General features: G+C 66.6%; 60 protein-coding genes and 1 pseudogene (1 of these 61 running past the window's edge). 48 read left to right on the forward strand and 13 right to left on the reverse strand.

Annotation, left to right across the window (positions count from 1 at the left end; all coding sequences use genetic code 11):
* Positions 1 to 175 precede the first annotated feature (175 nt).
* The 6 genes from ACFWVD_RS05250 (at position 176) to trmD (ending at position 4,325) form a co-directional block, all read left to right on the forward strand.
* Positions 176 to 994: a nuclear transport factor 2 family protein gene (locus tag ACFWVD_RS05250; protein WP_379240685.1), complete on the forward strand. Its 819-nt coding sequence runs from the start codon at positions 176 to 178 to the stop codon at positions 992 to 994.
* Between the two features lie 149 nt (positions 995 to 1,143).
* Positions 1,144 to 2,238 carry an amidohydrolase family protein gene (locus tag ACFWVD_RS05255; RefSeq protein WP_379240686.1) on the forward strand — a complete coding sequence of 365 codons (1,095 nt, stop codon included), beginning with the start codon at positions 1,144 to 1,146 and terminating at the stop codon, positions 2,236 to 2,238.
* 204 nt (positions 2,239 to 2,442) lie between these two features.
* Positions 2,443 to 2,880 (forward strand): 30S ribosomal protein S16, encoded by a 438-nt coding sequence (gene rpsP, locus ACFWVD_RS05260; RefSeq protein WP_379240687.1) that lies wholly within the window; start codon positions 2,443 to 2,445, stop codon positions 2,878 to 2,880.
* Positions 2,880 to 3,122 (forward strand): RNA-binding protein, encoded by a 243-nt coding sequence (locus tag ACFWVD_RS05265; protein WP_056811833.1) that lies wholly within the window; start codon positions 2,880 to 2,882, stop codon positions 3,120 to 3,122. The genes rpsP and ACFWVD_RS05265 overlap by 1 nt, the downstream gene beginning before the upstream one ends.
* On the forward strand, positions 3,123 to 3,647 hold the full coding sequence (rimM, locus tag ACFWVD_RS05270; RefSeq protein ID WP_379240688.1) for a ribosome maturation factor RimM: 525 nt from the start codon (positions 3,123 to 3,125) through the stop codon (positions 3,645 to 3,647).
* Positions 3,648 to 3,650: 3 nt separating this feature from the next.
* Positions 3,651 to 4,325 (forward strand): tRNA (guanosine(37)-N1)-methyltransferase TrmD, encoded by a 675-nt coding sequence (trmD, locus tag ACFWVD_RS05275; RefSeq protein ID WP_379240689.1) that lies wholly within the window; start codon positions 3,651 to 3,653, stop codon positions 4,323 to 4,325.
* Between the two features lies 1 nt (position 4,326).
* Here trmD and ACFWVD_RS05280 read toward each other — a convergent pair whose 3' ends face one another.
* Complete coding sequence (locus tag ACFWVD_RS05280) at positions 4,327 to 4,695, reverse strand: VOC family protein (protein WP_379240690.1); 369 nt, start codon at positions 4,693 to 4,695, stop codon at positions 4,327 to 4,329.
* A 234-nt stretch (positions 4,696 to 4,929) separates the two neighbouring features.
* Between ACFWVD_RS05280 and ACFWVD_RS05285 the strand changes: the two genes are divergently transcribed.
* The 14 genes from ACFWVD_RS05285 (at position 4,930) to ACFWVD_RS05350 (ending at position 18,532) form a co-directional block, all read left to right on the forward strand.
* Complete coding sequence (locus ACFWVD_RS05285; protein ID WP_379240691.1) at positions 4,930 to 6,543, forward strand: AMP-binding protein; 1,614 nt, start codon at positions 4,930 to 4,932, stop codon at positions 6,541 to 6,543.
* Positions 6,544 to 6,683: 140 nt separating this feature from the next.
* Positions 6,684 to 7,826 (forward strand): alpha/beta hydrolase family protein, encoded by a 1,143-nt coding sequence (locus ACFWVD_RS05290; RefSeq protein WP_379240978.1) that lies wholly within the window; start codon positions 6,684 to 6,686, stop codon positions 7,824 to 7,826.
* A gap of 47 nt (positions 7,827 to 7,873) precedes the next feature.
* Complete coding sequence (locus ACFWVD_RS05295; RefSeq protein ID WP_379240692.1) at positions 7,874 to 10,264, forward strand: Tex family protein; 2,391 nt, start codon at positions 7,874 to 7,876, stop codon at positions 10,262 to 10,264.
* Between the two features lie 45 nt (positions 10,265 to 10,309).
* A complete protein-coding gene (locus tag ACFWVD_RS05300; RefSeq protein ID WP_379240693.1) occupies positions 10,310 to 11,194 on the forward strand; it encodes a hypothetical protein in 885 nt (294 codons plus the stop codon).
* A gap of 157 nt (positions 11,195 to 11,351) precedes the next feature.
* On the forward strand, positions 11,352 to 11,693 hold the full coding sequence (gene rplS, locus ACFWVD_RS05305; RefSeq protein ID WP_379240694.1) for a 50S ribosomal protein L19: 342 nt from the start codon (positions 11,352 to 11,354) through the stop codon (positions 11,691 to 11,693).
* Positions 11,694 to 11,779: 86 nt separating this feature from the next.
* A complete protein-coding gene (gene lepB, locus ACFWVD_RS05310; protein ID WP_379240695.1) occupies positions 11,780 to 12,544 on the forward strand; it encodes a signal peptidase I in 765 nt (254 codons plus the stop codon).
* 22 nt (positions 12,545 to 12,566) lie between these two features.
* On the forward strand, positions 12,567 to 13,271 hold the full coding sequence (locus ACFWVD_RS05315) for a ribonuclease HII (RefSeq protein ID WP_379240696.1): 705 nt from the start codon (positions 12,567 to 12,569) through the stop codon (positions 13,269 to 13,271).
* Positions 13,272 to 13,317: 46 nt separating this feature from the next.
* Complete coding sequence (locus ACFWVD_RS05320; protein ID WP_011210678.1) at positions 13,318 to 13,623, forward strand: DUF2469 domain-containing protein; 306 nt, start codon at positions 13,318 to 13,320, stop codon at positions 13,621 to 13,623.
* Between the two features lie 91 nt (positions 13,624 to 13,714).
* Positions 13,715 to 14,071, forward strand: coding sequence for a YraN family protein (locus tag ACFWVD_RS05325; protein WP_379234794.1), 357 nt, complete (start codon positions 13,715 to 13,717; stop codon positions 14,069 to 14,071).
* Complete coding sequence (locus ACFWVD_RS05330) at positions 14,071 to 15,579, forward strand: YifB family Mg chelatase-like AAA ATPase (RefSeq protein ID WP_379240697.1); 1,509 nt, start codon at positions 14,071 to 14,073, stop codon at positions 15,577 to 15,579. The genes ACFWVD_RS05325 and ACFWVD_RS05330 overlap by 1 nt, the downstream gene beginning before the upstream one ends.
* Entirely contained in the window at positions 15,576 to 16,745 is a 1,170-nt protein-coding gene (dprA, locus tag ACFWVD_RS05335; RefSeq protein WP_379240698.1) for a DNA-processing protein DprA, read from the forward strand. Before ACFWVD_RS05330 ends, dprA begins: the two co-directional genes overlap by 4 nt.
* Positions 16,746 to 16,847: 102 nt before the next feature.
* Complete coding sequence (locus ACFWVD_RS05340; RefSeq protein ID WP_379240700.1) at positions 16,848 to 17,771, forward strand: tyrosine recombinase XerC; 924 nt, start codon at positions 16,848 to 16,850, stop codon at positions 17,769 to 17,771.
* 87 nt (positions 17,772 to 17,858) lie between these two features.
* On the forward strand, positions 17,859 to 18,224 hold the full coding sequence (locus tag ACFWVD_RS05345; RefSeq protein ID WP_379240701.1) for a YidH family protein: 366 nt from the start codon (positions 17,859 to 17,861) through the stop codon (positions 18,222 to 18,224).
* A complete protein-coding gene (locus tag ACFWVD_RS05350; RefSeq protein ID WP_379240702.1) occupies positions 18,221 to 18,532 on the forward strand; it encodes a DUF202 domain-containing protein in 312 nt (103 codons plus the stop codon). Before ACFWVD_RS05345 ends, ACFWVD_RS05350 begins: the two co-directional genes overlap by 4 nt.
* Before the next feature lie 144 nt (positions 18,533 to 18,676).
* Here ACFWVD_RS05350 and ACFWVD_RS05355 read toward each other — a convergent pair whose 3' ends face one another.
* The 3 genes from ACFWVD_RS05355 to ACFWVD_RS05365 form a co-directional block, all read right to left on the reverse strand.
* A complete protein-coding gene (locus ACFWVD_RS05355; protein WP_379240979.1) occupies positions 18,677 to 19,192 on the reverse strand; it encodes a DUF1990 family protein in 516 nt (171 codons plus the stop codon).
* A 61-nt stretch (positions 19,193 to 19,253) separates the two neighbouring features.
* Positions 19,254 to 19,787 (reverse strand): M23 family metallopeptidase, encoded by a 534-nt coding sequence (locus ACFWVD_RS05360; RefSeq protein WP_379240703.1) that lies wholly within the window; start codon positions 19,785 to 19,787, stop codon positions 19,254 to 19,256.
* 104 nt (positions 19,788 to 19,891) lie between these two features.
* Complete coding sequence (locus tag ACFWVD_RS05365) at positions 19,892 to 20,128, reverse strand: hypothetical protein (RefSeq protein ID WP_379240704.1); 237 nt, start codon at positions 20,126 to 20,128, stop codon at positions 19,892 to 19,894.
* Between the two features lie 771 nt (positions 20,129 to 20,899).
* On the opposite strand from ACFWVD_RS05365, the gene rpsB reads away from it, so the two are divergent.
* Complete coding sequence (rpsB, locus tag ACFWVD_RS05370) at positions 20,900 to 21,787, forward strand: 30S ribosomal protein S2 (protein ID WP_379240705.1); 888 nt, start codon at positions 20,900 to 20,902, stop codon at positions 21,785 to 21,787.
* 134 nt (positions 21,788 to 21,921) lie between these two features.
* The gene (tsf, locus tag ACFWVD_RS05375) at positions 21,922 to 22,746 is read left to right on the forward strand and encodes a translation elongation factor Ts (RefSeq protein WP_379240706.1); all 825 of its coding nucleotides are present in this window, start codon (positions 21,922 to 21,924) and stop codon (positions 22,744 to 22,746) included.
* A 13-nt stretch (positions 22,747 to 22,759) separates the two neighbouring features.
* On the opposite strand, the gene ACFWVD_RS05380 is transcribed toward tsf, so the two are convergent.
* Entirely contained in the window at positions 22,760 to 22,915 is a 156-nt protein-coding gene (locus ACFWVD_RS05380; RefSeq protein WP_379240707.1) for a hypothetical protein, read from the reverse strand.
* A 2-nt stretch (positions 22,916 to 22,917) separates the two neighbouring features.
* Here ACFWVD_RS05380 and pyrH point away from each other — a divergent pair, with 2 nt between their 5' ends.
* The 3 genes from pyrH to ACFWVD_RS05395 all read left to right on the forward strand — a co-directional run bounded on the left by pyrH (position 22,918) and on the right by ACFWVD_RS05395 (position 25,243).
* Positions 22,918 to 23,646, forward strand: a complete 729-nt coding sequence (pyrH, locus tag ACFWVD_RS05385) for a UMP kinase (RefSeq protein ID WP_379240708.1) — start codon at positions 22,918 to 22,920, stop codon at positions 23,644 to 23,646.
* Between the two features lie 46 nt (positions 23,647 to 23,692).
* A complete protein-coding gene (gene frr / locus ACFWVD_RS05390) occupies positions 23,693 to 24,250 on the forward strand; it encodes a ribosome recycling factor (protein ID WP_379240709.1) in 558 nt (185 codons plus the stop codon).
* A 111-nt stretch (positions 24,251 to 24,361) separates the two neighbouring features.
* Positions 24,362 to 25,243 (forward strand): phosphatidate cytidylyltransferase, encoded by an 882-nt coding sequence (locus ACFWVD_RS05395; protein ID WP_379240980.1) that lies wholly within the window; start codon positions 24,362 to 24,364, stop codon positions 25,241 to 25,243.
* Between the two features lie 6 nt (positions 25,244 to 25,249).
* Here ACFWVD_RS05395 and ACFWVD_RS05400 read toward each other — a convergent pair whose 3' ends face one another.
* On the reverse strand, positions 25,250 to 25,612 hold the full coding sequence (locus tag ACFWVD_RS05400; protein ID WP_379240710.1) for a lipopolysaccharide assembly LapA domain-containing protein: 363 nt from the start codon (positions 25,610 to 25,612) through the stop codon (positions 25,250 to 25,252).
* Positions 25,613 to 25,713: 101 nt separating this feature from the next.
* Here ACFWVD_RS05400 and rlmN point away from each other — a divergent pair, with 101 nt between their 5' ends.
* Complete coding sequence (gene rlmN, locus ACFWVD_RS05405) at positions 25,714 to 26,823, forward strand: 23S rRNA (adenine(2503)-C(2))-methyltransferase RlmN (RefSeq protein ID WP_379240711.1); 1,110 nt, start codon at positions 25,714 to 25,716, stop codon at positions 26,821 to 26,823.
* Positions 26,824 to 27,119: 296 nt separating this feature from the next.
* On the opposite strand, the gene ACFWVD_RS05410 is transcribed toward rlmN, so the two are convergent.
* Complete coding sequence (locus ACFWVD_RS05410; RefSeq protein ID WP_379240712.1) at positions 27,120 to 30,404, reverse strand: AAA domain-containing protein; 3,285 nt, start codon at positions 30,402 to 30,404, stop codon at positions 27,120 to 27,122.
* 619 nt (positions 30,405 to 31,023) lie between these two features.
* On the opposite strand from ACFWVD_RS05410, the pseudogene ACFWVD_RS05415 reads away from it, so the two are divergent.
* From ACFWVD_RS05415 to ACFWVD_RS05430, 4 genes and pseudogenes are all read left to right on the forward strand, one after another.
* Positions 31,024 to 31,152 (forward strand): annotated as a pseudogene (locus tag ACFWVD_RS05415) (23S rRNA (adenine(2503)-C(2))-methyltransferase RlmN); the annotation flags it as partial.
* Between the two features lie 59 nt (positions 31,153 to 31,211).
* Positions 31,212 to 31,682 carry a hypothetical protein gene (locus ACFWVD_RS05420; RefSeq protein ID WP_379240713.1) on the forward strand — a complete coding sequence of 157 codons (471 nt, stop codon included), beginning with the start codon at positions 31,212 to 31,214 and terminating at the stop codon, positions 31,680 to 31,682.
* A gap of 149 nt (positions 31,683 to 31,831) precedes the next feature.
* On the forward strand, positions 31,832 to 32,038 hold the full coding sequence (locus tag ACFWVD_RS05425) for a hypothetical protein (protein ID WP_379240714.1): 207 nt from the start codon (positions 31,832 to 31,834) through the stop codon (positions 32,036 to 32,038).
* On the forward strand, positions 32,035 to 32,631 hold the full coding sequence (locus ACFWVD_RS05430) for a nucleotidyl transferase AbiEii/AbiGii toxin family protein (RefSeq protein ID WP_379240715.1): 597 nt from the start codon (positions 32,035 to 32,037) through the stop codon (positions 32,629 to 32,631). Before ACFWVD_RS05425 ends, ACFWVD_RS05430 begins: the two co-directional genes overlap by 4 nt.
* 4 nt (positions 32,632 to 32,635) lie before the next feature.
* Here the strand turns inward: ACFWVD_RS05430 and ACFWVD_RS05435 are convergent, their stop codons facing one another.
* The gene (locus ACFWVD_RS05435; protein WP_379240716.1) at positions 32,636 to 33,439 is read right to left on the reverse strand and encodes a transglutaminase family protein; all 804 of its coding nucleotides are present in this window, start codon (positions 33,437 to 33,439) and stop codon (positions 32,636 to 32,638) included.
* A gap of 115 nt (positions 33,440 to 33,554) precedes the next feature.
* Between ACFWVD_RS05435 and ACFWVD_RS05440 the strand changes: the two genes are divergently transcribed.
* From ACFWVD_RS05440 to ACFWVD_RS05455, 4 genes are all read left to right on the forward strand, one after another.
* Positions 33,555 to 33,977: an uL11 family ribosomal protein gene (locus ACFWVD_RS05440; RefSeq protein ID WP_379240717.1), complete on the forward strand. Its 423-nt coding sequence runs from the start codon at positions 33,555 to 33,557 to the stop codon at positions 33,975 to 33,977.
* A 124-nt stretch (positions 33,978 to 34,101) separates the two neighbouring features.
* Complete coding sequence (locus tag ACFWVD_RS05445) at positions 34,102 to 35,691, forward strand: serine/threonine-protein kinase (protein ID WP_379240718.1); 1,590 nt, start codon at positions 34,102 to 34,104, stop codon at positions 35,689 to 35,691.
* Between the two features lie 108 nt (positions 35,692 to 35,799).
* Positions 35,800 to 36,933: a serine/threonine-protein kinase gene (locus ACFWVD_RS05450; protein WP_379240719.1), complete on the forward strand. Its 1,134-nt coding sequence runs from the start codon at positions 35,800 to 35,802 to the stop codon at positions 36,931 to 36,933.
* A 43-nt stretch (positions 36,934 to 36,976) separates the two neighbouring features.
* Complete coding sequence (locus tag ACFWVD_RS05455) at positions 36,977 to 37,930, forward strand: LysR family transcriptional regulator (RefSeq protein WP_379240720.1); 954 nt, start codon at positions 36,977 to 36,979, stop codon at positions 37,928 to 37,930.
* Positions 37,931 to 37,996: 66 nt separating this feature from the next.
* On the opposite strand, the gene ACFWVD_RS05460 is transcribed toward ACFWVD_RS05455, so the two are convergent.
* The gene (locus tag ACFWVD_RS05460; protein ID WP_379240721.1) at positions 37,997 to 38,266 is read right to left on the reverse strand and encodes a DUF2631 domain-containing protein; all 270 of its coding nucleotides are present in this window, start codon (positions 38,264 to 38,266) and stop codon (positions 37,997 to 37,999) included.
* A gap of 95 nt (positions 38,267 to 38,361) precedes the next feature.
* Here ACFWVD_RS05460 and dxr point away from each other — a divergent pair, with 95 nt between their 5' ends.
* The 5 genes from dxr (at position 38,362) to ACFWVD_RS05485 (ending at position 44,912) form a co-directional block, all read left to right on the forward strand.
* Positions 38,362 to 39,543: a 1-deoxy-D-xylulose-5-phosphate reductoisomerase gene (dxr, locus tag ACFWVD_RS05465; RefSeq protein WP_379240722.1), complete on the forward strand. Its 1,182-nt coding sequence runs from the start codon at positions 38,362 to 38,364 to the stop codon at positions 39,541 to 39,543.
* A gap of 39 nt (positions 39,544 to 39,582) precedes the next feature.
* Complete coding sequence (locus tag ACFWVD_RS05470) at positions 39,583 to 40,779, forward strand: M50 family metallopeptidase (protein ID WP_379240723.1); 1,197 nt, start codon at positions 39,583 to 39,585, stop codon at positions 40,777 to 40,779.
* Positions 40,780 to 40,892: 113 nt separating this feature from the next.
* Positions 40,893 to 42,041, forward strand: coding sequence for a flavodoxin-dependent (E)-4-hydroxy-3-methylbut-2-enyl-diphosphate synthase (gene ispG / locus ACFWVD_RS05475; RefSeq protein ID WP_379240724.1), 1,149 nt, complete (start codon positions 40,893 to 40,895; stop codon positions 42,039 to 42,041).
* Positions 42,042 to 42,199: 158 nt separating this feature from the next.
* On the forward strand, positions 42,200 to 43,063 hold the full coding sequence (locus ACFWVD_RS05480; RefSeq protein ID WP_379240725.1) for a GNAT family N-acetyltransferase: 864 nt from the start codon (positions 42,200 to 42,202) through the stop codon (positions 43,061 to 43,063).
* A gap of 58 nt (positions 43,064 to 43,121) precedes the next feature.
* The gene (locus ACFWVD_RS05485) at positions 43,122 to 44,912 is read left to right on the forward strand and encodes a penicillin-binding transpeptidase domain-containing protein (protein WP_379240726.1); all 1,791 of its coding nucleotides are present in this window, start codon (positions 43,122 to 43,124) and stop codon (positions 44,910 to 44,912) included.
* Positions 44,913 to 44,932: 20 nt separating this feature from the next.
* On the opposite strand, the gene ACFWVD_RS05490 is transcribed toward ACFWVD_RS05485, so the two are convergent.
* Both ACFWVD_RS05490 and ACFWVD_RS05495 read right to left on the reverse strand, forming a co-directional pair.
* Entirely contained in the window at positions 44,933 to 45,136 is a 204-nt protein-coding gene (locus tag ACFWVD_RS05490; RefSeq protein ID WP_379240727.1) for a hypothetical protein, read from the reverse strand.
* A 227-nt stretch (positions 45,137 to 45,363) separates the two neighbouring features.
* Complete coding sequence (locus ACFWVD_RS05495; protein WP_379240728.1) at positions 45,364 to 45,861, reverse strand: peroxynitrite isomerase; 498 nt, start codon at positions 45,859 to 45,861, stop codon at positions 45,364 to 45,366.
* A gap of 114 nt (positions 45,862 to 45,975) precedes the next feature.
* Between ACFWVD_RS05495 and ACFWVD_RS05500 the strand changes: the two genes are divergently transcribed.
* The 4 genes from ACFWVD_RS05500 to ACFWVD_RS05515 all read left to right on the forward strand — a co-directional run bounded on the left by ACFWVD_RS05500 (position 45,976) and on the right by ACFWVD_RS05515 (position 49,824).
* Entirely contained in the window at positions 45,976 to 47,319 is a 1,344-nt protein-coding gene (locus ACFWVD_RS05500; RefSeq protein WP_379240729.1) for a TIGR03118 family protein, read from the forward strand.
* Positions 47,320 to 47,663: 344 nt separating this feature from the next.
* Positions 47,664 to 48,107 (forward strand): hypothetical protein, encoded by a 444-nt coding sequence (locus ACFWVD_RS05505; protein WP_379240730.1) that lies wholly within the window; start codon positions 47,664 to 47,666, stop codon positions 48,105 to 48,107.
* 92 nt (positions 48,108 to 48,199) lie between these two features.
* Positions 48,200 to 49,027, forward strand: a complete 828-nt coding sequence (locus ACFWVD_RS05510) for an ABC transporter permease (protein ID WP_379240731.1) — start codon at positions 48,200 to 48,202, stop codon at positions 49,025 to 49,027.
* Positions 49,024 to 49,824, forward strand: a complete 801-nt coding sequence (locus ACFWVD_RS05515) for an ABC transporter permease (RefSeq protein WP_379240732.1) — start codon at positions 49,024 to 49,026, stop codon at positions 49,822 to 49,824. The genes ACFWVD_RS05510 and ACFWVD_RS05515 overlap by 4 nt, the downstream gene beginning before the upstream one ends.
* Here ACFWVD_RS05515 and ACFWVD_RS05520 read toward each other — a convergent pair.
* Positions 49,818 to 50,696: a helix-turn-helix domain-containing protein gene (locus ACFWVD_RS05520; RefSeq protein WP_379240733.1), complete on the reverse strand. Its 879-nt coding sequence runs from the start codon at positions 50,694 to 50,696 to the stop codon at positions 49,818 to 49,820. The genes ACFWVD_RS05515 and ACFWVD_RS05520 overlap by 7 nt on opposite strands.
* Before the next feature lie 398 nt (positions 50,697 to 51,094).
* Between ACFWVD_RS05520 and ACFWVD_RS05525 the strand changes: the two genes are divergently transcribed.
* Entirely contained in the window at positions 51,095 to 51,454 is a 360-nt protein-coding gene (locus ACFWVD_RS05525; RefSeq protein ID WP_101468584.1) for a DUF4254 domain-containing protein, read from the forward strand.
* 3 nt (positions 51,455 to 51,457) lie between these two features.
* On the opposite strand, the gene ACFWVD_RS05530 is transcribed toward ACFWVD_RS05525, so the two are convergent.
* Entirely contained in the window at positions 51,458 to 52,180 is a 723-nt protein-coding gene (locus ACFWVD_RS05530; RefSeq protein WP_379240734.1) for a GntR family transcriptional regulator, read from the reverse strand.
* Positions 52,181 to 52,277: 97 nt separating this feature from the next.
* Between ACFWVD_RS05530 and ACFWVD_RS05535 the strand changes: the two genes are divergently transcribed.
* The 4 genes from ACFWVD_RS05535 to ACFWVD_RS05550 all read left to right on the forward strand — a co-directional run.
* The gene (locus ACFWVD_RS05535; protein WP_379240735.1) at positions 52,278 to 53,405 is read left to right on the forward strand and encodes a TIGR03364 family FAD-dependent oxidoreductase; all 1,128 of its coding nucleotides are present in this window, start codon (positions 52,278 to 52,280) and stop codon (positions 53,403 to 53,405) included.
* Positions 53,405 to 54,085, forward strand: coding sequence for a phosphonatase-like hydrolase (locus ACFWVD_RS05540; protein ID WP_379240736.1), 681 nt, complete (start codon positions 53,405 to 53,407; stop codon positions 54,083 to 54,085). Before ACFWVD_RS05535 ends, ACFWVD_RS05540 begins: the two co-directional genes overlap by 1 nt.
* 89 nt (positions 54,086 to 54,174) lie before the next feature.
* A complete protein-coding gene (locus ACFWVD_RS05545) occupies positions 54,175 to 55,221 on the forward strand; it encodes a 2-aminoethylphosphonate ABC transporter substrate-binding protein (protein ID WP_379240737.1) in 1,047 nt (348 codons plus the stop codon).
* Between the two features lie 28 nt (positions 55,222 to 55,249).
* Positions 55,250 to 55,740, forward strand: partial view of an ABC transporter ATP-binding protein gene (locus tag ACFWVD_RS05550; RefSeq protein ID WP_379240738.1) — the 5' end (the start) only. 697 nt of this gene lie beyond the right edge of the window; 491 of the gene's 1,188 nt are visible here — the first part of the coding sequence; the start codon lies at positions 55,250 to 55,252; the stop codon falls past the right edge of the window.

Raw genomic sequence — 55,740 nt, forward strand, 5'->3', positions numbered from 1 at the left:
CCCTCCCCCGGCGGAAGTCCCCAAAAACCGGATTCTTCACCGGCAAAAAGCAGGGGGGGGTGGCAGAGTGCTGCCACCCACCACGGCTTTCTTGCTGGCTGGACAGCATCGTTTCCGGTTCGACGTCTCGCACGATCGCCGACGCAGAACTGAAACACGTTCTAGCATGGACCGCATGTCGTTGGATCGGACCGCGCAGGATCTGCTGGCGGCGGTGCGGGAGTCGCCGCGGGCGGTCGCCGCGCACGACAAGGCCGCCTGGGTCGGGTTGTTCGCCGAGAACGCCGAGGTGCACGACCCGTACGGCTCGCGTGCGCATATCGGGGCCGAGGCGATCTCGCGGTTCTACAACGTCTTCATCGCGCCGAACGCCATCGACTTTCACGTCGACCGTGATCTGGTCGCCGGGCACACGGTGGTGCGCGATCTGCTCATCGAGACCACGATGTCGACCGGCGCCACCGTCAGCGTGCCGATGCATCTGCGCTACGACCTGGTCGCCACCGACAGCGGCTGGCGGATCGCTCGGCTCGCCGCGCACTGGGAGTTGGGGGTGATGATCACGCGGCTGTTGCGCACAGGGACGTCGGGACTGCGCGCGGGTGCGAAGCTCGGGGCGCAGCTCGTCGCGGAGCTGGGCGTGCATGGTGCGATGGGCATGATGGGGGCGTTGTCCGGCGTGGGCGGGGCGGGCAAGCGTGTCGTCCACAAGCTGTTCGAAGCGGCCGCTGCCGGCGACTCGACCGGCGTACACGCACTGCTCGACGCGTCGGCGGTGGTCGAATCGCCTGCCGGATCCCCGAGCTCGGTGGCGGAGTTTCTGGATCGCACGCGAGAGATGGAGTGGGACAAGATGATCGCCGCCGGGCGCACCGTCAGCGTGAGTATTCGGGTAGGCGCGTCGTACGGCGTGGCATTCGTGGACTTCGCCCGGGGGCGATCGCGCGTCACCGCGGTGCGGGTCTTTCTCGATGGTGATCCGGTGGGCGACTGAGGGTTCAGCCGTGGTCGTGAACCCTGCCGGTGGCCGCACGTGCACGGCTCTGTCCGGTGCGACCTCCTTCCTCGGTGGTGAGCCTCGGGGTCGTGCGTGCGCCGATCGCGCGCGGTAGGTTCGGACTCAGCCGACGTCTGGAGGTTCGTGTGCATCTGCGTGGTGTGGTTCTGCCCGGTGACGAGGAGCGCGACCTCTGGGTCGTCGACGGCACCGTGACGTTCGAGCCGGTGCGCGGAGCCGAAACCCTGTGTAGCGCAGGGTGGATCGTGCCGGGACTGGTCGATGCCCACTGCCACGTCGGCATCACCTACGGCGGCGGCGGCGAGACCCACGACGGCGCGATCGAACAGGCCGAAACCGAACGCGACGCCGGTGCGCTGCTGTTGCGCGACGCCGGATCGCCGATCGACACGCGATTCATCGACGACCATGTCGACCTGCCGCGGATCATTCGCGCCGGACGGCATATCGCGCGACCTCGCCGCTACATCCGCGAACTCGGCATCGAACTCGACGACGAGCGGGACCTGCCCGAAATCGTCGCCGAGCAGGCGCGGTTCGGGGACGGGTGGGTGAAGATCGTGGGGGACTGGATCGACCGCTCTGTCGGCGACCTGCGGCCGCTGTGGAGTGACGACATCCTGAAACAGGCCATCGACGCCGCCCACGCGAACGGTGCCCGCGTCACCGCGCACGTATTCGGCGAAGACGCGCTGCCGGGCCTGATCAACGCCGGTATCGACTGCCTCGAACACGGCACCGGCCTCACCGACGACACCATCGCCCTCATGGCCGCCCACGGCACCGCCCTGGTCCCCACCTTGATCAACATCGACACCTTCCCCGACATCGCCGACAGTGCCACCAAATTCCCCACCTACGCCGCCCACATGCGCGACCTACACCACCGCGTCCGCGACACCGTCGGCAAAGCCCACGAAGCAGGCATCCCGATCTACGCGGGCACCGACGCAGGCGGCTCCATCCGCCACGGCCGCATCGCCGACGAAATCACCGCCCTGACCGGCGCGGGCCTATCCCCCCACGAAGCCCTCGGCGCCGCCTCCTGGAACGCCCGCACCTGGCTCGGCCGCCCCAGCATCGAAGAAGGCGCCCCGGCCGACTTCGTCGTCTACGCCCACGACCCCCGCACGAACCCCCAATCGCTCACCGACCCACAATGGGTAGTGCTGCGTGGACTAGTGGTGAAGACCCCCAACCCGGTCACCGGCCACCGCTGAGTTGCGCGGCGTTAGCGGAGGCGATTTCCTGGCTGGTTCGGTCGTCTGGCAGAATGAAGTCTCGTCCTTCCTGGACAAGTGTCAGCCCGTCTCCGGTTACGTACCGCGCGGCGGTCACGCACGACATGCGCGAAACCGGACCCGCAGCCCATGTGGGTCGCCGAATCGCGTGGTGACCAAACTACTGAAAGAAGACTGAACAGCATGTCTGTCAAGATCCGGCTCACTCGCCTCGGCAAGATCCGCAACCCGCAGTACCGCGTCGTCGTTGCCGACGCGCGTTCGCGTCGCGACGGCCGGGCCATCGAGTCCATCGGCCTGTACCACCCGAAGGAAGAGCCTTCGCTGATCGAGATCGACGCCGAGCGCGTCGCGTACTGGCTGTCGGTCGGCGCGCAGCCCACCGAGTCGGTGCAGCGTCTGCTGGAGATCACCGGCGACTGGCAGAAGTTCAAGGGCCTGCCGGGCACCGAGGGCACCCTGAAGGTCAAGGCCCCGAAGACCTCCAAGCTGGACCTGTTCAACGCCGCGCTCGCCGCCGCCGACAACGCGCCCACCACCGAGGCCGTCACCCCGAAGAAGAAGGCCGCCAAGAAGGAAGAGGCCGTCGCTGAGGAAGCCGTCACCGAGGCTGCCGAGTAATGACTGCTGTTGTTGCCGATGCCGTCGAACATCTGGTTCGCGGCATCGTCGCCAACCCCGACGACGTCCGTGTCGAGCTGCTCACCGGACGTCGCGGGCGCACCGTCGAGGTGCATGTCCATCCTGAGGACCTGGGCAAGGTGATCGGGCGCGGTGGTCGTACCGCGACCGCGCTGCGCACCCTGGTCGCCGGCATCGGCGGCCGTGGGATCCGGGTCGACGTGGTCGATACCGACGCCTAGATGGAACTCGTCGTAGGTCGGGTCGCCAAGTCGCACGGCGTGCGCGGCGAACTCGTCGTCGATGTTCGCACCGACGAGCCGGAGGTCCGGTTCGCGCCGGGCGTTGTGCTGCACGGCAGAATGCCGCGCAGCTCGGCGATCACCGACTACACCGTGAAGTCGGTCCGAGAACACTCGGGCCGACTTCTGGTCGCGGTCGACGGTGTCGATGACAAGACCATGGCCGACACCTTGCGCGGCACTTTGTTCGTCGTCGACAGCGAAAATCTACCGCCGTCCGACGATGACGACGCCTTCTACGACCACGAACTCGAAGGCCTTCGGGTCGAGTTCGCCGACGGAACGCTGGTCGGCACGGTCACCGAGGTGCTGCATTCGGCCGCGGGCGAACTGCTGTCGGTGCGTGCCGCCGACGACGGTCGCGAAATTCTCATTCCCTTTGTCACCGCCATCGTGCCGACGGTTTCGCTCGCCGATGGACTGGTGGTCATCACCCCGCCCGAGGGCCTGCTCGATCCGGAGTAATTCGTGCAACTCGACGTCGTCACGATCTTCCCGGAATATCTGGAGCCGCTGCGCACCGCGCTGCTGGGCAAGGCTGTCGACAAGGGCCTGATCTCCGTCGGGGTGCACGACCTGCGCAACTGGACGCATGACGTGCACAAATCGGTCGACGATTCGCCGTACGGCGGTGGACCCGGCATGGTCATGAAGCCGACCGTGTGGGGCGACGCCCTCGACGAGGTCTGCCCTGACGACGCCCTGCTCGTGGTGCCCACCCCCGCCGGTGTGCCGTTCACGCAGGCCACCGCGCAGCGTTGGGCCACCGAGAAGCACCTCGTTTTCGCGTGCGGACGGTACGAGGGCATCGATCAGCGTGTGTTCGACGATGCCGCCCGTCGCGTGCGCGTGGAAGAAGTGAGCATCGGCGATTACGTGCTCATCGGCGGCGAGGCCGCGGTGCTGGTGATGACCGAGGCCGTGGTGCGCCTGATTCCCGGCGTGCTCGGCAATCAGCAGTCGCACCAAGAGGATTCGTTCTCCGACGGCCTGCTGGAAGGCCCGAGTTACACGCGACCGGTGTCATGGCGCGAGCTCGACGTGCCGCCGATCCTGCTGTCGGGCGACCACGCCAAGATCGCCGCATGGCGCCGCGAGCAATCGCTGGAGCGCACGGCGCAGCGTCGCCCCGACCTGCTGTGAGCTAACCCGCGATGACGCGGGTGGTGATGCAGAACGGGTGCCCGGCCGGGTCCAGCAGCACCCGCCAGCGCGGATCCTGTTGTACCGGTGCGGGTTTCGCGCCGATCGCGAGGGCGTGCTGTTCGCACAGATCCAGATCGGCATCGGCGGCCAGGTCCAGATGGACCGCGGCGGTGCCCGGCCACTGCGGCGGAAAATAGTCCTCCACGCGTTGCGCGGCCAGGGTCAGGCCCGACGGGATGCGGATTCCGACGCTGTGCGCGTCGTTCCACAAGACCCGCCCACCCAGCAGTCCGAGGTAGAAGCGGGCGAGGGATTCGGGGTCGTCACAGTCCAGTGAGAGGCCGGCCAGTTGAAAAGGCTCCGTCATCGGACCGACGCTACCGGGGGAGCATGCGCCCCGAGTTTGTTTTGCGGCAAAGACATTTGGGTATCCCACGGGGTAATTCGTTGTGCGAGCGTCCAATCCGAGGATTGCTGGTTCCGTTCGGAATGAAGCACTGCCACCGCTTTCGGTGAGGTTCGGGCGTGCGGTGTGCCACATTCTATGAGGTACCACCGTCGACGTGCGGCCGATCCTGCCGCGCGGCAAGGAGATCTGCTGATGCCCGAAGCCAGCTACAGCCGCGGACCCACCGATATCGCACTTCTCACCGACACCATCGGCGCGAACTACGCGCGCACCGCCGCCGCCCACCCCGATCGCGACGCGCTCGTCGACCAGATCACCGGCCGCACCTGGACTTATCGCGAGGCCGCCGCCGCGATCGACGCACTGGCCACCGGGCTGGCGCAGCGGGGGATCGTCGCGGGAGACCGGGTGGGAATCTGGGCGCCGAACTGCTCGCAGTGGTATCTGGTGCAGTACGCGACGGCGGTGATCGGCGCGATCCTGGTCAATATCAACCCCGCCTACCGCACCAGCGAACTCGCTTATGTTCTCGGCCATTCCGGCGTGCGGATGCTGATCGCGGCGCCGGATTTCAAGGGTTCGGACTATGTGGCGATGATCGAGCAGGTTCGCCCCGAATGTCCTGAGCTCGAGCAGGTGCTCATTCTCGGCAGCCTGGAATGGGAAGCCGTGGCGCGCACGACCCCCGACCCGGTCGCGCTGGCCGAAATCGACGCGACGCTGTCGGCCGATGACGCGATCAACATCCAGTACACCTCGGGCACAACAGGTTTCCCCAAGGGCGCGACCTTGAGTCACCGCAACATCCTCAACAACGGCTTCTTCGTCGGTGAACTGTGCGACTACACCGAAGCCGACCGCATCTGCCTGCCAGTTCCCTATTACCACTGCTTCGGCATGGTCATGGGTAACCTCGCGGCCACCACTCACGGTGCGGCCGTGGTGATTCCGGCGCCCTCGTTCGATCCGGCCGCCACGCTGGCCGCGGTGTCCGCGCAACGGTGCACCTCGCTCTACGGCGTGCCCACGATGTTCATCGCCATGCTGGCCGAACTGGACGCCGGGCTCGACTACGACCTGTCGAGTTTGCGCACGGGGATCATGGCGGGTTCGCCGTGTCCGGTCGAGGTGATGAAAAGGGTGATCGACCGGCTGGGAATGAGCGAGGTCGCGATCTGTTACGGCATGACCGAGACCAGCCCCGTGTCCACGCAGACCCGTCGTGACGACAGCATCGACCGCCGTACCGCCACCGTCGGTCGTGTCGGCCCGCACCTCGAGGTGAAGGTGATCGACCCCGCCGACGGACGCACCCTGCCGCGAGGCGAACCCGGCGAACTGTGCACTCGCGGGTACTCGGTGATGCTGGGCTACTGGGACCAACCGGACAAGACCGCCGAAGCCATCGACGCCGACCGCTGGATGCACACCGGCGACATCGGCGTGATGGACGACGACGGCTACCTCTCGGTCACCGGCCGCATCAAAGACATGGTCATCCGCGGCGGGGAGAACATCTACCCCCGCGAAATCGAAGAGTTCCTCTACACCCACCCCGACATCGTCGACGCCCAGGTCATCGGCGTGCCCGACGACAAATACGGCGAAGAACTCATGGTCTGGATCCGCCTGCGCGACGGCGCCACCGCACTGGACGCGGACACCCTGCGAGCCTTCTGCACCGGCCGCCTCGCCCACTACAAGATCCCGCGCTACGTACACCTGGTCGACGAATTCCCGATGACGGTCACCGGCAAGGTCCGCAAGGCGCAGATGCGTGAACTGGCCAGAGACCTGCTCGGCTGAACCGCTGGGGCACACCATGTTTCGATCTATCGCGGGCGGTCACGCGGTTTGCTAGCGTGTTCGCGACGGCCGGGCGGTTCGTAGCTCGGTTGCGAATAGTGATGGGGGAGACGGTGTTCTGTCGAGCGGCTGTGGTGTCCATGTCGGTCTGCGCGCTGGTTGCGACCAGTGCGAGCATCGCCGATGCGGGACCCGGTGGTGTCGGCGTGCTGCCGAGTCCCAGCGGTGCCTTGCCGGTGGGGTCGACCACGTTGCATCTGGTCGATGCCGGTCGGGTGGACCCGTTCCAGCCGGACCGGTCCAGGGAATTGATGGTGTCGGTGTTCTACCCGGCCACCGATGTAAGCCGTTATCCGCGTGCGCATTACGTGTCGACCGAGTTGATTCCCGGGCTGGAGAGCAAGCTCGGCATCGAACTTCCCGGCGCGCTGACCCACGCCCATCGGCAGGCGCCGGCGCAGGCCGCTGGCAAGTATCCGGTGGTGCTCTACACGCCCGGTGCCGGTGTCTCGCGGGTGCTCGGGACCGGGCTGGCCGAGGATCTGGCCTCGCGCGGTTATGTGGTGGTGACGGTCGACCACACCTACGAATCGGGTCCGGCCGTGGAGTTCCCCGGCGGGCGGATCGTGCAACCCGCCGCGGCGCCGAACGGTTTCGATACCGCCCTTCGCGAAAAGTACATCGCGACAAGGTCGCTGGACTTCCGGTTCGTCCTGGATTCGCTCGCGGGGCTGGCCGCGGGGACGAACCCTGATGCCGAATCCGATGCTCTGCCAGTGGATCTGGGCCGTGTGCTGGATATGGACCGGGTGGGTGCCGTCGGGCATTCCTCTGGTGGGTACGCCGCGGTCGAGGCCATGCACCAGGACCGACGCATCGATGCCGCGGTCGACATGGACGGGCAGATCGGGGTGGACGAGGCGTTCGGGCGCGCGGTCACCGAGGGGGTGGATCGGCCGACCTTGGTGTTGACCAGTGCGCAGATCGAGGAAGTCGGGGACGCGAATCCGTCGCTCGACGCGTTCTGGCAGCGGGCCACGGGCTGGAAACGTCATCTGGCCATTGCGAATTCGGCGCATTACGACTTCACCGACATGCCGTCGCTGGTGCCCGCCGTCGCCCGGCCCGCCGCGTCGACGTATATCGGCAGCATCGACCCGGATCGGATGGCCGCGCTGGTGCGCGGGTACGTCGCGGCGATGTTCGACAAGTTCCTGCGCGACCGCAGCGACACCCTGCTGGATCGGCCGATCACCGAACCCGAGGTCACCACCGTTCGCTGACCTGGAGGTATGTCGGGTGTCGGTGGGGCGCTGTAGTCTCTGCGGCTGTGACGACAGCGCCTGAGATCGCCGACAGCACCACCATCATCGCCAGCGTGGGCAGGCGGATCGCCGACGAACTGGGAGTGCGGGAGGCCCAGGTTCGGGCTGCCGTCGAACTGCTCGACGGCGGTTCGACGGTTCCGTTCATCGCGCGATACCGCAAGGAGGTCACCGACGGCCTCGACGACGCCCAGCTGCGTCAGCTCGAGGAACGCCTCGGTTACCTGCGTGAGCTCGACGAGCGGCGCGGCGCGATCATCGAATCCATCCGCGGCCAGGGCAAACTCGACCCCGCCCTGCATTCGCAGCTCATGCTCGCCGAGACCAAGGCGCGCCTGGAAGACATCTACCTGCCGTACAAGCCCAAGCGTCGGACCAAGGCGCAGATCGCCCGCGAAGCCGGGCACGAGCCCGTGGCCGACGCGCTGATCAGCGACCCGAACACCGACCCGGCCGGCTACACCGCCGAACAGCTCGACGGTGCCCGCTCGATCCTGGTCGAGCGTTTCGCCGAAGACGCCGACCTGGTCGGTGAGCTGCGCGAGCTGATGTGGAATCGCGGCCAGGTCACGTCGAAGGTGCGCGCGGGCAAGGAGGAAGCGGGCGCGAAGTTCGCCGACTACTTCGAGTTCAGCGAGCCCTTCCACAAACTGCCCTCGCACCGGATCCTGGCGCTGCTGCGCGGGGAGAAGGAAGAGATGCTCACGCTGCATCTGGAAGCCGATATCGATGAGCCGGAGCCCGGCGAGCGCACGATCTACGAGGGTCGCATCGCGGTTGCCTTCGGCATCGCCGACAAGGGCCGCCCGGCCGATTCCTGGCTGCTGGACACCGTGCGGTGGGCCTGGCGCACCAAACTGCAGGTCAGTCTCGGTATCGACACCAGGATGCGGTTGCGTCAGGCGGCGGAACGCGACGCGGTCGACGTGTTCGCCGCGAACCTGCGCGACCTGCTGCTGGCCGCGCCCGCGGGCACGCGCACCACCATGGGTCTGGACCCCGGTTACCGCACCGGTGTGAAGGTCGCCGTCGTCGACGCCACCGGAAAGGCCGTCGCGACCGAGGTCATCTACCCGCACAAGCCGCAGGGGCAAACCGAGAAATCCCTCGCAGTGCTGGCCGCGCTGGTCGCCCGGTTCAACGTGGAGCTCATCGCCATCGGCAACGGCACCGCCTCGCGCGAGACCGATGCCCTTGCCGTGGAACTGATTTCGCGCATCCCGGAGAACAAGCCCACCAAGATCGTGGTGTCCGAAGCGGGCGCCTCGGTGTATTCCGCCTCCGCCTACGCGTCGGCCGAACTGCCCGATATGGACGTGTCACTGCGCGGCGCGGTCTCCATCGCGCGACGATTGCAGGACCCGCTCGCCGAACTGGTGAAGATCGATCCCAAGTCGATCGGCGTCGGCCAGTACCAGCACGACATCTCCGAGACGCTGCTGGCACGCTCGCTGGGCGCGGTGGTCGAAGACGCGGTGAACGCGGTCGGCGTCGACGTCAACACCGCCTCGGTGCCGCTGCTGTCGCGGGTGTCGGGCGTGTCCGGGTCGGTCGCGGAAAGCATTGTGGCGCACCGTGATCAGAACGGGCCGTTCAACAGTCGCAAAGCACTGCTGGCGGTTCCGCGCTTGGGTCCCAAAGCTTTCGAACAGTGCGCGGGCTTCCTGCGCATTCGTGGCGGCGTCGATCCCCTCGACACCTCCGCCGTGCACCCCGAGGCCTACCCGGTGGTGCGCCGCATTCTCGAGCACACCGGTCGGGAAATGTCGGAGGTCATCGGCAACACCAGCACGTTGCGCGCGCTGAAGCCCGCCGACTTCACCGATGAGAAGTTCGGTGTGCCCACGGTCAGCGACATCATCGCCGAGTTGGAGAAGCCGGGTCTGGACCCGCGTCCGGAATTCAAGACCGCCGAATTCGCCGCGGGGATCGAGAAGGTCGCCGATCTGAAACCGGGGATGGTGCTGGAAGGCGTGGTCACCAATGTCGCCGCGTTCGGTGCGTTCGTCGATGTCGGCGTGCACCAGGACGGCCTCGTGCACGTGTCGGCGCTGTCGCACAACTTCGTCAAGGACCCGCGTGAAGTGGTGAAGTCCGGTGACGTGGTGAAGGTGAAGGTGCTCGAGGTCGATATCGCTCGTCAGCGGATCGGGTTGACGCTGCGGCTGGATGACGAACCGGGTAAGCCCGCGCAGGGGGACAATCGTGGTGGCGGTGCGCCGCGCGGTCAGGGTCGTGGACCGGGTGGTCAGGGTCGTGGGCAAGGCGGTCAGGGTCGCGGGCAGGCGCCGGCTCGTAAACAGGGCAGCGGCGGTGGCAACCAGCGCACCCCCGCGGCGCCACCGAGCGGCTCGATGGCGGACGCGTTGCGCGCGGCCGGTTTCGGCAAGAAGTAGGGACCGCACGACCACAACACTGCACTCCACGACAGGGCGGGCGACATGCGACGGTGGCTCGAACACGAGGTGATCGCGCATGGCCGCCTGCCCCTGCTGTGCTTTCTGCTGGGGTTCATTCTCGGCTTCGTGGTGATCCGGATCAGCGTGCGGATGATCCGCGCCAACGTGCGCTGGTGGCCGGGCAATGTGAAAGCCGGCGACACCCACATCCACCACATGGTGTTCGGCGTGATCACCGTGCTGCTGTCGGGCATCGGACTGATCGCCACCGCCGAGGACTCCACCCAGATCACCTCGAGCGTGCTGTCGGCGTTCTTCGGCATCGGTGCCGCGCTGGTGCTGGACGAGTTCGCGCTGATCTTCTACCTGCGGGACGTGTACTGGTCCGAACAGGGCCGCACCTCGGTGGACGCGGTGTTCGTCGCGCTCGCGGTGACCGGCCTGCTGCTGCTGGGTGTGCAACCCGCCACGTTCCTGGACTACGACGACTTCCGGCGGTCGCGCGGTGTCGGGGTGCGGGTGGGCGTGGCGATCACGGTCGTGGTGAATCTGGTGTTGGCCGCGGCGGTGATCGCCAAGGGCAAGATCTGGACCGGGCTGTTCGGCATGTTCTTCACCCCGCTGCTGCTGGTCGGGGCGGTGCGTTTGAGCAGGCCCGGTGCACCGTGGGCGCGCTGGCGGTACGGCAACCGGCCCAAGACCATGAGCCGGGCGATCGCGCGGGAGCGGCGCTACCGTCGACCGGTCATTCGCGCGAAGATCTTCGTCCAGGACCTGATCGCGGGCAAACCCGACGTCGAACACGCACGCTCGGCCGCGGAGGCCGTGTTGGCCCGTACTGTGGTCGCCGCACCGCCCGCACCGCTGCCGCACCCGCACCTGCTGCCGCGTCGCCGCACCGACGCCGACCAGCCTGACCAGGAATAAGCCCCGATTTCAGTCGCGGCTACCCGGTCTGGCACAATGAACCGGTTGCCTTGGAGCAGTCATGTCCGAGAGCACTCCTGTTCTGAGCACGAACCGGTCGAGCGCGCGAGTGCCGCCAGGTTCCTCTGTTCACGCAAAGAATCCGAAAAGGTGGAAAATGAACACCCTCGATTTCGTCGACGAGAAGTCGCTGCGCAGCGACATCCCCGCGTTCCGCGCGGGCGACACCCTGAACGTGCACGTGAAGGTCATCGAAGGCTCGAAGGAGCGCATCCAGGTCTTCAAGGGCGTCGTCATCCGACGTCAGGGCGGCGGCATCGGCGAGACCTTCACGGTCCGCAAGGTGTCCTTCGGTGTCGGTGTCGAGCGCACCTTCCCCGTGCACAGCCCCAACATCGACCACGTCGATGTCGTGACCCGCGGTGACGTGCGTCGCGCGAAGCTCTACTACCTGCGCGACCTGCGCGGTAAGGCTGCCAAGATCAAGGAAAAGCGCTGATCTCGCAGTAGCACTTCGCAGTACCAGATTTCTTCAGGTAGCCCGGCACCCGACTCACGTCAGGGTGCCGGGCTACTCTGTTCGGCGTGGCAGACGAAAGTGGGTCGGTGTCGGTGTCCGATTCAAATGACGAAGGTGGGCGGCGCCGGAAGAAGCGCGGCGACAAGAAGCAGCGCCCGTTCTGGCAGGAGCTGCCGATACTGGTGGTGATCGCCGCGGTGATCGCCGCGTTGATGGTGACCTTCGTCGGTCGGCCGTATGTGATCCCGTCGCAGTCGATGGAGAACACGCTGCAGATCGGTGATCGCATCTACGTGCAGAAGATCAGCTACTACGGTTCCGAACCCGGACCCGGTGACGTGGTGGTCTTCGTCGGGCCGCCGTCGTGGAACGGGCACTACAAGTCGGTGCGTTCGGACAATGCCGCCGTGCGCGGGGTGCAGAATTTCCTTTCCTACTTCGGGCTGGTCCCGCCGGATGAGAACGACCTGGTCAAGCGCGTGATCGCGGTCGGCGGGCAGACCGTGCAGTGCTGCGACAAGCAGGGCCGGGTCATGGTCGACGGCAAACCGCTCGACGAGCCGTACATCAAGAAGGATTACCCCTGGTCCGCCGATCGGCCCAACGCCGTGTACCCGGCGGGGCGGATGTTCGGGCCGGTCAAGGTGCCCGAAGGCCACCTGTGGGTGATGGGCGACAACCGCAACGAGTCCGCCGATTCGCGCGCGCACGTCAGCGACGATCTACAGGGCACGGTGCCGGTGGACAACGTCCGCGGCAAGACGGTGTTCAAGATCTGGCCACCCAGCCGGATCGGCCCGGTCAAGACCCAGAACGCGCAAGAGAACTAACCGCGAGAAGGACAATCGAACTGTGGGGCAGGATCGGACCAGCTGGCCGCCGCGGGTGGTGATGCGTCGAGCGAGCGGACTACGCACGCTCGAGGCAGCACTGGTGCGCGGTGGCCTCGCGCCGGTGGCCGGTGTCGACGAGGCGGGCCGTGGACCGTGTGCGGGTCCCCTGGTGGTGGCCGCGTGCCTGCTGGCGCCCAAGGCGTACGACAAGCTGGCAGGCCTGGACGACTCCAAGAAACTCACCGAGGCCGCGCGTGAGGAGCTGTTCCCGGTAGTGCAGCGGTTGTCGTTGGCGTGGAGCGTGGTGGTGGTGCCGGCGTGGGAGATCGACGCGATCGGCATCCACGTGGCCAATATCGAAGGCATGCGACGCGCGGTGGTCGGCTTGGAACGCACTCCCGGTTACGTGCTGACCGACGGATTCAAGGTGCCCGGCCTGCCCGCGCCCTCGCTGCCGGTGATCGGCGGCGACGGTACCGCGGCCTGTATCGCCGCGGCGAGCATCCTGGCGAAAGTGACCAGGGATCGGATGATGGTCGAGTTGGACGCGCAGCTACCCGGCTACGGTTTCGCCGCGCACAAGGGCTACAACACGCCCGAGCACACCGCTGCCCTGCGGGAGCTCGGACCCAGTACTGAACACCGCCGTTCCTGGCGGAATGTGCGCGAGCTCGAGGTGCCCGGAGGTAGCCGAGTGGCTACCCGCGCGGCGCATGCGCGATGATGACAACAATGAACGCGGCGCTGCTAGCAGGAGGACGTCCCACCCGATGAGTGCTGAGGACCTCGAGAAGTACGAAACCGAGATGGAACTGTCGTTGTACCGCGAGTACAAGGACATCGTCGGCCAGTTCTCGTACGTGGTGGAGACCGAACGGCGCTTCTACCTGGCCAATTCGGTCGAACTGCGCCCACAGAACGCCGACGGCGAGGTGTATTTCGAAGTGCGGATGAGCGATGCCTGGGTGTGGGATATGTACCGCCCGGCCCGGTTCGTCAAGCATGTTCGGGTGATCACGTTCAAGGACGTGAACATCGAAGAGCTGGAGAAGCCGGACCTGCGCCTGCCGGAGTAGTTATCCACAGGGGAAAAGTTATCCACAGGTTTTCTGTTTTCCCAGGTCGTGTGGGGTAGCTGCGTCGGCCGTTGTGTTCATGATTTCGTTCATGGCACACAAACAGGCGCTCGGCGCATACGGGGAGAAGCTGGCCGCGCAGTATCTGTGCGAGACCGGGATGGAGATCGTCGCCCGCAACTGGCGGTGTCGATACGGGGAACTGGACCTGATCGTCCAGGACCCGTCCACCACGGTGTTCGTCGAGGTCAAGACGCGGTCGGGGCTGGGTTTCGGCACGCCCGCCGAGGCGGTCACGTTCAGCAAGCAGCAGCGGATCCGTCGGCTGGCCCTGCTGTGGCTGGCCGAACAGGGCGGGCCGTGGCGGCGGATTCGGTTCGACGTGGTGTCGGTGCTGGTCCCGCGGGGGCGCGGGCCGGTCATCGACCACCTGACGGCGGCGTTCTGATGGCACTGGGGCGGGCGTTGTCGGTGGCGGTGACGGGGGTCGACGGGCAGCTGGTGGAGATCGAGGCCGATATCGGTCAGGGTCTGCCGTCGGTGAATCTGGTCGGGCTGCCCGACGCGGCGCTGCAGGAATCACGCAATCGGGTGCGGTCGGCGGTGGCCAACACCGGGGAGAAGTGGCCCGACGGTCGGGTGATCCTGGCGCTGTCGCCTGCGACGTTGCCCAAAGTGGGCTCCGTGTACGACCTGGCGTTGGCGATTTCGGTGCTCGACGCCTCGGGGGCGGTGCCGGGGGAGCGGCTGGTGAAAACGGTGCTGCTGGGGGAGTTGGCGTTGGACGGGCGAGTTCGGCGGGTGCGTGGGGTGTTGCCCGCGGTGATCGCGGCACGTGCGGCGGGGTTGCCCACTGTTGTCGTGCCCGCCGAAGCCGTGGCCGAGGCGGGGTTGGTCGAGGGAATCGAAGTGCTCGGGGCGTCGAGTCTGCGGGCGGTGGTGGCGTGGTTGCGCGGGGAGGGCAAGCTGCTCGAACCCGACGGACTCGCGCCGGGCACGCAGACGCCGTGCGGTGACCTCAGCGATGTGGTCGGGCAGGACGAGGCGCGGTGGGCGTTGGAAGTCGCCGCGGCGGGCGGACATCACCTGCTGTTGACGGGGCCGCCGGGAATCGGCAAAACGATGCTGGCGCAACGACTTCCGGGATTGTTGCCGCCGCTGTCGGAGGCGGAATCGTTGGAGGTGACCGCTATTCATTCGATGGCGGGGTCGCTGTCGGCCGAGCAGCCTTTGCTCACGCTGGCTCCCTTTGTCGCGCCGCATCATTCGACGTCGGTGACCGCGATGATCGGCGGCGGCTCCGGCATGGCTCGACCGGGAGCGGTCAGCCGGGCGCATCGCGGGGTGTTGTTTCTCGACGAGTGCGCCGAGATCGGCACCAAAGTCCTGGAGGCGCTGCGGACTCCGCTCGAGGAAGGCGAAGTGCGCATCGCGCGGCGCGACGGCGTCGCCCGGTATCCGGCCCGTTTCCAGCTCGTACTGGCGGCCAACCCCTGCCCGTGCGCGCCCGCACGCGACGTGGACTGCATCTGCGCGCCGCTGGCTCGTCGTCGCTACCTGGGGAAACTGTCGGGGCCACTGCTGGATCGCATCGACATCTGGGTGCAGATGCACGGTCAGGCCGGCGCGACGTTCACCGACGAGCAGGTCGAGGACAGTGCCACCGTGGCCGCACGCGTGGCCCGTGCCAGAGCCCGTGCCGCACAACGGTGGAGCGAGGACGGGTGGACGACCAATGCCGAAGTCCCAGGCCATATTCTGCGCAAGCGCTTCAAGCTGCCGAGGGAATCGATCGCGCCGATCGAGACGGCTTTACGGCTGGGGCGGATGTCGGCGCGTGGTGCCGACCGGGCGATCCGGGTCGCCTGGACGGTCTGCGATCTGCGCGAGGGAGAGATGCCCACCGTGCAGGACGTGATGGCGTCGTTGAACTTTCGGCAGCGGGGTGCGCAATGAGTGGGCTGCGGGTGGTGGAGCTGGACGGTGATCCAGACGAACGGCGGCTGGCCTGGGTGTATCTGTCTCGGGTGGTGCAGGGGCCGTGCGCACCGCTGTCGGCGCTGATCGCGTCGGTCGGCGTGTGTGAGGCTGCGCGTGCTGTTCGTGAACACGAACTGCCTACGGCTTTGCGTGGGCCTACCGCAGCGCGACGTGAAGTCGACTCGGCGGCAAGGGATTTGGATACCATCGCCAGTCTCGGCGGGCGAGTCATCACGCCCGACGACCAGGAGTGGCCCGGTTGGCGGATGCTCGGACTGGACCAGCTCGATGCCGAACGCGATCGCGAGGCCGCCGTTCCGCTCGTGCTGTGGGCTCGCGGTCCGCTGTCGCTGCACACCGCGTCCGAACGTGCTGTCGCGGTGGTGGGTTCGCGGTGCAGTAGCGGGTACGGGGTGCAGGTGGCCAGTGAGGTGGCGTGCGATCTGGCCGGGCGGGGATGGACGATCGTGTCCGGCGCCGCCTTCGGCATCGACGCGGCCGCACATCGAGCGGCACTGGCGGTGGGCGGGCCGACCGTGGCAGTGCTGGCCTGCGGTGTCGACCGGCCCTACCCCGCACAACACGACCGACTGCTCGCCGCCATCGCCGACAGCGGTCTGGTGCTCAGCGAATACCCGCCGGGCGTCGCCGCTCAGAAGCACCAGTTCCTGGCCAGGAACCGATTGATCGCGACGCTCGGCGACGGTGTCCTGGTGGTGGAGGCCGGCTTGCGCAGCGGTGCCCGCAACACTGTGAAGTGGGCCCGCAGATTGGGCCGACCCGCCATGGCCATACCCGGACCGGTCAGCTCGGCCTCCTCGGCAGGCTGCCACCGCATGATCAGAGACGGCGAAGCACTGCTGGTAACCCGCGCCGAAGACATCATCGACGAGGCTGGGCCCCTTCGTCTTCCGGTCGCCGAGGGCAACTCGGTCGACCCCGCCGCTCACTTGCGCGGCGCCGAGGCCGACATCTACGCGGCGCTACCCATCGTCGGTTCTCGGCTCCCGCGAGAACTGTCTCAACAATGCGGCCTCGACCTCGCCACTGTCCGGGCGGTTCTGCCGAGTTTGGAACTGGCCGACCTGGTCGGCTGTGATTCCGATGGATGGTTTAGGACGTCCGGTCGACGGGCGAGTTGACGAGGTTCGGGCCAAGTTTCTCGCGGGGTCGCGGCTGGTGGCTTGTCGGGGGAGGCGGCGTGGGGGGTTGCGTGGGGGGCGGGGAACGGTGACGGTGGGGGCATGGATGTGTTGCCTGATGATCTGACCGCGTTGCTCACCGAGTTCGGGCGGCATCTGCGGTTGGGGCGGAATCGGTCGGCGCATACGGTGCGGGCGTATCTGGGGGATGTGCGGTCGCTGTTGGAGCATCTGTACGCGCGGTCGGCGGATTCGGCGGTGCGGGAGTTGGATCTGCCGCTGCTGCGGTCGTGGTTGGCCGAGTTGGCGGCGGCGGGCGTGGCGCGTACGACGCTGGCTCGGCGGGCTTCGGCGGCAAGGACTTTCACAGCATGGCTCACCGAAACGGGGCGCCTGAGCATCGACCCGGGGTTGCGGCTGCAGGCACCGAAGGCGCACCGAGTGCTGCCGGCGGTTCTCGGCCGCGACCAAGCTGAGCGGGCAATGGATGCAGCGGAATCCGGTGCGGCACAGCAGGATCCGATGGCTCTGCGGGACCGGCTCGTGGTGGAGTTGTTGTACGCCACCGGCATTCGGGTCAGCGAGCTGTGCGGCCTCGACATCGACGACATCGATCGGGAACGTCGCCTGGTCCGGGTGATCGGAAAGGGCAACAAGGAACGCTCGGTGCCGTTCGGCGGGCCAGCCGACACCGCACTCGCCGCGTGGCTGCGGGCGGGCCGCCCGTGCCTGGTCAACGACCACTCCGGCCGCGCCCTGCTGCTGGGCCAACGCGGTCGCCGCCTCGACCAACGCCAAGCCCGCACGGTCGTCCACGAAGTCATCGCCGCAATCCCCGGCGCCCCCGACATGGGCCCGCACGGACTACGCCACACCGCCGCCACCCACCTCCTGGAAGGCGGCGCCGACCTGCGCGTAGTCCAAGAACTGCTCGGCCACGCCAGCATGGCCACCACCCAGCTCTACACCCACGTCTCCGTCGAACGCCTCAAACGAGTCCACGACCAAGCCCACCCTCGCGCGTGAGGGTCATCGCTGATCGGAGGACGCGCTCGCGTTGATCGTCGGCGCAGGGCAGGTGTCGGCGCATGATGGGACCAGGAGGTGGTCGGCGTGACGTTGCCCGAGGTCGGGGCCGAATCCGGGGACGGCGAAGAGGAGGTCGACTACCGGTTCACCCTCGCCAACGAGCGGACCTTCCTGGCCTGGATCAGAACCGCGCTCGGCCTGCTCGCCGGCGGTGTCGCGGTGCACACGCTCGTTCAACCGACGCGCCTGGCCGGATTCGCGGGCGCCATTTCGATGATCTGCCTGGTCCTGTCGCTGGCCGTCGCCCTGGTCGCCTTCTGGCACTGGCGCCGGGTGAACCTGGCGATGCGGGCCGGCGGACCGCTGCCGGGGACGATCCTGGTTCCCGTCCTGTCAGCCGGTGTCGCGGTAGTCGCCGTGCTCGCCTGTGTGGCGGTCGTGCTGTCGTGACCGCACCGACTCTGGCGATGGAACGCACCGCGTTGGCCTGGCGGCGCACCTCTCTGGGTGCGGCGGGGTGCAGCGTGCTCTTCGCTCACGAGGCCGCCGTCGACAGTAGACAGTCCGTGGTGCTCCCACTGGCCGCGGCCACGGTCTCCCTCCTGCTGGCCTACGTCGGCTGGCACCGCAGCCGCGCACTCGGCAGTGGCCGCGCACCCGGCAGCGGGCGCGCAGGTATCGGACCCGTCGCGACCACCACCGTCGCCGTCGCGCTCGTCGCGCTCATCGCCGTCGTCAGTGTCCTGTACAACGGCTAGCGAGTGCCCTGTACAACGGCAAGCGAGTGCCCCCTACAACGGCTAGCGAGTGTCCTCTGCAACGGCAAGCGAGTGCCCCCTACAACGGCTAGCGAGTGTCCTCTCCAACGGCAAGCGAGTGTCCCGTTCAACGGCTGGTGCGGGTCAACTGTTGGTGGGCAACGTATTCAAGTAGCGATGGGCGAACCAGCGCTGGATCAGGCGGACGACGGGACCGCCGAGCCTGACGTACCAGGCGCCTGGCTTGGAGAAGGCGGCGATCAGCCCGTAGACGGTTCCGTCGGAAGGGTCGTACTCGACCGCGAACAGTTCCTCGCCGATCTCGGGGTGGCCGGGCAGGGTGCCGTAGGCGAAACCGCGGCGGTCGGGTTCGTCGAGTACGTAGACCACGCGGCAGGGCGCGCTGATGATGCCGACCGGGCCGAGACCGAGCACGACCGTGAGTTCTGTTCCGGGCTGGGCTGTTTCGGTGTCGGCGTAGCGAAAGGTGCGCACCCCCTTCTGGATTCCGAAGTCGAGGATGTGGGTGGCCGTTCGGTCGAACAGTTCACGGCCGTGGCCGATCGGTCGGCGAAGACTGAACCGGTGGTATCCGTCGGGCATCGTGGTGCGGGTGGCACCTACCTCGGGATAGGTGAAAGGCGCTGAGTTCTCGGGCACCCCTGGATTCTCGTCCGCCGACAGCCCATGCGGTGGCTCGGTGGTGGAGTGGTTCGTCACGTCATGCCTCCAGCGGTTTCAGGCGGACCGGCACCTCGTGCAGCAGTCCGAGCGGGTCGATGTATTCGCGCCGGTTGTGCGCTCCGGTTTCGCGGCGCGCACCCCAGTGCAGACAGGCGGGGGCCGGACATCCCTCGTGCCCGGTCTCCAACGTGCCGATCGCTGTGCCCCTGCTCACCCGGCTTCCCACGCTCACCTGCGCCAGCACCGGTTCATAGGTGGTGCGCAGGCCGCCCGGATGATCAATGGACACCACCGGCTTGTCAGCCACTTTCCCCGCGAACACCACGATGCCGTCGCCCGCCGCCAGCACCGACTGCCCAGCGACACCCGCCAAATCCACTCCACGGTGCCCCGGCAACCAATTCCGCTCCGGTTTGTCGAACTTGCGCTCGACCGCGGGCCGCGGCCGCAACGGCCACCCGAATGATCCGGATTCCACCGCCTCCGCAGGCACCGCCCCGCTGAGCACAATCGCCACCAGGCAGGCCACCCCCAACACGTGCCCGAGGATCGACCGCGCCCGCCGCGCCACACGACGAACGGCGGTAGGCCTCGGCGGCCATTCGTCGGACGCAGGCACCACAGGCGCGACTTGGGGTGGGCAGCGCTTCTTTTGCAACATCGCGGCCCCCGATCTCAGCGATGCGGTCGCGGCGTCAACGCGATCAGCGCCCGCAACATGTCCCGGAGCACGGCGGGAAGCTGTGTCGCCGATCCGCTTCCACCGGCCCGCACCACGATCTCGACCTCCGGCCGAGTGCCCGCGCTGCGATCCACACCCTGCGGTCGGCCCGGAGCATACCCGAGGTCATGCACGGTGACCTGCACCGGAACAGGAGCGGGAACCAGTTCGCGCCGAGGCACGACGATCACCGGCACCACAGTTGCGCCTCCACACGACGCCGCACCATCAGCGGGCGGATTGCCCTGAGCGGTCCGATTCCCAGTCGAGGTCGGGTGCGAATGCGGAGGCGCCGCCGGAACAGTGCCCGGCGTTGCCGCACGTGACGGCGGCGAAACCGAGTCGGTGCTCCGACGCGCAGGTGGCTGGGCAAGCACAACGGCCCCGCCCACACAGTTCGACGGCGGCGCCTTCTCTCCGGGCACAGTCAACGCAGGGCCGGCGGCATCACCCGAAGTAGGGTGAGCGGCGGCCGGTGCGGCGGCGACGGTGACCGCGCAGAGCAACGGAAACGTAGTGATCAGAGTGCGTGTCAACGGGTTCATGCCACCAACTGTGAACGTCGCATAACCCCTGCGGGACAACGATTTCCCGATTGTGGACAACTTTCCCATATGTGGATATCGCGTACTTCATTCACGAAATGGGCGGCCGATGCACAGGGGGCGATTTCGGACCTGGCCCTGCTCCGCGTAGACTGAACAAGCGGTTTGTGCTCAGCAGCCATTGCGTGTGCACAGCACGGACCGACTTCGCGCGCCACCCGTGCTCGTCCATCCGGTCGTCGCTCGCAACGCAGACGGTCCGCAGGGCATGTCAGCGCGAGTTCTTCAGCGGATGAACAGGGAAATCGTCGGCTGGTCCCGGATTCTTCGAATCGGGTCCGGCGGTTTCGGTGGCGCCAGGGCAGTCGATCGCCGATCGGCTGCGTCAACCGGCAACGAAAGAGAGATACGAAGGCTATGCCTGTCGTAACTATGAAGCAGCTGCTCGACAGCGGCGCACACTTCGGCCACCAGACTCGTCGGTGGAACCCGAAGATGAAGCGGTTCATCTTCACCGACCGCAACGGCATCTACATCATCGACCTGCAGCAGACGCTGACCTTCATCGACAAGGCCTACGAGTTCGTCAAGGAGACTGTCGCCCACGGTGGCACCGTTCTCTTCGTCGGTACGAAGAAGCAGGCTCAGGAGTCGATCGCTTCCGAGGCGCTGCGCGTCGGAATGCCCTACGTCAACCAGCGTTGGCTGGGTGGCATGCTCACCAACTTCTCCACCGTGCACAAGCGCCTGCAGCGCCTCAAAGAACTCGAGGCCATGGAGCAGACCGGTGGCTTCGAGGGTCGCACCAAGAAGGAAATCCTCATGCTCACGCGTGAGATGACCAAGCTGGATCGCACCCTCGGTGGTATCCGTGACATGGCCAAGGTTCCCTCGGCCATCTGGATCGTCGATACCAACAAGGAGCACATCGCCGTCGGCGAGGCGCGCAAGCTGAACATCCCGGTCATCGCGATCCTGGATACCAACTGCGACCCCGACCTGGTCGACTACCCGATCCCGGGTAACGACGACGCGATCCGTTCCGCCGCACTGCTGACCAAGGTTGTCGCTTCCGCGGTGGCCGAGGGCGTGCAGGCCCGTGCGGGCCGCGCTTCCGGCGATTCCAAGCCTGAAGCCGGCGCGGGCGAGCCCCTGGCCGAGTGGGAGCAGGAGCTCCTGTCCTCGGCAACCCCGGCCGCTGAGGTCGAGGTCACCGAGGTCGTCGAGACCCCGATCGAGACCCCGGCCGAGGCCGAGGCCGAGGTCAAGGCCGACCCGGCACAGCACACCCCGGCTGACTTCTGAGCTGACCGGTAGCACACTGTTCACCTTGCCGGCCCGTCTGAATTCAGATGCGGTCGGCAAGGTGGCGTAAAACCCCTGCCGAGAATCTTCGAGCGCGCCAGCGCGCTCCACAAATACAGGAGGGTCGCCCCCACATGGCGAACTACACCGCTGCTGACGTGAAGCGGCTCCGCGAGCTCACCGGCTCCGGCATGATGGACTGCAAGAACGCGCTGGCCGATTCGGACGGCGATTTCGACAAGGCCGTCGAGGTGCTGCGTATCAAGGGCGCCAAGGATGTCGGCAAGCGTGCCGAGCGGGCCACCGCCGAAGGTCTGGTCATCGCCAAGGACGGCGTCATGGTCGAGATCAACTGCGAGACCGACTTCGTCGCCAAGAACGCTGAGTTCCAGGAAATGGCCGATGCCATCGTGACCGCGGCTGCCGCGGCCAAGCCGGCCGACCTGGATGCCCTCAAGGCGCTCAAGCTGTCCGACGGCACCGTTGACGACGCCGTGCAGGCGCTGTCGGCGAAGATCGGCGAGAAGCTGGAACTGCGTCGCGTCGTGTCGTTCGACGGCCCGGTCGCCACCTACCTGCACAAGCGTGCCTCGGATCTGCCGCCCGCCGTCGGCGTGCTGGTGGAGTACGAGGGCACCGGCGACGCCGCTGCCGAGGCCGCGCGTGCCGCCGGCATGCAGGTCGCCGCGCTCAAGGCCAAGTACCTGACCCGCGAAGACGTGCCTTCCGAGATTGTCGACGCCGAGCGTCGCATCGCCGAGGAGACCGCGCGTGAAGAGGGCAAGCCCGAAGCCGCGCTGGTGAAGATCACCGAAGGCCGCGTCAACGGCTTCTTCAAGGACGTCGTGCTGCTCGAGCAGTCCGCCGTCACCGACTCCAAGAAGACCGTCAAGGCGCTTCTGGAAGACGCGGGCGTGAACGTGAAGCGTTTCGCTCGTTTCGAGGTCGGCCAGGCCTGATCCGCCTGAGCTTTCACGAGTAGGCCTCTTCGGCGCGGTGTGATGCCGCGTCGAGGGGGCTTTCCTCGTCCGAGGACCGACCCCAGTTCTGGGTGGTCCCTCCTTGATAGGGCAGGATGGATGCCGCCTGCTCGCCCCCGCCGTACACCTCGCCGAAGGAGACCGACACCCATGACCGACCCGGGTAACGACCGCCCTGGATACAACCGGGTGCTGCTCAAGCTGGGTGGGGAGATGTTCGGTGGTGGTGGCGTCGGCCTCGACCCCGACGTCGTGCAGACCGTGGCCCAGCAGATCGCCGAGATCGTCGAAACCGGTGTGCAGGTGGCCGTGGTGATCGGCGGCGGCAACTTCTTCCGAGGCGCCGAGCTGGAAGAGCGCGGCATGGAACGCGCCCGCTCGGACTACATGGGCATGCTCGGGACTGTCATGAACAGCCTCGCGCTACAGGATTTCCTGCAGCAGCAGGGCATCGATACGCGCGTGCAGACCGCCATCACGATGGGTCAGGTCGCCGAGCCGTATCTGCCGCTGCGCGCCAAGCGCCACCTGGAGAAGGGGCGCGTGGTGATCTTCGGTGCCGGCATGGGCATGCCCTACTTCTCCACCGACACCACTGCCGCCCAGCGTGCGCTGGAGATCGGCGCGGAGGTGGTGTTGATGGCCAAGGCGGTCGACGGCGTGTTCGACGCCGACCCGAAGGTGGACCCCGATGCGAGCATGTTCACCGAGATCACCCACAAGGAAGTGATCGAAAAGGGGCTGAAGGTGGCCGATGCCACCGCGTTCAGCCTCTGCATGGACAACCAGATGCCGATGCTGGTGTTCAATCTGTTGATCCAGGGCAATATTGCCCGTGCGGTCGCCGGTGAGCCCATCGGCACCCTGGTTCGGTCGTGACCCCGCACCCGCGGACGATGACGATGACGCTGTGGAGGATTCGGTCGTGATTGATGAAACGCTCTTCGATGCCGAGGAGAAGATGGACAAGGCCGTCACGGTGGCGAAGGACGACCTTGGCAGCATCCGTACCGGCCGCGCCAACCCGGGCATGTTCACCCGGGTGCTGATCGAGTACTACGGCTCGCTCACCCCGATCACCCAGGTGTCGAGCATCACCGTGCCCGAGCCGCGCATGGTCGTGATCAAGCCGTACGAGCAGAGTTCGCTGGGCCTGATCGAGAACGCGATCCGCAACTCGGATCTGGGCGTGAACCCGACCAACAACGGTGACATCCTGCGCATTTCGGTGCCGCAGCTCACCGAGGAACGTCGCCGCGAGATGGCCAAGATGGCCAAGTCGAAGGGCGAGGACGCCAAGGTCTCGATTCGCAACGTCCGCCGCAAGGCGATGGACGAACTGGGTCGCATCCAGAAGGATGGCGAAGCGGGCGAGGACGAGGTCGGGCGTGCGGAGAAGGAGCTCGACAAGACCACCGCCAAGTACGTGGCGCAGGTCGACGAGCTGGTCAAGCACAAGGAAGCCGAACTGCTCGAGGTCTGAGCGTCAGATCACGCCAGTCCCGCTCGTGCGGGGGATGAACGGAACGACGAGTTGAGCGACGGGACAATCGTGGCCGAAGACGCCGCCGCCACCGGGGCGGCACCGGATCCCATGCCGGATACGGTCGACGAGACCGTGACCGCGGTGCAGCAGCACGAACAGCCGCCCGCCCCGGCGTCACGGGCTGGACGCAACCTGCCCGCGGCGTTGGCGGTCGGGCTGACACTGGGGTTGTCGCTGATCGCGATCCTGTTGTTCGTGCCGTTGGTGTTCATCGCGGTCGCGGGTCTTGGCGTCGGGGTGGCGACCTGGGAGGTCACCAAGCGGCTGCGTGAAGCCGACGTGCTGGTGCCCCGGATTCCGCTGCTGGTCGGCGGCCAGGCGGTGTTCTGGCTGGGCTGGCCGTGGGGACCGAGCGGGGTGCTGGGCGCGTTCGCCGCGACCGCGCTGGTGTGCATGGTGTGGCGGCTGTTCGATCACGGCATCGATACCGCGCCGAAGAACTTCCTGCGCGACACCGCGATCGCGGTGTTCACCCTGACCTGGATCCCACTGCTGGCCGCGTTCTCCACGCTGCTGCTGCTGGAACCCGACGGCAATCTGCGGGTGCTCACCTTCATGATCCTGGTGGTGTGCTCGGACGTGGGTGGCTATGTGGCCGGGGTGCTGTTCGGTCGGCATCCGATGGTGCCCGCGATCAGCCCGAAGAAGTCGTGGGAGGGGTTCTGCGGTTCGCTGGTGTTCAGCGTGATCGGCGGTCTGCTGACCGTGACCCTGCTGCTCGAGGCGAATTCGATGATCGGGGTCGTGCTCGGTGTGGGTCTGGTGGTCGTGGCGACCATCGGTGACCTGATCGAGTCGCAGGTCAAGCGGGAACTGGGGATCAAGGACATGGGCACGCTGCTGCCGGGGCACGGCGGGATCATGGATCGTCTCGACTCGATGCTGCCGTCGGCGTTCGTGTCGTGGCTGGTGCTCAGCGCACTTATCTAGTCCCGGTCAGGACGCCTTTTTCGCGGCGTGCCGCAACTGCAGGATGCGCACGCCGCCGACCAGGCCCATCACCAGCGCGCCCGCGATCACCGACAGCAACACCGTGATGCCCAGCGGCAGTTCGAAGTCCCAGAACAGCAGGTTGGTGCGGACCTTGTCCAGGTTCTGGATGATGAAGATCAGCAGCACGATGCCCAGCAGGGCCGCGGCCAGTAGTCCGATCCAGGTGTAACCGGTGCGCGAGCCATGCACCGCGTCGTGCGCGGCCGGTGCCGGTTCGACGTGTTTCGCGTGCTTGCTCGGCTTGTCGCTCGCGGTCGGCGGGTCGTGTTCGGCCGGTGACGCGCCGGATTCCGCATGTGTACTCATGGATCGATCATTGCCGACGGCTATCGCTGTTGCACGCATCTTCTCGATAACGTCGCCCGGCGTGGCGGGCCCGACCCCACGTTTGGGACAATGGTGGAACTATGGCCACCTCCCTGCCCCTCGTGTTCGATGCCCCGCGCCGCGGTATGCCGCCGCGCCACCTCGCCGATCTGGATTCGGACGAACGCAAGGCCGCGGTGCAGGAGCTGGGTTTGCCGAAGTTCCGGGCCGATCAGTTGGCCCGCCAGTACTACGGCCGCCTGCAGGCCGACCCGGCGCTGATGACCGATCTGCCCGCCGACGTGCGCGAGAAGGTCGCCGAAACGCTGTTCCCGCCGCTGCTGTCGGTGGTGCGCAATATCGCCTGCGATGAGGGCGACACCCGTAAGACGCTGTGGAAGGCGCACGACGGGACGTTGCTCGAGAGCGTGCTCATGCGCTACCCCGACCGCAACACGCTGTGCATTTCCAGCCAGGCCGGTTGCGGGATGGCGTGCCCGTTCTGCGCGACCGGACAGGCCGGGCTCACCCGCAACCTGTCGACCGCGGAGATCGTCGACCAGGTGCGTGCGGCCGCGGCCGATCTGCGCGACGGTGAGGTCCATGGCGGTCCCGGTCGACTGTCGAACATCGTGTTCATGGGCATGGGCGAGCCGCTGGCGAACTACAAGCGAGTGGTGAACGCGGTTCGCCGGATCACCTCGCCGGCTCCCGACGGTCTCGGTATCTCCCAGCGATCGGTGACGGTCTCGACCGTCGGCCTGGCCCCCGCGATCCGCAAGCTCGCCGACGAGGACCTGTCGGTGCGCCTGGCGGTTTCGCTGCACACCCCCGACGACGAACTGCGCGACACCCTGGTCCCGGTCAACAACCGCTGGTCCATCGCCGAAGTACTAGACGCCGCACGGTATTACGCCGACAAGTCCGGCCGCCGCGTCTCGATCGAATACGCACTCATCCGCGATATCAACGATCAGCCGTGGCGTGCGGACATGCTGGGCAAGAAACTGCACAAGGCCCTCGGCCCGCTGGTGCACGTGAACCTGATCCCGCTCAACCCGACCCCGGGTAGCGAATGGGACGCAAGCCCCAAACCTGTTGAGCGCGAGTTCGTTCGGCGCGTGATCGCCCAGGGTGTGTCGTGCACTGTGCGGGATACGCGTGGTCAGGAGATCGCTGCGGCGTGTGGGCAGCTGGCAGCGGAAGGCTAAGTGCTGGGTGGTCGGCGTTGTTGGTTCGGCTATGGCCAGGTCGATAGGGGCAGACGTGGTCATCGTGTGCTACTTCGTTGGCAGGGACCAGCGCTCACGTGGGTCGAGGCTGATGTTGAGTCTGCCTCGTCACGCGCCGACATGGAGACCCTCGCCACCAAGCACGGCCTCACCCCAACCAACTCCGTCACCAAAACCAAATCCGACCCCTAGTCGCCACTGAACCCGACACCCCCTCCACCAGAGGCCGCAAAGCCCGCGACTTCAACCAACCCACCTTCACCGCCCTGGAGTCCTCACCTGGGCAAACTGACGTCCCTTGTCCAAGCCTTGGTCCCATTTCGGCTGGGGCAGTCCCGGTTCCAGCATCGCCAGTACCAAATCCCATTTTTACGCCGCCGCAAGTCAACGTCGCGACGTTGACACCCAGGGCATTCCGGCGGCCGGGCGAAGGTCTCCGCGTGTTGGGCGTCGAGGAGCTTCTTGGCTAGGTGACTGCCGCGCATTGTTACCATGATCTCGCGAGTCCAGCTCTGCGACAACGGGTTCAGGCTTCCGAGCATTACCGTCTGCTCGTCGATGACGATGATCTTCTGATGCATGACGTTGACGCGAACCACCGTGCCAACATTCGCCGCCAAGTCGGCCACGAGCTCCTCGTGCTGCTGTTGCAGTTGATCGCCCGGATCGCGAATGAAGACCACGATCCGTACTCCCCGTTGAGCAGCTTCGGTCAACGACGGCAGGATAGCGCGCATCCGGTTCGCCACCCAGGGCGCCCAGATCCAAATTGACTTTCGGGCACCTTGCAGCTGTTTGGTGAATGTCTGGTAGAACTCGATCTCGTCTTGAATGTCGCTGATTTCCACGTGTCGGGAGAGCACTTCGGCAAGCTTGCTCCCCACGGGACCGAGCGGCTTTCCGGTTGCCGTCGGCGCAATCAGTTCGGTTGCGGCGATGATTCGTACGCGTTTCCCCGTGAGCATCGCGTGCAACCCGCCGAGCGCAGCGTGCGGGTCAGCCGCCTCGACTCGATGCCGACTGCCGACGATGTACACCCGCTCTTGCACGCGGGTGACGGCAACGTTGAACAGACGCAGGCCACTGCGCGCCCACTTCCCGGTCCCTGGGGCGCGACTGGCGTTCGCCATCCACATCCGCGGACCATCTACCGATTCGACCAGGTCGAAGACCACAACGCCGAACTCGCGCCCCTGAAATCGGTGCGCCGTACCAACCTCAGCGACGATCGCGCCGGACGACTCGGCCTGGCGTAAGGCTTCCAAGGTCGCGTCCGCCTGTACTGAGTAGGGCGTAACTATCCCGACCGTCGCGCCGTCCTCGGCATGCATTTCCGCGAGCGCACGCGATAGCAACATCCCGGCCGCCCACCAGCCCGACTTCGCCCCCACCAGATGAATCTGTCCAAGGTCTGCGAGTCCGTCGGTATCGATCAACACGATTTCCGCATCGCCCGATGACGCGGACCTCGCCCGCTGTGCAATTGACGGACCTGCGGCCAATTCGTTGTCGTAGGCCACGGTGTTCGCGAGGTGCATAACATCGGGCCCGAAGCGATGCTGGACGTTGAGCGTGATACAGCCCGGGTTACGCTTCGCGCTGGCCGCCGAATCGATTCGGCAATGGTCGTAAACCTCTGTCAGCAGCCATTTTTGAATATCATGCCGTTGCGATCCTTCCAGCACCGTCGGCGGGATAGGCCCCAGTTGCATGAAGTCTCCGAGCAAGACCGCGGTTTGACGAGCAGCGGATACGGCGAGAAGAACCTCTGGAAGCGACGCCGCCCCAACCTCATCCACGATGACGACATCGTAGGGTCCAGCCATCGCAGCCGGTGTGGTCCGAAACTTAGCCAGCGTGCATGCAACGACAGCCGCCTCCCTGATGATCGCGCCCTGAGCATCCTTGGCGAGAGCCTCGTATTGCTCCTGGACCAGGTCGTGGCGTTTACGCAGCTCAGGTTCCCGTTGTGAATCGCCGGCACCAATGATCCGAAGTTGGGCGGCCTCGTAATGGAGGGCTACGTAGTTCTTCTTCCGCGCCCTGCCGACGAGGGCGATGGCATCTCGAGTTTTATCCAGCTCCAGTTTGGTCCGAGTCAGCTTGGTGGCCAGTCGATTTTGCTCCGCGCGCGCTTCCGCGAGCTGGCGGCCCGTGGCCCGTACGAGCGCCTCAGCCTGGTCAATTGTTTTGCGCGCCACGGAGATTTGAGCCTTGCGATCAGTGATGCCTCGTCCAAGGTTGTCAAGCTGTCGATCGAGAACCGTCACCACTTGGTCCCGCCGTAGCTCCTCTGCGGCGAGTTCCTCCAATGCCAGCGCCAGCTCCTTCTTTGCCGACTTCATTGGCGTGCCAGGCTCGCGCACCCGCTGCCATTTCGACATCATCTCGATCTCAGAGACGCGGCGTTTGGCGTCCGAGACCCGCCGTTGGGCGTGTATCACCGCGACGCCCTCCTCGGCCTTCCGCATCTCCACCTGGTTCACGTCAAATGTCAAAGCATCGACCGCATACCAGTTCTCGCGGTCTTTCTCGTGTCGTCGCGACTCCGACTCCGCTGTTGCCGCAGCCGTCTCGGCCGCCAAAACGGCGGCTGCCGCACCCTCAAGTTCCGTTTCTACAATCGCGGAGCTCTCTGCCAAGGTGACCTCAGAGAAACTGCCGTCCGCGAGACGGCGTTCCGCCAGGTCGAAGGCACTCTTGTCGAAGCCGACAAGGGCGGCGTCGAGATGAGCTAGCTTCGTCGTCCGATCCTTGATCCGAGCTAGCTCGGCAGCTACTTCCTGTCGCTCGCGATCCACCTCGGTCAGCCGCACACGAACCATCAGGGGCAGACAAACGTCACCGTTTTCGCCGACCTCGCGCAGGTGAGGGGTTCCTATTCGGACGACGGTGCCGGGCTGGTCACGCGCTTCCTTCGCGACTCGAACGACAACGTTGTCGACCGCGATGTTGGTCGACGAGACGAGCAGCACCCGCTTTCCATCCGCGACCAAGTCAACGATCGCGCGCAGGATCACCGATGTCTTTCCAGTGCCCGGCGGCCCCCACACCATCCACAATCCGGTGCCCCGACAGGCCCGATAAGCCGCGTCCTGGGCGGGAGACAGCACGTCCGCTGGTGTACCGATCGGGGCCAAAGTACCGCCGAGTTCGCCCCGGGCGAGACGACCGGCTAGCCGTTCGTCTGCGATGCCTGCGATGCCCCTGATCAGCGAGTCGATCAAGAACGTGGGTGGCTGCTGATGCAGCCACAATGTCGGGTCGGCGAGGTCGACGAACTCCGGGACGCGAACTCGCACTGTCGAACCATCATGCGAGACGTCCATCACGTGATGACCCTGGTCTGCTATGGCTCGATCAGGTTCACCAAGTCGCAGGCTTTCGGCCTGCAACTGGTCAGCGGAGAGCTTCGAACCACGGACATCGACCTCAAACTCCCCTGCGGTGCTACCTCGGACAGCGCCGCCAATTCGACGCCACGTGGGCGAGGCCCCGCCACCACCCTCCGCCGCCAGCCACGACCGCAGCGCCACATCGACTTCTTCTCGCCAACCCATGAGCTCCCCTCAAATCAACTACGGCGTCGACGGTACAGAACCATCAATCATGTTGCACCACAACAGGAATAGCCATGATCGACGGCAATGCCCGGCCCCCTCGCGAGGACTGCCGAATGGCATACGTGGTTCCGCGATACTCACCGTGTGACCATCCGCTGAGGCTCATTCGGTTGTCGCATAGCCGATTGCGGTCAGCCACCGAACGATGATTGGTTGGGCGCGATGGTCCCAGTCTGCGAAACTTGCCTCACCACAATGAGTTTCAAGCGCCCAAAGACCACCGCGCTTTGTGCAATGCCCCCGGCCTCACGCGTGCTCGGTATGCCGATTTGGCCCCCCAGGTCTGCGAGTTCGTCGCGGTCGCACCCCACGGATGGCCGCCGACGTTAGGATTGCTGGCCTCGCTGCGCGCGACATTGATTTCCCTGCGGCGAAATCCAACCCAAGCTGACATCGCCGAAACGGTCGGCACCTCTCAATCCTCGATCAGCCGCGCGATCACGGCGATCCGCCCGCTGATCGAGGCCGACCGTGCACGTCACGCCCTGCGCCTGGACACGGCGCACGAACTCGTCCTGCATAGGCTTCGGGCGTGCAGCAGTCCCATCTGTTGGCCGCCAGCCCCAAACCCGTTGAGCGCGAGTTCGTTCGGCGCGTGATCGCCCAGGGTGTGTCGTGCACGGTGCCTGACACCCGCGGGCAGGAGATCGCCGCGGCCTGCGGTCAGTTGGCAGCGGAAGGCTGACCAGCTCGACCGAATCTGGCGATATGGCCGAAGGGTGCGGCGGGCTTGGAATTGTGTCAGTGGGTGTGGCTACGCTGGCGATCGTCGTTGACCACTGTCTCGATCGAGCCCTCAAAGGTTGCATCATGGTTGCTGAAAGCTCCACCGCCCTGCGAGTTCGGGTATCGCACGTGCGGGAACTGCTGAGAACCGCAAAGCAATTCGACGTTCCGTGGAGCTACTTCCATGACGAGCTCGCGATGAAGGCGGACTTCATGAGCGCGGGACAGGTGGGCGAGAGCCCCCTGATCGACGCGGCACTCGAGCGCATCGCGGACAGTCGCGGTTGGCAGCGACCACGATCCGAGCACCCGACCGTGCGCATCCCGGAATTCACGTTCTGGCACGGCTTTCGGGTCTTCGGAACGAGGACGGGCATCTTCTTCTACGACGAGCACACCTGTCAGGGGCTGATCGGGGTAATGGGCAATCTCAATGGACAGGTCGACCTCGTTCGCTTCACAACGGTCGCGGTACCGCAGGGGGACTGATTCGCGAGGTCAACTGGTGGTCGACACGAAGATGAAGCGCCAAGGCTCTCAACGCCAATGGATGGCCAACTCGTTCAGCCGAGGAACGTGGTTTGCAGGGGTTGCGGATGGTCAAGGTGTGTAATCGACGCCGACGGTAGGCTTTGTGCATGGACGACGACTCACCTGCGGATCGGCTCCGGCTTGCGATCGATATGTTCGAGTTCGGCTTGGGCATGCAGCGCGCTCGACTTCGTCGCCAGCATCCGGACGCGGATGAGGCGGTGATCGATTCAGCGATTGACGAGTGGTTGCTGTCGCGACCGTTCGAGCCGCTTGGTGGAGGGCGAGGCCGACCGTCGGCCAGGTTCGCGTGAATCCGCTCGAGGCAGCGCTGCGGAAGGCAGCTTCCGATCTTGATCAACGCGGATGCCGGTGGTCGATCGTCGGCGGGTTCGCGGTGTCGGCCCGATCGAATCCAAGGTTCACGGCGGATATCGACATCGCTGCCGCGGTGCTCGATGACACTCAGGCCGAGGGCCTGGTGCAGTCGCTGATGGCGGCCGGGTACCAGTTTTTCGCTTCGGTTGAGCACGATAACGGGCGGTTGGCGACTGTCCGGCTCAAGCGGCGTATCGACGGCGTCCCAGTTGTCGTTGATCTGCTTTTTGCCAGTTCGGGTATCGAGCCGGAGATTGTTGGTGCGGCGGAGCGGCTCGAGATATTTCCCGGTTTGGTCATGCCTGTTGCTCGCACCGGCCATCTCATCGCATTGAAGCTGCTTGCTCGCGATGACGAGAGTCGGCCACAGGACGGGGCGGATCTCAGGAGTTTGGCCGTGGTCGCAACCGATGAGGACTTCGCGGATGCTGCTGAGGCGATTCGGTTGATCACTGAGCGTGGGTTCAATCGGGATCGTGACCTTGCTCAACTGCTGGTGGAGATGCAGACCCTGTCGACCGGCGGTTGAGGGGCTAAACGATGCTGGTCGGGGTGGTGAAGTCGTCGTAGGGGAGGGGGCCTTCGACGAAGGCGTTGACGGACATGAAGTTCAAGGTGATGTCGCCGCCGTGGTTGTCGAGGAAGGCGATGTCGGAGGCGTCGCGGCCGGTGGCGATGCGGACCAGGCTCGAGCGGGGTGCCAGGCCGGTGGGGTCGTAGGCGCGCCAGCTGCCGTTGATGTAGGCCTCGCAGACGGCGTGGAAGTCCATCGGGACGCAGCCGGGTGCGTAGACCGCGGCGACACGGGCGGGTACGCCTACCGCGCGCAGCAGTGCCACCATCAGGTGGGAGAAGTCGCGGCAGACGCCGGTGCCCGACAGCAGGGTTTCCACGGCGCCGTCGATGGGCGTGCTGCTGCCGGGGAGGTAGGTGATCCGTCGGCCGATCCATTGGGAGACGCGGTTGGCCACCTCGGGATCGGCTATGCCGTAACCGAATTCGGCCGCCGCGAAGCCCAGCAGTTTGTCCGACTCCGCGTACCGGCTGGGTCGTCGATACAGTGCCAGGTCGTAGTCGGACAACGGTTCGACGAAGGCGGTGCCCAGCACGGTCGCCTGATAGTCGATCCGCAGGGTGCCCGCGCGCACGTCCAGCACGTGGATCCGGGAACCGAGCGGGCCGAGAATCTCACGCGGGGTGAGGAACTCGCCGTCGATCGAGCACGTCATGGACTCGATCAGGTCCAGGCCTGGTCGTCGGGCGGCAGCGATCTGACACTGCAGCACCGAATCGGCATGGACCGCGACCTCCAGGTGAGCGGAAACGTCACGTTTCACCGCATCAGAGTGACAGGCGAACCCGGATCAGGCGAACCGAACGCTGATCGGGGGTTGCGGCCCAGGCGTTATCGCCGCGGAACCGCAACGATGCGCGCGTCAGAGATCGTTGATTATGGCGCGCGAAACAGCCTCTGTCACAGTCACTCTCGAGCTCGAAGCGGGCAACGCCTCGCTGATGACCCTGGGCAAGATGCTGGGCCCTACCGGCGTCCCACCCTTCGAGGTCAAACGCCGCTACGACGCCGCGACAGCGGACCGCCGCGGCGAGATCATCCCCGCCGTCATCACCGTCGACGCCCGCAAACGCTGGACCATGCGCCTGAAAACCCCCCCGACGGCGTCGCTGATCCGCAAGGCACTCGGCCGTCCCGGCTCACCACAGCCGGGCCACAAGGCAGTGGGCGCGATCACGCGGGAACAATTGCGCCGCATAGCAATCCGCAAACTGCCCGACTTGAACACCACCGACGTCGAAGCGGCGATGCGCATCGTCGCAGGCACCGCACGTTCGATGGGCGTGCGAATCGAGGAGTGATCCCGGCACCCTGCCGATTCGGCGACGTGTACCAGCTACCGAGCGCGGGGGAGGCAGACGCTAGGTTGGTCACGGCCCGCGACAGCGCGCGCCATGTACTGATTCGGTCGGACAACGGGGGACCATGCTGACGACGGGTGATGTCTTCGCCGGGTACGCGATCGAGCGTCTGCTGGGGCGTGGGGGGATGGGGTCGGTGTATCTGGCCCGGCATCCCCGTCTGCCACGGCAGACCGCGCTGAAGATGCTGAACGCGGAGCTGTTCTCCGACAACGAGATCCGCGCACGATTCGAACGCGAAGCCGATCTCGCGGCACAGCTGGAGCATCCGAACATCGTCACGGTGTACGACCGGGGCGTCGACGAGGGCCGACTGTGGATCAGCATGCAGTTCGTCGACGGTGTCGACGCGGCAAATATCGACCAGCCGATCCCCGTCGAACGCGCGGTGCACATCATCGAGGGGACCGCGGCCGCGCTCGATCACGCGCACCGCAACGGCGTGCTGCACCGCGACGTGAAGCCGGCCAACATCCTGCTCGCCGGTACGACCGGCCGGGAACGGGTGCTGCTGACCGATTTCGGGATCGCCCGCCCGACCGACGACGCGCACCATCTGACGCAGACCGGCACCTTCACCGCGACGCTGGCCTACGCGTCGCCGGAGCAGCTGACCGGTGCGCCCCTCGACCACCGATCCGATCAGTATTCGCTGGCATGCACGCTGTATTCGCTGTTGGCCGGGGCAGCGCCGTTCGCGTCGACGAATCCGGTGTCGGTGATCCAGGGGCATCTGCAGGGACCACCACCGTCGATCCGGGCTCGTCGTCCCGAGTTGCCGCCCGCTGTCGATGCCGTGTTGGCGCGTGCACTGGCCAAACGCCCCGCCGACCGCTTCGACTCCTGTGCGGAGTTCGCGGCAGCTGTGCGCTGGGCGTTGCACGGAACCGGTACCGGGCCCACGGGTTTCGGGCCACGGCCTGCCCAGCCACGCGTGCATGTCCCGTCTGCGCCGCATCAGCCGTCTCCAGGAAGAGCGCGCCCCGCCGGGAATGCCGTGCCGTTCGTTCCCGCCCGGGCCAGACGCACCTCGCGTGCCTGGGCCCCTTCGGTGCTGCTCGTGGTGCTGGCGGTAGTGGTGGGCGCGGGGGTGTGGGTCTGGCGTGACGAGAGCACCTTTGTGGCGGACATTCTGAATCGCACGCAGGCCCACAAGGACATCGCCGCGATGTCGGCGGCCTTTCCGCAGCTGCTGCCGCCGGGGGAGGTCGCCGGTCTCGAGCACCGCAATCCTTATATCGAAGGCATCGGTTTCGGTGGCCGGAACTGCAGGGCCTACGTCAATACGACGACTCGCAACGAGCTCGAGTGGGAGAGCACCTTCCAGGCCGCGGGCGCCAAGTGGGCCTGCAAATCCGCTGAGATCCGCGATTCGCACTTCTCCTTCTACACGTTTCCCACCGCGGAGTCCGCGGCTGCGGCCGTCGCCGATTTCGAGAGCAAGTCACGAGATGTGGGCAGCGGGGCGTCCGGCACGCGCAGCGACGACCACCGGACCCTGTACTACAACAACCGGTACGTACTCGCGGCGGTGGTTTCCACCTTCAGCGACCCAGGTCGTGAACGCTGGGTGTTGCTCTCGCACCGCAGCTCGACATCCGGTAATGACCTCGCTCCCTTGCTGAAGGACTTCGTTCGCTTTCCACTGCGCTGACCGGAGGTAGCTCGGTGCTGCCCGTGCGCGGCCTGTCACCCGCCGCGCCGCGTTCCGCGCTTTGGTAGGGTCCAGCGGTCGGACGACGAGCGAGATTGTGGGGTCAGAGTGGTTTCTGACGGGACGGTGTTCGCCGGCTATACGGTTGATCGGCAGCTGGGGCGTGGCGGGATGGGGTCGGTGTATCTGGCTCGGCATCCGCGGTTGCCGCGGTGGACCGCGTTGAAACTGTTGAATCGGGAGTTGTTCTCCGACAAGGAGATCCGGGCCAGGTTCGAACGCGAAGCCGATCTGGTCGCGCAGTTGGATCACCCCAATATCGTGACCGTGTTCGATCGCGGGGTCGAGGGTGATCAGTTGTGGATCAGCATGCAGTACGTCGACGGGATCGACGCGTCGTCGTTGAACCCGCACAATCTGCCCACCGATCGCGCGTTGCAGATCATCGGTGAGACCGCCGCGGCGTTGGATTACGCGCACCGCGCGGGTGTGCTGCACCGTGATGTGAAGCCCGCCAACATCCTGCTGGCCCGGTCCAACAGTCAGGAACGGGTCTACCTCACCGATTTCGGCATCGCGCGCCTGCGCGACGATTCGGGTCACCTGACCGAAACCGGCTCGTTCACAGCGACTTTGGCCTATGCCGCCCCCGAGCAGCTCACCGGCGCGGCCCTGGATCATCGCGCGGACCAGTACTCGCTGGCGTGCACCCTGTACACCCTGTTGACCGGCAGCGCACCGTACGAATCGACGAGCCCGGCCGCGGTCATCACCGGCCATCTGCAGTCGCCGCCACCGCCGATCAGCCCGCGTCGCGCGGGTCTGCCGCCGGTGTTGGACGCGGTGATGGCGCGCGCGTTGGCCAAGCGACCCGCCGACCGGTTCAGCTCGTGCGAGGAGTTCGTCGACGCCGCCAAGCGGGCGATGCGCACCGGCACCACCGGTTCGACCCCGCTGGCCCGCCCGGTCTCGGGTTCGCACGCGCAACCGTTCGTCGGTATGCAGCCCATGCGCCCGGTGAGTTCACCGGCGCAGCCGATCCCGCCGTACAGCCAGCCGCAGATTCCGCAGATGCCGCAGCCGCAGTACAACGCGCCCCCGCAGTACTGGCAGCAACCGGCCAGGATCCCGACTCCGCCCCCGGCACGCGGCGGTTGGGGGTCGGCGTTGGGCGTCTACGCGGTGATGATCGTGGTGGTCCTGGTGATCGCCGGAGTGATCGCGTTGCTGACGAACCTGTGATCGCCTGACCGACCCGTCGCGCGAGTGCCATATTCTGGTCAGAATGAGCGACTTCGATGTCACCGCCGCCGACTCCATCGACCTCGCCCGGTTGCGTCGATTCGTCGCCGTGGCCGAGGAACTGCACTTCGCGCGCGCCGCCAAGGCCCTGCGGATTCCCCGTCAGGCGCTGAGCGCCACGGTGATCGAGCTGGAGGAAGAACTGGGCACCCGCCTGTTCGTGCCCGGCGCGTCGCCCACTCAGCTCTCCGACGACGGTAGCGCCCTGCTCGCGCATGCCAGGGAGCTGATCAGGGTGCAGGATCAGGCCGAACGCGAGCAGAAGCCCGATGCACCCGCGAGCCTGCGGGTGGGGTTCGTGCCGGGGGTCACGGTGAAGAAGTGGGCGCGGATCTGGGCCGATCGACTGCCCGACCATCCCCTCGAGGTCATCGGTATCGCGCAGGGTGAGCAGGAGGCGGCGCTGCGCGAGGGCCGCGTCGACGTGTGTTTCGTTCGCCTGCCGATCGACCGCACCGCGACGAACGCGATCTCACTGTGGCAGGAGACCCCGGTCGCGGTCGTGCAGAAGGACGACGCGCTGTCGTTGCTGGACACGATCACCCCGGCCGACCTGGCCACCGAAACCGTCCAGGACACCACCGATCTCGATCAGGCTGTGGACGCGCTGGCCATGGTGGCTGCGGTCGGCGGTGCGGCGATCGTGCCGCAGTCGATCGCGCGCCTGCATCACCGCCGCGACCTGGTCTACCGCCCGGTCAGCGATACCGACTTCACCGAGATCTCCCTGGCCTGGCCCATGGGCACCGACTCCGATCTGCTCGAGGAGTTCGTCGGGATCGTGCGCGGTCGTTCGGCCAACAGTTCGCGTGGCGGGGTGGCGGAACCGGACAAGCGCACCGAAGCGCGCAAGCCAGCGCCGAAGAAGTCGGCCAAGAAGCCGCCGCCAAAGAAGCCTGTCGCGCGCGGTCGCAAACCTGCCCGTCGAGGTCGCTGACCGACGAAAACGCCTGCGGCGCAAGATCATTGCTGCCGCAGGCGTGGTTCGTGAAATGCCGAAGAGTTACTTCGGGATGCGATGGGTGAGCGAGTCGACCACCAGCATGAGCGCCATCACGGCGGCGAGGCTGACGAGGAAGATGTCCTCGACGTGACCCTGGTGGTTGCCGATGGTCATGCCGAGCAGGGCTACGACCACGAACCATCCCGCGATCTGGGCGGCCCGGCGCGATTCACCGCTCCAGCCCCATGCTGCCGAGGGCACCTCGGCGGGGTCGACGCTGGTGGCGACGGCGCGCTCGGTGCTGGCTTTATCGAGGTCCGTGGCTGCCACGATCGCTCCTTAGGGCTCGAGTTCTGGTTGGGCGAGTGAGCATATCGTGGCATACGACCGTCCGTCGTAGCCAGTAGCCCTGTCACAATGGGGCCGTGTCCCACCCCGCAACCAGTGCCGCGCACGGCCGTTCCCAGTCCTCCGATCGGGTGAAGGTGCTGCTTCTGGGCAGTACCGGTTCGATCGGCACCCAGGCGCTCGAGGTGATCGCCGCCAATCCGGACCGCTTCGAAGTGGTGGGTCTGGCGGCGCGCGGCGGCAATCCGGCGCTGTTGGCGCAGCAGATGGCCGCCACCGGAACCCGCAATGTCGCTGTCGCCGATCCCGCGGCCGCGCAGGCGCTGGATCTCGAGCTCGGCGGACCGGATGCGGCGACCGAGTTGGTGCGCCGCACCGAGGCCGACGTCGTGCTCAACGCCCTGGTCGGTTCGCTGGGACTGGAACCGACCCTGGCCACCTTGGAAGCGGGCACCCGCCTGGCACTGGCGAACAAGGAATCTTTGGTCGCGGGCGGTTCGTTGGTGACACGCGCCGCCGCACCCGGCCAGATCGTGCCGGTCGACTCCGAGCATTCGGCGCTGGCCCAGTGCCTGCGTGGCGGTCGCGCCGACGAGGTGGATCGCCTGGTCCTGACCGCCTCGGGCGGCCCGTTCCGCGGCTGGACCACCGAGATGCTGGAATCGGTGAACCCCGCCGAGGCCAAAACCCACCCGACCTGGTCGATGGGTCCGATGAACACGCTGAACTCGGCGTCGCTGGTCAACAAGGGCCTCGAGCTGATCGAGACCCACCTGCTGTTCGGCGTGCCCTACGACCGCATCGACGTCACGGTGCACCCGCAGTCGATTGTGCACTCGATGGTCACCTTCACCGACGGTTCCACCCTGGCCCAAGCCAGCCCGCCGGACATGAAACTGCCCATCGCCCTCGCACTGGGCTGGCCCGACCGCATCCCCGGTGCGGCCGCCGCCTGCGACTTCGGCACCGCCTCGACCTGGACTTTCGAACCGGTCGACGACAAGGTCTTCCCCGCGATCCTGCTGGCCCGCCAGGCAGGCGAGGCGGGCGGCAGCGTCACCGCGGTCTACAACGCCGCCAACGAGGTGGCCGTGCAAGCTTTCCTCGATGGCAAGATCACCTTCCCCGCGATTGTGCGCACCGTCACCCGCGCGGTAGAGGCCGCGGACCGCTGGCATGCCGAACCCGATACCCTGGACGACGTCCTCGCGGCCGACCGCTGGGCACGGGAGTTCGCCGCGAAGATCATCGCGTCCTGACTCACTGGTTCGGTCGCCAACAAACACGGCAGGGAGAACATGGTTTTCGCGCTGGGGTTCGCCCTGTTTGCCCTCGGCATCACGATCTCGATCGCGTTGCACGAGTGTGGGCACATGTGGGCCGCGCAGGCCACCGGTATGAAGGTGCGCCGCTACTTCATCGGCTTCGGCCCGAAGGTGTTCTCGTACCGTCGCGGTGAGACCGAGTACGGCCTCAAGGCGCTGCCGCTGGGCGGGTTCTGCGATATCGCGGGCATGACGGCGCTGGACGAGCTCGAGCCGGAGGACCTGGACCGGGCGATGTACCGGCAGGCGACCTGGAAGCGGCTGTTCGTGATGTTCGGCGGCATCGCCATGAACTTCCTGCTGGGATTCATTCTGCTGTTCATCCTGGCGGTGGGCTGGGGGTTGCCGCAGCTGGAACAGCCGCCGGCCACCGCGCTGGGCTCGATGAGCTGTGTCGCCACCGAAACGCCTCAGAAGACCCTTAACCCCTGCACCGGCGAAGGGCCCGCCCAGCGCGCCGGGTTGCAGCGTGGTGACGTGGTCAAGGCCGTCAACGGCGTCGAGGTGACCACGTGGGCGCAGTTCCAGGCCGAAACCCAGAAGCAGACCGGCACGTTCACGTACACGATCGAACGCGACGGTACGCAGCTCACCGTCCCGGTCACCGCGGAGCGGGTCGTGCGCACGCCCAAGGAAGGCCCCAGCCGTGAGGTGGGCGCGGTCGGTGTCGGCCCCGATTTCGCCGAACCGCAGAAGTACGGCCCGATCGCCGCGATCCCGGCCACCATCTCCTTCACCGGCGATTTCTTCGTCGAAACGGTGAAGTCCCTGGCGAAGATGCCGCAGAAGGTGACGGCGCTGTGGGAAGCAGTCACCGGCGGCGAACGCGACCCGGAGACCCCGGTCAGCGTCTACGGCGCCAGCCGCCTCGGTGGCGAGACCGCCGAGCGTGGCCTGTGGGGCATGTTCATCCTGATCCTGGCCAGCCTGAACTTCTTCCTCGGCGCGTTCAACCTGCTGCCGCTGTTGCCGCTGGACGGCGGTCACATCGCGGTGGTGCTCTACGAGAAGATCCGCAACACCGTGCGAGGCTGGCGTGGCAAGGCCCCTGCCGGCCCCGTCGACTACCTCAAGCTGTTGCCGCTGACATACGTGGCAGTGGTGGTCGGCGGCGCGTTCATGCTGCTCACTTTGGCAGCAGACATCGTCAACCCCATCACCCTGCGCTGACCGCACGACGGCCGGTGTAGCGCCCCTCACAGGGCGCTCGGTCACCCCGCGCGACTAAGCTCGGCAACAGACACCCGGTCAATCCGATATCCGTACGAAAGAAGGCGCCGACCGTGACCAGCACCATCGGATTGGGGATGCCCGCCGCCCCCGCTGCTGTTCTCGCACCCCGGCGCAAGACCCGCCAGCTGATGGTCGGCAAGGTCGGCGTGGGAAGTGACTCGCCGATCTCGGTGCAGTCGATGACCACCACCAAGACCCACGACATCAACGCCACCCTGCAGCAGATCGCCGAGCTCACCGCCTCGGGTTGCGACATCGTGCGGGTGGCCTGTCCGCGTCAGGAAGACGCCGACGCGCTGGCCACGATCGCGAAGAAGTCGCAGATCCCGGTGATCGCCGACATCCACTTCCAGCCGCGCTACATCTTCGCCGCGATCGACGCCGGTTGCGCCGCGGTCCGCGTGAACCCCGGCAACATCAAGGAATTCGACGGTCGCGTCGGCGAGGTCGCCAAGGCCGCCGGTGCCGCCGGTATCCCGATCCGCATCGGCGTGAACGCCGGTTCGCTGGACAAGCGGATGCTGGAGAAGTACGGCAAGGCCACCCCCGAGGCGCTGGTCGAGTCGGCGCTGTGGGAGGCGAGCCTGTTCGAAGACCACGGCTTCGGCGACATCAAGATCTCGGTCAAGCACAACGACCCGGTGATCATGGTCGAGGCCTACCGCCAGCTCGCCGCGCGCAGCGACTACCCGCTGCACCTGGGCGTCACCGAGGCGGGCCCCGCGTTCCAGGGCACGATCAAGTCCGCGGTGGCGTTCGGCGCGCTGCTGTCCGAGGGCATCGGCGACACGATCCGCGTGTCGCTGTCGGCTCCGCCCGCCGAGGAGATCAAGGTCGGCGGCCAGATCCTGCAGTCGTTGAACCTGCGCCCGCGCAAGCTCGAGATCGTGTCGTGCCCGTCGTGCGGTCGCGCCCAGGTGGACGTGTACACCCTGGCCGACGCCGTCGCCGCCGGTCTGGAAGGCCTGGAAGTGCCGTTGCGGGTGGCCGTGATGGGCTGTGTCGTGAACGGTCCCGGCGAGGCCCGCGAGGCCGACCTGGGTGTCGCGTCCGGCAACGGCAAGGGCCAGATCTTCGTCAAGGGCGAGGTCATCAAGACCGTGCCCGAGCACATGATCGTGGAGACCCTGATCGAAGAGGCGATGCGCATCGCCGAGGAGATGGGCGAACAGGGCGAGCCGATCGTTACTGTCAGCTGAGACGGCGGGCCGGAGGCGGTAGCGCAGCGTCACCACGTAGGCCCTCGCGAAGCTGACCATAGATTCCGTCAGCTGAGACGGCTTCTTCACTCTCACGGTAAGGCGTCGGATTCGACAGACCCGTACCGTTGCGCGGGCATTCGTGGCAGGCTGGTGCCGTGCGGAGCTTGCTGGAGCCGACGCGACGGTCCAAGACCGGTCCTGCGCGCCCGGTGTCCGTCCGAGACCTGAACGAAGTGCTGCGAGTGCTGGACGCCGACCCGGTCGCCTCGTGCATGATCGCCGCCCGAGTGCAGGAATTCGGATTGGACTCCCGCAACGGCGTCGGTGAACTCTGGAGCCGCGGCGGACCAGGTGACTCCCTGTGTTTCTCCGGCGCCAACCTCGTGCCTCTACTCGGTGACCGCCCGGCCCTGCGCGCGTTCGCCGACCGAGCGGGCCGCTGGCCGAGGGTGTGTTCCTCGGTAGTCGGCCGACAGGAACTGGCCCTGCCGTTATGGGAGATGCTGCTCCCGTCCTGGGGCCCGGCGCGAGAGCTGCGCGAGGACCAACCCCTGCTGGCCATTGCCCAACCCGCGATCACCCGCGCGGACGGGGGAGTGCGTCGCGTGCGCCCCGACGAGATCGACCGCTACCTCACCGCCGCGATCGCCATGTTCATCGAAGAAGTCGGCGTCGATCCGCGCACCGGCGACGGCGGCCGCGGGTACCGCCGCCGGATCACCAGCCTGATCGAATCCGGCAGGGCCTGGGCACGTTTCGAAGACGGCGAGGTCATCTACAAGGCCGAGATCGGCGCACTGTCACGCCGCACCGGCCAAATCCAGGGCGTATGGGTACATCCCGAGCACCGGGGTGCGGGCATCGGCACCGCGGGTACGGCATCGGTGGCCAATGCTGTTGTGGCAACGGGCCGTACGGCCAGCCTGTACGTCAACGACTACAACCGCGTCGCCCGCCGTGCCTACAGCCGAGTGGGTTTCCGTCAGATCGCCACGTTCGCAACGGTGTTGCTGGACTGAATTTCCGGTCGCGTGGCGCGCAGGTCACCGCCGAAGTTCGGCGCTACCATCGGTGCCGATGAGGACTCGGATGCTCACCACCTGCGCGGTAGCTGCCCTCGCGGTAGCGGCAACCGCCTGTTCGGCAGGCACACAGGGGCCGGTGCCCGCCGCCGACGCGTTCGCGGCGGCGTTCGCCGAGCACGACCTGTCCGCGGCCGCCGCGCTGACCACCGCGCCGGAAAAGGCAACGGCCGCACTGGCTTCCACGTGGCAGACGCTGCAGGCGGAGAAGCTGTCGATCCGCACCGGCGATGCCCGCGTCACCGGTGACACCGCCACCGTCGACTACACCTATCAGTGGACGCTGCCCAAAGGTCGCCAGTGGACCTACACCGGCGAACTGCAGATGGGCCGCAGCGACGGACGTTGGCTGGTGCGTTGGACTTCCGCCGATATCCACCCCGAACTCGGCGACACCCAGACCATGGAACTGCGCACCAGGGCCGCACCGCGCGCGAGGGTGAACGAGTCCGCGGGCAGCGATGTCCTTGTCCCCGGCAAGGTTTCGCGGGTGAAGTTCACCGTGTCCGAAGCTCCCGACCCGAACCGGGTAGCGGGCGCACTGGCCGCGGCACTGAGCCGCATCGACCCCGTCGCCTACACCCCGAATACCATCCTGGCGTCGGCGCGCAAGGCCGAAGGCGCGCACACGGTGATCCTGCTCAACGAGTACGAGGCCGACACCATCGGCGGCGAACTGATCGGCCTGCCCGGCGTGACACTGACGCAGGAGTGGGACATGGTGCCCACCGACCGTAAGTTCGCCCCCGACCTGCTCACCCAGGTCAGGAAGACGGTGATCGCCGAGGTCGACGGCAAGGCGGGCTGGAGTGTGGTCACCCGCAACGCCGACGGCGCCGACCTGGCCGTGCTGCACGAGGAGGCCGCCGAACCTGCCCCGTCGTTCGCGCTGAGCATCGACCGTTTCGTGCAGAATTCCGCCCAGCACGCGGTGGATCTGCGCACCGAGCAGACCATGATGGTGGTGCTTCGCCCGTCGACGGGCGCGATCCTGGCGGTGGCCCAGAACAAGGCCGCCGACCGCGACGGCCCGGTGGCCACCAGCGGCCAGTACCCGCCGGGCTCCATCTTCAAAACGGTCACCGCGTCGGCGGCGATGGCGGCGGGCCTTGCCACCCCGCAGACCGTGCTGGCCTGCCCGAGCAGCACGATCATCGGCGAGCGCACGATCCCCAACTACAACATGTTCTCCGTGGGCGAAGTCCCGATGGCCACCGCTTACGAACGCTCGTGCAACACCACGTTCGCTCGACTGGCCAGCAAGCTCGAACCCGACGCGCTCACCAAGGCCGCGGCACGGCTGGGCGTGGGCCAGGACTATCGCGTCGAAGGCCTACCGACGATGTCCGGCTCGGTGCCCGCCGCCGACGGCCTGGTGCAACGCGCCGAGGACGGCATCGGTCAGGGCCGCGTGGTGGTGAGCCCGTTCGGCATGGCCGTGATGGCCGCGACGGTGGCCAACGGTGCCGCGCCGGTGCCGTACCTGATCGCGGGCAGGCCCACCGAGATCACCGGCGAACGACCGCCGATCGACCCGGAGGTCGTGCAGGGGTTGCGCTCGATGATGCGCATGGTCGTCACCGGCGGCACGGCCGAACGCATCAGGGACCAGGGCGAGGTCTACGGCAAGACCGGCGAAGCCGAGGTCGACGGTGGGTCGCACTCGTGGTTCGTCGGCTATCGCGGGGATATCGCGTTCGCGACCCTGCTGGTGAAGGGTGGCAGCTCCGACAATGCGGTGGCCGTGACCCGGGATATGTTCGCAGCCCTGCCCGCGGGCTACTGATACGTCGCGGTGAAGTCGGGTCAGTCGGCGTTCTCGGTCGCCAACAGGCCCCGCACCACCGCGAGCGAGGTGCTCTCGGTATGGGATGACGCCGTGTCGTGCAGCACGTTGTAACTGGCAACAGGTTCGGGTGCGGCGGTGACCGCCCCGTCGAGAATATCGATGGCGGCCGCGCCGCCGAGAATCATTCCAGCTGTGGTCAAGATCAGGGTGGATCGCCTCATTGCACGTCTCCCTCATTGTCTGAGGATTAGCTGACGCACAACCGTAGAACGGCGGTTACCCGTGCAACAGGCGGCGGCAGTAAGCGACACACAATTGTTGCCCTATGTGCGGGCGTGTTCGAACATGCCCGCTGACGACCATGATGAAAAGGTGAATTTTCCATTTCGATTGCGCATAGGCGCTGATCAGAGGCCATCTTCAGGTAAGTTGTCGAATTCCTGGCGACTCAGCCGCGTTGCAGAGTCGCGGCGAGGTGATGCTGCAAACTCTCGCCCACCGCCGCCATTCGCAACGTGTACTCGATCGTGTCCCCGGTGACATGAAACGATCGACTCACCGCGGTCACGGGTTTTGCCGAATCGCTCAATCCGATATTCGTGGAGTTCAATTCCAAGCGAATTCCGTCGACCGTTTCGGTGATCGTGCCCTCGCAGATCTCGGTGATTCCGGTCGGATGCGCGAGCACCAACTCCACCCGCCCCGGCGCGGGACTGCGCAGGTATCCGGTCTCCGCGTGCAGCGGTCGGCCGTCGGAGCCGGCCTTGGTGCGCTGCCGGTAGGTGAGGAACGGTCGACCCAGATGTCCGAAGGTGATCTCTTCGGTGTAGTCGAACGATTCGATGGTCGGGTATTCGCCGTGTCCGCGTCCGCGCCAGGTACCCAGTAGTGGTGCCAGAGCGGCGATGTCGGGGTGCGGGGCGACTGCGGGGGAGGGTTCGGCCACGGGCAAGAGCGTAGACCTGCGGTCGCGGGGGCGGTCACGGCGCACCGCCGCGCGCGTCACGATAAGGTCAGCGTCGCCTGAATGCCGTGTGGCGGAAGGTCGAAAGGAACGAACGTGAACGGACATGACAGGGGTGCACGCACGGTGCGGTCGGGGCTGGTGCGTGGCGCGGTGCTCGGTGCGGCAGTGCTGCTCGCCGCGGCGTGCTCGAACACGCAGGCCGCCACCGAGGTGGCCGCGCTGGACGGAAACCGGTACAGCCGAACAGATTTGGCTGCGACCAAGGACTCCTCTCACGCCCAGTTCACGCTGCCCGACATGGTCGGTGCGTGGGGCCTGGCCGGTCAGCCCAAGGGCGCCGGCGGACACTTCTGGGTCGGCGCGGGCGGTAAGTCGTTCCAGTTCCTCGGTGATGTGCAGTCGTCCTCGGATCCCAAGCTGCAGAAGCTGACTCAGGATCAGTTGAAGCTGGTCGGCATCCCCGGCGCCGGCGCCGACACGTCCGACAAGAGCGTCGGCAAGGCCACCGGCGTGGTGTTCAACCCGGCGCCGATCACCTCGGACCTGTTCGTGGTCCGCGACCAGTGGGTCGACGTGGACGGGATGCCGATTCCGCTGGGCGGTTCCGCCCGGTACATCTTCGCCACCGATTCGGGCAAGATCTCGGCCTGGACCGAGCAGGCCCCCGACGGTGCGATCGTGCGCCGCGACGGTGGCGCCAACCAGGTCTTCGACGGCACCGCCGCGGGCATGTCCTTCCTCGGCCTCGCGCTGAACCCCACCGGCGACAAGCTGCTGGCCGCCGATTTCGGCACCGACCCGCAGATTCGGACCTTCGACAAGAACTGGCAGCCGATCGCGACCACCGGTTTCGCGAACCCGTTCGCCACCGGCGAGGTGATCGACGCGTCCTCGCCCGAAAAGGGCAACAAGGCCGTGCCGGGCGATCCCGCGCCGTTCAACATCACCACCCTCGGTAGCCGAGTGTTCGTGTCCTACGCCGTGACACAGCCCGACGAGAAGGACGCGAAGGCCTTCGACAAGGGCAAGGCGGCCGCCCTGGACACCGATCAGGACAAGGCGTCCGACGGCAAGCCCGACAAGGGCAAGGTCGCCGAATTCGACGGCACGGGCAAACTGGTGCGCATCATCGACGACGGCGGCCGACTCAACGCCCCCTGGGGTGTGGCGATCGCGCCGTCGAACTTCGGTGCGCTGTCGGGCAAACTGCTGATCGGCAACTCCGGTGGGCTGGGTCGCGTGCTGGCCTACGACGACACCACGGGCACGTTCGTGGACTCCCTGCGCGACGGCAAGGCGAACCCGGTCGAGATCGCCGGGTTGCGGGCACTGATGTTCGGCAACGGCGAAAGCCTGGGCGACACCAACGCCCTGTACTTCACCGCAGGCCCGACGAACCAAAGAGACGGGCTTTTCGGCAGCCTCCGCGTGCAGTAGGAAGCACATGGGTAACTCGCCGGGTACGGGCAAACGGGACCGATCACGCCACCGCCGGCCGCACGCCCGGTCGACCACGCTCCAGAGTCTGGCCAGAATTCGCGGAGAGGCGGTCTAGCGGCGCAGCGGACAATCAGAATGTCCTGTCGCTAAATCGCTTCCGGCTCGGGGTTTGTGAGGGACAGTGGTGGCGGGATTGTTGCCGGGTTTGCGTGATCCGCGCGGGTCGGTGCGTTCCGTTGCACGCGATGGCACCCCCACCGGGGTGTCGTGCCCCGAGCCGGAGGTGTGCCAGATGAAGGTTTCGCGCGTTGACGTCGTCGGTTCGGCGGGGGAGCGGTGAAATGCGGCATTGCGCGCGCGAGGAGATGCTGCCCGGTCGCGATGTGCTGCTCGCGGCTTTTCGCGGGTTGCCCCACGATGACCACCCGATCCTCGACGCTGCGGGCGAGCTAGCGATCCTGCACCAGTTGCGCGAGCGCATCCCGTGCGGCGAGGCCGACCGCATCGATCGCCGCCGCGCCCAACTGATGCGCTCGATCGACCGCTGGGTCATCCTCGCCGCCCCCGTCCCGCCCGCGGCCGCGGACGAACACTGCGAGACCCTCGGCGACCTGGTCGACCGACTGGCCCAGCACAGTTCGCAAGCTTTCGTCGCCCTGGCAGGCGCCCCGGAGTCGGTGTTCTACGACGAGTGGATCCGCCTGGACGACCTGGCCGACAGCTACGAACGCCTCATCGACGACCTGTGGTCGGGAGCGCGCAGCCTGCCCGCGCACACCTACTGAACCGAAAGCATTGGCCCGCCGCCGAACTGGCGCGCCCGACATGCGCACGCCAGTTCCCCACGGCGACAACCCGCATCCACCACGATGGACCGGTGCACACCCTCGACGATCCGGTCACCGCGAACGACCGGTCGCGCACCGCTGCCCTGACGCAATGGTGGGTGCTCGCGCTACGGCTGATCCGCCCCGCCTGGCGCACCGGCGAGATCCTCACCGCCGTGCTGGCCCCCGTCGTGTTCACGATCGGTTTCTACGTCCCGCTCAACCTGGTGATGACCGTCTACGGCCACGGCCTGAGCAGCTACGCCCAGTTCCTGATGCCGATGATCGTGATGCAGGCGGTCGCGTTCTGCGCCATCGCCGCCGCCTTCCGCTCCGCCACCGACGCCCGCGAGGGCCTTGACGTCCGCTTCGCCACCCTGCCGATGCCACGCTGGGTACCGTTCGCGGCCAGAATCACCGTGGCCGCACACCGCGCGCTGATCGCGATCGCCGCCGCACTGGTCTGCGGTGCCGTGATCGGCTTCCGCTTCTACGGAAGCTGGTGGCACACAGCCGGTTTCCTCGCCTTCGCGCTGCTCATCGCGATAGCCCTGTGCTGTGGCGCCGACCTGCTCGGCAGCCTGTCGTCGAGTCCCGAGGCGACCACCCAGATCTTGGTGCTGCCCCAGTTGATCTTCGGCATGGTGTCCACCGGCTTCGCCCCGGCGAGCCAATTCCCCAGCTGGCTACAGCTTTTCGTCCGCAATCAGCCCGTCTCCCAGTTCGTAGGCGGGCTGCGGGCACTGGCGGGTGACTCCACCGGAAACGCGGGCGCGGTCGACATCGCTACGTTAGGACCAGGCCTGGCCTGGGCGATCGGCATCTTGATCGTCTGCGCCGCGCTCGCCGCGCATCACGCCGCCCGGCGGACCTCATGACAACAATGGCCATGTCGCAGGGCGCCGAGTCGCTGCGAATGCTGCTGCCGCAGACGATGATCCACACCAAGCGACTGCTGATGCGCTGGAGCCGAGACCCGTTCACGGTGATGCAGGCTCTGCTGTTCCCCGCACTGCTCCTGGTGATGCTGAATGCCGTACTGGGCAAACAGGTCTCATCCTTCGCGGGTGCTAACGCCCTCTATGGCTCGGTCCCGATGGTCGCACTGGTCGGCGTGATGTCGGGCTCGCTGGCAGGCGCCGTCACCCTGGGACGCGAACGCGACGAAGGCCTGCTGTCCCGATTCTGGGTCCTGCCGGTCCACCGCGCATCGGGCCTGCTGTCACGAGTACTGGCCGAAGCCGTCCGAATCCTGTTGTGCACCATCGTGATCTTCGCCGTCGGCCTAGCCCTGGGCTTCCGCTTCACCCAGGGCCCCCTGGCAGCGATAGCCCTGTTCACCATCCCGGTCCTGTTCGGCCTCGGCTTCGCCACCATGGTCACCGCACTGGCCGTCTACACCGCCAAAGCCACACTGGTAGAAGGTGTTTCGTTGGCCTCATCGATGATGATGTTCTTCAGCACCGGCTTCGTCCCACTCATCGCCTACCCGCGCTGGGCGCAACCGATCGTGGAGAACAACCCACTGTCGCACGCCATCGACACCATGCGCGGCCTGTCCCTCGGCGGGCCCGTCCGAGGCCCACTACTGGCGACCGTTGCCTGGTCCCTCGGCGCGATAGCCGTTTTCGCGATACCCGCCGCGCTCGGCTTCCGCCGCGCCAGCCGCTACTGATCCGCGGCGGACCGCACGATCTCGTCGCGCGCCTCGGTGATCAACTTCGCCGAATCGCGCGGACTCAACGCCATCGCGCGCAGCTGATCGAAGATCACACCGAACCGCCGGATCTCGGAATGCCCCTCCACCAGGTCGTGCACCGACATCGACTCCACATACACCAGCTCCGGGTCGACCGGATTGCGGAAGTCCAGCAGCGTGAACGACCCGGCCATGCCGGGGTGCGCGCCCGCGTCGAACGGAAGTACCTGCAGGATCACGTTTTTGCGCTTGGTCTCGTCGAGCAGCCGATCCAACTGACCCGCCATCGTCGCCGCGCCGCCGACCACCCGGCGAATGGCCGCCTCGTCCATCACCACCCACAGTTCCAGCGGCTCGTCCTTGGTGAGGTTGATGGCGCGATCCATCCGCGCCTGCGCCCTGCTCTCCATCACCGCGGCGTCCAAACGTGGCATCGAAGTGTCGATCACCGCGGCGGCGTATTCGAACGTTTGTAGCAGTCCGGGGATCGTCGAGGTCTGGTATTGCCTGGCCGACAACGCCTCTGCCTCGAAATTGATGTAATTGGCATAAACCTCGGACACCGCGCCCTCGTAAGGTCGCGACATGCCGGGTTTCAATGCGTCGGTGAGCAGGCTGAGTGCCTCGTCGCGCATTTTGTCGTCGACCTGATAGAGATCGAGCATCGCGCCGAGCGTGCGCCGCTGCGGGCGCGCCTGCGCCATTTCGATCCGGTACAGCGTGGTGACGTTGATTCCGGTGCGCGCGCTGACGTCTTCCTTGCTCAGCCCGGCGCTTTCGCGCAACTCACGCAGCATCGCGGCGAGCCGGCGGAGCCGGACGGTCAGGGTCGTACGCTTGCCTGCCATGAAACGCATTATTGCGCTGCGAGGCCCCGCTGTCACGCGTTCGGCGAAGACAGCAACATAGCGGTTGCCATGGTGTTCGGCGCGTCGGGCAGGCACGCCGGAAGGCTGTGTGGGACTGCGGATGTGACCGCCGGTTCTGTCGAGGCGGCTTTACTGCGGCAGTGCTAACGCAATCTTGCGTTTCCTGTTCTGAGCGAGCATGATCCAGTTAGCCTGGTTGCGAACAATCCGAACAGATGACCGGGATAACCGAATCGAGAGCCAATCATGTTGGTAGACAAATCTTGGGTGTCGGGTGAATTCGGGGCCTTGCGATGAGCGCGCCGGTGATGGGGTTGCTGCCGACCGCTCCGCAATTGTTGTGTGCTTTTCAGGGGCGGCGATTTCAAGATCGCGAATTGTTGCGGTCAGCGCACGCACTGGCTGAACTGCACGAACGGCGGGGGCAGGTGCGTGACACGGCATTGATCGCCGAGATCGATTGTCGTCGAAGTGAACTGGTCGACGACATCAACGACTGGTGTGTGCAGGAGATCCCGTTGCATCGCAACGGCGCCTCGCTGCACACCGAAAGTCTGGGTGCGGTGGTGGACCGGATGGCGCGTAGCTGGGTGGATGCCAACCAGGCCATCGACATCGACGGCGCGCGAAGCGATAACACACACAAGCACTGGTATCACCTTGCCGAGCTTGTGGATGGTTACACAGATCTGGTCACCGATGTGGCCGGCGGACGGCGAAGGCTGCCCGAGCAGTAGGGGTTACGCGTGCTCCGGTGACAGCCGCGCCTCGAAGGCGATGCGGTCACCGCGGTACAGCGAGCGCACCCGTTCGATGGGCGCGCCGTCGGCGTCGACACTGCGCCGGTGCAACAGCAGCATCGGCAGTGCGGTGGTGCATTCCAGCAGTCCTGCTTCTCTTGGCGCGGCGAGTACGGTTTCGATGCGTTCGCGCGCACCGGCGAGTTCGACACCGGTGGCGCGGATCGCGGCGTACAGCGACGTGGTCGGGTCATACGTACCGCGCAAAATGGCGAATCGATGCAGCGGTAGGTAGGTGCTCTCCAGGCCGACGCGTTCACCGTCGGCGAGCAGGACGCGTTCCAGGTGCATCACCTCGGTGCCCACCTCGACCTCGAGGTCGGCAGCGGTCGCGGCGTCGGCGGCGATGTCCTCCCAGGCCACCAGCACGCGGCCGGGGGTGCGACCGAGACTGATCGCGCCCTCGGTATAGGAGCGCAGCGACAGCGGCTGCGTCAGTTTGGGTCGCGATACCACGGTGCCGCGCCCGCGTCGGCGAATCCTGCCCTCCACCAACAGTTCTCGCAGTGCGTGTCGAACTGTTTCGCGGGCGACGCCGAAGCGGGCGGCCAGGTCGCGTTCCGAGGGTACCGGGTCGCCTTCGTCGAGCTCGGTCAGGATGAGATCGATTTCGGTGCGGACCAGGAACACCTTCGGAACACGGGTTGTCGGCGGCGAATCCATGCCACCTAGGGTACATGGATTGGTCTATACCAAAATTTAACTTGCCGTTCTCACTGCCCACACCTATAGGTCTAGACCATTTGCCACTATCGGTGCCATGCGATTGGTCATCATCGGTGGAGGGATCCTCGGCACCGCACACGCCTGGTCTGCAATAGCCCGTGGACTCGAGGTCGTGCACCTGGAACGCGAACGCGAAGCCCGCGGCGCGACGGTCCGCAACTTCGGTCTGGTCTGGGTTTCGGGCCGCTCGGCCGACGAGCTCGAGCTGACGCTGCGCTCACGCGAGATGTGGGAGGAGATCGGCGGCCGGGTCCCCGGCGTCGGCTTCCGCCCCGCCGGTTCCATCACCCTGGCGCGCACCCCCGCCGAACTCGCCGTCGCCGAGGCCGCGGCCGTCGGTGCCACCGCCGAAGCGCGCGGCTTCTCGCTGCTCGACCCCGACGAAGTCCGCGCGATCAACCCGGCCCTGCGCGGCAAATACCTTGCGGGCCTGCACTGTTCGACCGACGCCGCGGTGGAGTCGCGCCAGGCGTTGCCCGCCCTGCGCGCCCACATGACCGCGACCGGCCGCTACACCTTCCACGAGGGCACCGAGGCCCGCTCGATCACCGACACCGGTTCCGGCGCGGTCGTGCTCGACGATCACGGTCGCCGCCACGAGGCAGACCTGGTCATCCACTGCCCCGGCGCCGCCCATTCCGGCCTCACCCGCGAACTGGCGGGCGACCTGCCCGTGCGCCGCGTGCGACTGCAGATGATGCAGACCGCGCCGCTGGGCGAGCCCCTGACCACCGCGATCGCCGACGGTGACAGCTTCCGCTACTACCCCGGTTTCGCAGGGCCACAACTGGATTCGCTGAACGCTGAGCAGTCGCAGTCGGCCACTGCCGCCGAGCACAAGATGCAGCTGCTGTGTGTGCAGCGCCTGCACGGCGGCCTGACCATCGGCGACACCCACGAATACACCGAACCCTTCGCCTTCGACGTCGACGAAGCACCGTACGACCATCTCACCGAGGTGGCCGAGGAACTGCTGGGCCGCAAGTTGCCGCAGATCGTGCGCCGCTGGGCGGGCGTGTACAGCCAGAGCGTGGACCCCGGCGCCATCGTCACCCGCGTGCAGGCCGACACCAATGTCTGGGTCGTCACCGGCCCCGGCGGCCGCGGCATGACGCTCGGCCCCGCCATCGGCGAACAAACCATCGACCAGATCGGACTGTGATGTCGGACAGCAAGATTCAGCTCGCCGTGCTCGACATGGCAGGCACCACTGTCGCCGACGGGGGACTGGTACTGCAGGCCTTCGAAGCCGCCGCGACCGCGGCCGGGATCGAAGCCGATGGCCCGCGTCGCGAGGAAGCTCGCCGCTACGTCATCGACACCATGGGCCAGTCCAAGATCGAGGTGTTCCGCGCCCTGCTGCCCGGCGACGAGGCCGCCGCCCAACTCGGCAACCGCGCCTTCGAAACCGCCTACGACGCACTGGTCGAGCAGGTCGACATCGCGCCGATTCCCGGTGCCGTCGAAGCGATCACCGCACTGCGTGACGCCGGTATCAAGGTCGCGTTGACCACCGGATTCAGCCGCGGCACCCAGGACAAGCTGCTGGCCGCGCTGGGCTGGATCGACCTGGTCGACCTGACCCTTGCCCCCTCCGACGCCGGTCGCGGCCGCCCCTACCCGGACATGATCCTGGCCGCCGCGCTGCGCCTGGGCGTGGACGCCGTCGACCGGATCGCCGTGCTCGGTGACACCACCAGCGACATCGCCACCGGACTCAACGCGGGCGCGGGCATCGTCGCGGGCACCCTGACCGGCGCGCACACCGCCGACCAGCTGCGTGCCGCCGGTGCCACCCATGTCGTGGACTCCGTCGCCGACTTCCCGGCACTGGTCCGGTAAAAGCCTGCGTCGCGGTACCGCCGCGGCGTCTCCCTCCGATCCTCCGTCCCTGCGATTCCCCCGGCATCTGAACGAAAGTTGTTGCAATCGTGCGTACTTCCCTCACCGCGCGCCGCCTGTCCAAGGCCGCGCTGCTGCTGGTCGGCGTCACCGCCGTCGCCTTCACCGGCGCCTGTGGTGGCACCGGCACCGAATCCACCAGCGGCAAGACCGTCACCGTGTACTCCGCCGACGGTGTCGGTGGCTGGTACAAGAACCAGTTCGACGCGTTCACCAAGGAGACCGGCATCGCGGTCAACCTGGTCGAGGCGGGTTCGGGCGAGGTCGTGAACCGCGTGGACAAGGAGCAGTCCAACCCGCAGGCCGACGTCGTGGTCACCCTGCCGCCGTTCATCCAGAAGGCCAAGAAGTCGGGCCTGCTGCAGGCAAGCGGCATCGACACCGCCGCCATCCCCGCCGCGGCCAAGGACGCCGAGGGCACCTACGTGACCATGGCGAACAACTTCCTGTGCTTCATCGCCAACCCCGCAGTCGACGCGTCGGCGCTGACCTGGGAAGACCTGCTCAAGCCCGAGTACAAGGGCAAGCTGCAGTACTCCACCCCCGGCCAGGCCGGTGACGGCACCGCGGTGCTGGTGCTGCTGCAGCAGCTGCGCGGCAAGCAGGGCGCGCTGGATTACCTTGCCGCACTGCAAGCCAACAATGTCGGCCCATCGTCGTCGACCGGCAAGCTGCAGGCCAAGGTCGACAAGGGTGAGCTGCTCATCGCCAACGGCGACGTGCAGATGAACCTGACCACGGTCAAGGAGAAGGGCTCCAAGTTCAACGTCTTCTTCCCCGCCGCCGACGGCAAGCGCTCCACCGTGGCTGTCCCGTACATGATGGGTCTGGCCAAGGGCGCCCCGCACAAGGACGACGCCACCAAGCTGATGAGCTTCCTGATGGCCCCGGCCGCGCAGGCCAAGCTCGGTCCCGACGCGTTCGCCGTGTCGCCCCGCACCGACGTGCCCGCCCCCACCGACGGTGGCCCCGCCGCCGCGATGACCGGTGTCGAGGTCGTGGCGGTCGACTGGAACAAGGTGCTGACCGACCTGGACGCCGATGTCGCGGCGTACCAGAAGGCAACCGGCAGCTGAATTCGGCTGTGAGCTAAGGGAGTTGACGATGTCCGACGGCGATGTCCAGATGAAATCCGCCACCACGGTGGCGGCAACCAGCGAACCCGCGATCGTGTTCGACCGGGTCGGGGTCAGTTACGGCAGGGGCCGCAAGGCCTCGGTCGCGCTGGCCGATTTCACCCTGCGCGTCGCCGTCGGCGAGACCGTCGCGCTGCTGGGCCCCAGTGGGTCGGGCAAGTCGACCGCGCTCAAAGCGCTGGCCGGCTTCGTTCGACCCACCACGGGTTCGGTCCGCCTGGCGGGCCGCGACGTCACCGATCTGTCGCCCGCCAAGCGCGGAATCGGTGTCGTCGTGCAGTCTTACGCGCTGTTCCCGCACATGAACGTGCACAGCAATGTGGCGTTCGGTTTGAAATCGCATCGGGTGCCGCGCGGTGACATCGCCGCGCGGGTCACCGAGGCGCTGGACATGGTCGGCATGGGAGGGTACGCGAAGCGGCTGCCGCGCGAACTGTCCGGCGGGCAGCAGCAGCGCGT

The organism is Nocardia sp. NPDC058666 (genome assembly GCF_042714895.1).
GTDB lineage: Bacteria > Actinomycetota > Actinomycetes > Mycobacteriales > Mycobacteriaceae > Nocardia.

Bases quoted from the DNA above. Each gene is read 5' to 3' on its own strand.
- ACFWVD_RS05250 (WP_379240685.1), top strand. From the start codon at position 176: ATGTCGTTGGATCGGACCGCGCAGGATCTGCTGGCGGCGGTGCGGGAG.
- rpsP (WP_379240687.1), top strand. From the start codon at position 2,443: ATGTCTGTCAAGATCCGGCTCACTCGCCTCGGCAAGATCCGCAACCCG.
- ACFWVD_RS05265 (WP_056811833.1), top strand. From the start codon at position 2,880: ATGACTGCTGTTGTTGCCGATGCCGTCGAACATCTGGTTCGCGGCATC.
- rimM (WP_379240688.1), top strand. From the start codon at position 3,123: ATGGAACTCGTCGTAGGTCGGGTCGCCAAGTCGCACGGCGTGCGCGGC.
- ACFWVD_RS05280 (WP_379240690.1), bottom strand. From the start codon at position 4,695: ATGACGGAGCCTTTTCAACTGGCCGGCCTCTCACTGGACTGTGACGAC.
- ACFWVD_RS05285 (WP_379240691.1), top strand. From the start codon at position 4,930: ATGCCCGAAGCCAGCTACAGCCGCGGACCCACCGATATCGCACTTCTC.
- ACFWVD_RS05290 (WP_379240978.1), top strand. From the start codon at position 6,684: ATGTCGGTCTGCGCGCTGGTTGCGACCAGTGCGAGCATCGCCGATGCG.
- ACFWVD_RS05300 (WP_379240693.1), top strand. From the start codon at position 10,310: ATGCGACGGTGGCTCGAACACGAGGTGATCGCGCATGGCCGCCTGCCC.
- rplS (WP_379240694.1), top strand. From the start codon at position 11,352: ATGAACACCCTCGATTTCGTCGACGAGAAGTCGCTGCGCAGCGACATC.
- ACFWVD_RS05320 (WP_011210678.1), top strand. From the start codon at position 13,318: ATGAGTGCTGAGGACCTCGAGAAGTACGAAACCGAGATGGAACTGTCG.
- ACFWVD_RS05325 (WP_379234794.1), top strand. From the start codon at position 13,715: ATGGCACACAAACAGGCGCTCGGCGCATACGGGGAGAAGCTGGCCGCG.
- ACFWVD_RS05330 (WP_379240697.1), top strand. From the start codon at position 14,071: ATGGCACTGGGGCGGGCGTTGTCGGTGGCGGTGACGGGGGTCGACGGG.
- dprA (WP_379240698.1), top strand. From the start codon at position 15,576: ATGAGTGGGCTGCGGGTGGTGGAGCTGGACGGTGATCCAGACGAACGG.
- ACFWVD_RS05340 (WP_379240700.1), top strand. From the start codon at position 16,848: ATGGATGTGTTGCCTGATGATCTGACCGCGTTGCTCACCGAGTTCGGG.
- rpsB (WP_379240705.1), top strand. From the start codon at position 20,900: ATGCCTGTCGTAACTATGAAGCAGCTGCTCGACAGCGGCGCACACTTC.
- tsf (WP_379240706.1), top strand. From the start codon at position 21,922: ATGGCGAACTACACCGCTGCTGACGTGAAGCGGCTCCGCGAGCTCACC.
- pyrH (WP_379240708.1), top strand. From the start codon at position 22,918: ATGACCGACCCGGGTAACGACCGCCCTGGATACAACCGGGTGCTGCTC.
- ACFWVD_RS05395 (WP_379240980.1), top strand. From the start codon at position 24,362: ATGCCGGATACGGTCGACGAGACCGTGACCGCGGTGCAGCAGCACGAA.
- ACFWVD_RS05400 (WP_379240710.1), bottom strand. From the start codon at position 25,612: ATGAGTACACATGCGGAATCCGGCGCGTCACCGGCCGAACACGACCCG.
- rlmN (WP_379240711.1), top strand. From the start codon at position 25,714: ATGGCCACCTCCCTGCCCCTCGTGTTCGATGCCCCGCGCCGCGGTATG.
- ACFWVD_RS05410 (WP_379240712.1), bottom strand. From the start codon at position 30,404: ATGGGTTGGCGAGAAGAAGTCGATGTGGCGCTGCGGTCGTGGCTGGCG.
- ACFWVD_RS05425 (WP_379240714.1), top strand. From the start codon at position 31,832: ATGGACGACGACTCACCTGCGGATCGGCTCCGGCTTGCGATCGATATG.
- ACFWVD_RS05440 (WP_379240717.1), top strand. From the start codon at position 33,555: ATGGCGCGCGAAACAGCCTCTGTCACAGTCACTCTCGAGCTCGAAGCG.
- ACFWVD_RS05445 (WP_379240718.1), top strand. From the start codon at position 34,102: ATGCTGACGACGGGTGATGTCTTCGCCGGGTACGCGATCGAGCGTCTG.
- ACFWVD_RS05455 (WP_379240720.1), top strand. From the start codon at position 36,977: ATGAGCGACTTCGATGTCACCGCCGCCGACTCCATCGACCTCGCCCGG.
- ACFWVD_RS05470 (WP_379240723.1), top strand. From the start codon at position 39,583: ATGGTTTTCGCGCTGGGGTTCGCCCTGTTTGCCCTCGGCATCACGATC.
- ACFWVD_RS05485 (WP_379240726.1), top strand. From the start codon at position 43,122: ATGAGGACTCGGATGCTCACCACCTGCGCGGTAGCTGCCCTCGCGGTA.
- ACFWVD_RS05490 (WP_379240727.1), bottom strand. From the start codon at position 45,136: ATGAGGCGATCCACCCTGATCTTGACCACAGCTGGAATGATTCTCGGC.
- ACFWVD_RS05505 (WP_379240730.1), top strand. From the start codon at position 47,664: ATGCGGCATTGCGCGCGCGAGGAGATGCTGCCCGGTCGCGATGTGCTG.
- ACFWVD_RS05515 (WP_379240732.1), top strand. From the start codon at position 49,024: ATGACAACAATGGCCATGTCGCAGGGCGCCGAGTCGCTGCGAATGCTG.
- ACFWVD_RS05520 (WP_379240733.1), bottom strand. From the start codon at position 50,696: ATGGCAGGCAAGCGTACGACCCTGACCGTCCGGCTCCGCCGGCTCGCC.
- ACFWVD_RS05530 (WP_379240734.1), bottom strand. From the start codon at position 52,180: ATGGATTCGCCGCCGACAACCCGTGTTCCGAAGGTGTTCCTGGTCCGC.
- ACFWVD_RS05535 (WP_379240735.1), top strand. From the start codon at position 52,278: ATGCGATTGGTCATCATCGGTGGAGGGATCCTCGGCACCGCACACGCC.
- ACFWVD_RS05540 (WP_379240736.1), top strand. From the start codon at position 53,405: ATGTCGGACAGCAAGATTCAGCTCGCCGTGCTCGACATGGCAGGCACC.